The organism is Klebsiella sp. GW_Kp182, from assembly GCF_040062275.1.
In the GTDB taxonomy this organism is placed as follows: Bacteria; Pseudomonadota; Gammaproteobacteria; order Enterobacterales; family Enterobacteriaceae; genus Klebsiella; species Klebsiella michiganensis.
Window position 1 is genome coordinate 1 of the sequence record NZ_JBEAFQ010000041.1, and the last position, 55,298, is coordinate 55,298.

General features: G+C 56.1%; 55 protein-coding genes, 1 pseudogene and 1 riboswitch. Of the genes and pseudogenes, 26 read left to right on the forward strand and 30 right to left on the reverse strand.

Translation table 11 applies throughout. The features are described 5' to 3' along the window. Positions 1-120 precede the first annotated feature (120 nt). Positions 121-810 carry a dipeptidase PepE gene (gene pepE / locus ABLU88_RS17480; protein ID WP_014227515.1) on the reverse strand — a complete coding sequence of 230 codons (690 nt, stop codon included), beginning with the start codon at positions 808-810 and terminating at the stop codon, positions 121-123. A gap of 236 nt (positions 811-1,046) precedes the next feature. Here pepE and ABLU88_RS17485 point away from each other — a divergent pair, with 236 nt between their 5' ends. Both ABLU88_RS17485 and ABLU88_RS17490 read left to right on the forward strand, forming a co-directional pair. After that, positions 1,047-1,340 carry a type II toxin-antitoxin system CcdA family antitoxin gene (locus tag ABLU88_RS17485; RefSeq protein ID WP_004138471.1) on the forward strand — a complete coding sequence of 98 codons (294 nt, stop codon included), beginning with the start codon at positions 1,047-1,049 and terminating at the stop codon, positions 1,338-1,340. Further along, positions 1,340-1,657, forward strand: a complete 318-nt coding sequence (locus ABLU88_RS17490; RefSeq protein ID WP_014837118.1) for a CcdB family protein — start codon at positions 1,340-1,342, stop codon at positions 1,655-1,657. The genes ABLU88_RS17485 and ABLU88_RS17490 overlap by 1 nt, the downstream gene beginning before the upstream one ends. A 31-nt stretch (positions 1,658-1,688) precedes the next feature. Here the strand turns inward: ABLU88_RS17490 and ABLU88_RS17495 are convergent, their stop codons facing one another. The 8 genes and pseudogenes from ABLU88_RS17495 to ABLU88_RS17530 form a co-directional block, all read right to left on the reverse strand. Further along, the gene (locus tag ABLU88_RS17495; RefSeq protein WP_348837352.1) at positions 1,689-2,498 is read right to left on the reverse strand and encodes a shikimate 5-dehydrogenase; all 810 of its coding nucleotides are present in this window, start codon (positions 2,496-2,498) and stop codon (positions 1,689-1,691) included. Next, positions 2,491-3,723, reverse strand: a complete 1,233-nt coding sequence (sorE, locus tag ABLU88_RS17500; RefSeq protein ID WP_196546924.1) for an L-sorbose 1-phosphate reductase — start codon at positions 3,721-3,723, stop codon at positions 2,491-2,493. Before sorE ends, ABLU88_RS17495 begins: the two co-directional genes overlap by 8 nt. Before the next feature lie 97 nt (positions 3,724-3,820). Continuing rightward, positions 3,821-4,644 (reverse strand): annotated as a pseudogene (locus ABLU88_RS17505) (PTS system mannose/fructose/sorbose family transporter subunit IID). Between the two features lie 11 nt (positions 4,645-4,655). Further along, on the reverse strand, positions 4,656-5,453 hold the full coding sequence (locus ABLU88_RS17510) for a PTS mannose/fructose/sorbose transporter subunit IIC (protein ID WP_025107713.1): 798 nt from the start codon (positions 5,451-5,453) through the stop codon (positions 4,656-4,658). A gap of 186 nt (positions 5,454-5,639) precedes the next feature. After that, on the reverse strand, positions 5,640-6,134 hold the full coding sequence (locus tag ABLU88_RS17515) for a mannose/fructose/sorbose PTS transporter subunit IIB (protein ID WP_032747479.1): 495 nt from the start codon (positions 6,132-6,134) through the stop codon (positions 5,640-5,642). Next, the gene (locus ABLU88_RS17520) at positions 6,134-6,541 is read right to left on the reverse strand and encodes a mannose/fructose/sorbose PTS transporter subunit IIA (RefSeq protein WP_014227521.1); all 408 of its coding nucleotides are present in this window, start codon (positions 6,539-6,541) and stop codon (positions 6,134-6,136) included. Before ABLU88_RS17520 ends, ABLU88_RS17515 begins: the two co-directional genes overlap by 1 nt. Before the next feature lie 9 nt (positions 6,542-6,550). Beyond that, positions 6,551-7,354 carry an SDR family oxidoreductase gene (locus ABLU88_RS17525; protein WP_004127739.1) on the reverse strand — a complete coding sequence of 268 codons (804 nt, stop codon included), beginning with the start codon at positions 7,352-7,354 and terminating at the stop codon, positions 6,551-6,553. A 70-nt stretch (positions 7,355-7,424) separates the two neighbouring features. Then, complete coding sequence (locus tag ABLU88_RS17530; RefSeq protein WP_048262076.1) at positions 7,425-8,372, reverse strand: sugar-binding transcriptional regulator; 948 nt, start codon at positions 8,370-8,372, stop codon at positions 7,425-7,427. Between the two features lie 348 nt (positions 8,373-8,720). Between ABLU88_RS17530 and rluF the strand changes: the two genes are divergently transcribed. Further along, positions 8,721-9,593, forward strand: coding sequence for a 23S rRNA pseudouridine(2604) synthase RluF (gene rluF, locus ABLU88_RS17535; protein WP_014227524.1), 873 nt, complete (start codon positions 8,721-8,723; stop codon positions 9,591-9,593). Here the strand turns inward: rluF and ABLU88_RS17540 are convergent. The 4 genes from ABLU88_RS17540 to ABLU88_RS17555 all read right to left on the reverse strand — a co-directional run bounded on the left by ABLU88_RS17540 (position 9,590) and on the right by ABLU88_RS17555 (position 12,991). After that, complete coding sequence (locus ABLU88_RS17540) at positions 9,590-9,862, reverse strand: DUF3811 domain-containing protein (RefSeq protein ID WP_009653910.1); 273 nt, start codon at positions 9,860-9,862, stop codon at positions 9,590-9,592. The genes rluF and ABLU88_RS17540 overlap by 4 nt on opposite strands. Before the next feature lie 186 nt (positions 9,863-10,048). Then, positions 10,049-10,990: a ketopantoate/pantoate/pantothenate transporter PanS gene (panS, locus tag ABLU88_RS17545; protein ID WP_049083108.1), complete on the reverse strand. Its 942-nt coding sequence runs from the start codon at positions 10,988-10,990 to the stop codon at positions 10,049-10,051. 111 nt (positions 10,991-11,101) lie between these two features. Continuing rightward, entirely contained in the window at positions 11,102-12,682 is a 1,581-nt protein-coding gene (rtcR, locus tag ABLU88_RS17550) for an RNA repair transcriptional activator RtcR (RefSeq protein ID WP_154904548.1), read from the reverse strand. Positions 12,683-12,775: 93 nt separating this feature from the next. Further along, on the reverse strand, positions 12,776-12,991 hold the full coding sequence (locus ABLU88_RS17555; protein ID WP_196546923.1) for a hypothetical protein: 216 nt from the start codon (positions 12,989-12,991) through the stop codon (positions 12,776-12,778). Positions 12,992-13,127: 136 nt separating this feature from the next. Here ABLU88_RS17555 and ABLU88_RS17560 point away from each other — a divergent pair, with 136 nt between their 5' ends. Further along, entirely contained in the window at positions 13,128-14,255 is a 1,128-nt protein-coding gene (locus tag ABLU88_RS17560) for a slipin family protein (RefSeq protein ID WP_014227527.1), read from the forward strand. A 5-nt stretch (positions 14,256-14,260) separates the two neighbouring features. Next, positions 14,261-15,049, forward strand: a complete 789-nt coding sequence (locus ABLU88_RS17565; RefSeq protein ID WP_196546922.1) for a nucleotidyltransferase domain-containing protein — start codon at positions 14,261-14,263, stop codon at positions 15,047-15,049. A gap of 39 nt (positions 15,050-15,088) precedes the next feature. Here the strand turns inward: ABLU88_RS17565 and lysC are convergent, their stop codons facing one another. Continuing rightward, complete coding sequence (lysC, locus tag ABLU88_RS17570; RefSeq protein WP_004097732.1) at positions 15,089-16,438, reverse strand: lysine-sensitive aspartokinase 3; 1,350 nt, start codon at positions 16,436-16,438, stop codon at positions 15,089-15,091. A 180-nt stretch (positions 16,439-16,618) separates the two neighbouring features. After that, positions 16,619-16,852: riboswitch (Lysine riboswitch) on the reverse strand. Between the two features lie 352 nt (positions 16,853-17,204). Between lysC and pgi the strand changes: the two genes are divergently transcribed. Further along, positions 17,205-18,854 carry a glucose-6-phosphate isomerase gene (gene pgi / locus ABLU88_RS17575; protein ID WP_004097737.1) on the forward strand — a complete coding sequence of 550 codons (1,650 nt, stop codon included), beginning with the start codon at positions 17,205-17,207 and terminating at the stop codon, positions 18,852-18,854. Positions 18,855-18,899: 45 nt separating this feature from the next. On the opposite strand, the gene ABLU88_RS17580 is transcribed toward pgi, so the two are convergent. The 6 genes from ABLU88_RS17580 to ABLU88_RS17605 all read right to left on the reverse strand — a co-directional run bounded on the left by ABLU88_RS17580 (position 18,900) and on the right by ABLU88_RS17605 (position 22,789). Further along, positions 18,900-19,355 (reverse strand): acyltransferase, encoded by a 456-nt coding sequence (locus ABLU88_RS17580; protein ID WP_348837364.1) that lies wholly within the window; start codon positions 19,353-19,355, stop codon positions 18,900-18,902. A gap of 8 nt (positions 19,356-19,363) precedes the next feature. Further along, on the reverse strand, positions 19,364-19,873 hold the full coding sequence (locus ABLU88_RS17585) for a GNAT family N-acetyltransferase (protein WP_348837366.1): 510 nt from the start codon (positions 19,871-19,873) through the stop codon (positions 19,364-19,366). Between the two features lie 117 nt (positions 19,874-19,990). Then, on the reverse strand, positions 19,991-20,368 hold the full coding sequence (locus ABLU88_RS17590) for a Rid family detoxifying hydrolase (protein WP_004097745.1): 378 nt from the start codon (positions 20,366-20,368) through the stop codon (positions 19,991-19,993). Positions 20,369-20,393: 25 nt separating this feature from the next. Continuing rightward, a complete protein-coding gene (locus tag ABLU88_RS17595) occupies positions 20,394-20,714 on the reverse strand; it encodes an AzlD domain-containing protein (protein ID WP_004097748.1) in 321 nt (106 codons plus the stop codon). Then, a complete protein-coding gene (locus tag ABLU88_RS17600; protein ID WP_004097750.1) occupies positions 20,707-21,444 on the reverse strand; it encodes an AzlC family ABC transporter permease in 738 nt (245 codons plus the stop codon). Before ABLU88_RS17600 ends, ABLU88_RS17595 begins: the two co-directional genes overlap by 8 nt. Positions 21,445-21,511: 67 nt before the next feature. After that, the gene (locus ABLU88_RS17605) at positions 21,512-22,789 is read right to left on the reverse strand and encodes an L-serine ammonia-lyase, iron-sulfur-dependent, subunit alpha (protein ID WP_348837370.1); all 1,278 of its coding nucleotides are present in this window, start codon (positions 22,787-22,789) and stop codon (positions 21,512-21,514) included. 377 nt (positions 22,790-23,166) lie between these two features. Between ABLU88_RS17605 and psiE the strand changes: the two genes are divergently transcribed. Then, entirely contained in the window at positions 23,167-23,577 is a 411-nt protein-coding gene (gene psiE / locus ABLU88_RS17610) for a phosphate-starvation-inducible protein PsiE (RefSeq protein WP_004097754.1), read from the forward strand. A gap of 190 nt (positions 23,578-23,767) precedes the next feature. On the opposite strand, the gene malG is transcribed toward psiE, so the two are convergent. From malG to malE, 3 genes are all read right to left on the reverse strand, one after another. Next, a complete protein-coding gene (malG, locus tag ABLU88_RS17615) occupies positions 23,768-24,658 on the reverse strand; it encodes a maltose ABC transporter permease MalG (RefSeq protein WP_004097756.1) in 891 nt (296 codons plus the stop codon). Positions 24,659-24,672: 14 nt separating this feature from the next. Further along, entirely contained in the window at positions 24,673-26,217 is a 1,545-nt protein-coding gene (malF, locus tag ABLU88_RS17620) for a maltose ABC transporter permease MalF (protein ID WP_004097758.1), read from the reverse strand. A gap of 186 nt (positions 26,218-26,403) precedes the next feature. Continuing rightward, positions 26,404-27,594 carry a maltose/maltodextrin ABC transporter substrate-binding protein MalE gene (malE, locus tag ABLU88_RS17625; protein WP_014227534.1) on the reverse strand — a complete coding sequence of 397 codons (1,191 nt, stop codon included), beginning with the start codon at positions 27,592-27,594 and terminating at the stop codon, positions 26,404-26,406. A gap of 370 nt (positions 27,595-27,964) precedes the next feature. Between malE and malK the strand changes: the two genes are divergently transcribed. The 5 genes from malK to ubiA all read left to right on the forward strand — a co-directional run bounded on the left by malK (position 27,965) and on the right by ubiA (position 33,132). Beyond that, complete coding sequence (malK, locus tag ABLU88_RS17630) at positions 27,965-29,074, forward strand: maltose/maltodextrin ABC transporter ATP-binding protein MalK (RefSeq protein ID WP_004097762.1); 1,110 nt, start codon at positions 27,965-27,967, stop codon at positions 29,072-29,074. Between the two features lie 171 nt (positions 29,075-29,245). Continuing rightward, the gene (locus ABLU88_RS17635) at positions 29,246-30,535 is read left to right on the forward strand and encodes a maltoporin (RefSeq protein WP_014227535.1); all 1,290 of its coding nucleotides are present in this window, start codon (positions 29,246-29,248) and stop codon (positions 30,533-30,535) included. A 111-nt stretch (positions 30,536-30,646) separates the two neighbouring features. Then, entirely contained in the window at positions 30,647-31,564 is a 918-nt protein-coding gene (gene malM, locus ABLU88_RS17640; RefSeq protein ID WP_014837132.1) for a maltose operon protein MalM, read from the forward strand. A gap of 188 nt (positions 31,565-31,752) precedes the next feature. Then, on the forward strand, positions 31,753-32,250 hold the full coding sequence (gene ubiC / locus ABLU88_RS17645; RefSeq protein WP_014227537.1) for a chorismate lyase: 498 nt from the start codon (positions 31,753-31,755) through the stop codon (positions 32,248-32,250). 12 nt (positions 32,251-32,262) lie between these two features. Next, positions 32,263-33,132, forward strand: coding sequence for a 4-hydroxybenzoate octaprenyltransferase (ubiA, locus tag ABLU88_RS17650; protein ID WP_004097768.1), 870 nt, complete (start codon positions 32,263-32,265; stop codon positions 33,130-33,132). Between the two features lie 98 nt (positions 33,133-33,230). On the opposite strand, the gene plsB is transcribed toward ubiA, so the two are convergent. Next, a complete protein-coding gene (gene plsB, locus ABLU88_RS17655; protein WP_004097770.1) occupies positions 33,231-35,654 on the reverse strand; it encodes a glycerol-3-phosphate 1-O-acyltransferase PlsB in 2,424 nt (807 codons plus the stop codon). Positions 35,655-35,783: 129 nt separating this feature from the next. Between plsB and ABLU88_RS17660 the strand changes: the two genes are divergently transcribed. The 4 genes from ABLU88_RS17660 to ABLU88_RS17675 all read left to right on the forward strand — a co-directional run bounded on the left by ABLU88_RS17660 (position 35,784) and on the right by ABLU88_RS17675 (position 38,618). Then, positions 35,784-36,152 (forward strand): diacylglycerol kinase, encoded by a 369-nt coding sequence (locus ABLU88_RS17660; RefSeq protein WP_014227539.1) that lies wholly within the window; start codon positions 35,784-35,786, stop codon positions 36,150-36,152. A gap of 122 nt (positions 36,153-36,274) precedes the next feature. After that, positions 36,275-36,883 (forward strand): transcriptional repressor LexA, encoded by a 609-nt coding sequence (lexA, locus tag ABLU88_RS17665; protein WP_004097774.1) that lies wholly within the window; start codon positions 36,275-36,277, stop codon positions 36,881-36,883. Positions 36,884-36,955: 72 nt separating this feature from the next. Next, complete coding sequence (gene dinF, locus ABLU88_RS17670) at positions 36,956-38,272, forward strand: MATE family efflux transporter DinF (RefSeq protein ID WP_182158383.1); 1,317 nt, start codon at positions 36,956-36,958, stop codon at positions 38,270-38,272. Between the two features lie 136 nt (positions 38,273-38,408). Next, the gene (locus ABLU88_RS17675) at positions 38,409-38,618 is read left to right on the forward strand and encodes a CsbD family protein (RefSeq protein ID WP_004137568.1); all 210 of its coding nucleotides are present in this window, start codon (positions 38,409-38,411) and stop codon (positions 38,616-38,618) included. A 342-nt stretch (positions 38,619-38,960) separates the two neighbouring features. On the opposite strand, the gene zur is transcribed toward ABLU88_RS17675, so the two are convergent. Beyond that, entirely contained in the window at positions 38,961-39,476 is a 516-nt protein-coding gene (zur, locus tag ABLU88_RS17680) for a zinc uptake transcriptional repressor Zur (RefSeq protein WP_004097781.1), read from the reverse strand. Positions 39,477-39,677: 201 nt separating this feature from the next. Between zur and ABLU88_RS17685 the strand changes: the two genes are divergently transcribed. The 3 genes from ABLU88_RS17685 (at position 39,678) to pspG (ending at position 41,652) form a co-directional block, all read left to right on the forward strand. After that, positions 39,678-40,166: a cupin domain-containing protein gene (locus ABLU88_RS17685; protein ID WP_014227541.1), complete on the forward strand. Its 489-nt coding sequence runs from the start codon at positions 39,678-39,680 to the stop codon at positions 40,164-40,166. 104 nt (positions 40,167-40,270) lie between these two features. After that, on the forward strand, positions 40,271-41,269 hold the full coding sequence (gene dusA, locus ABLU88_RS17690) for a tRNA dihydrouridine(20/20a) synthase DusA (protein ID WP_086074011.1): 999 nt from the start codon (positions 40,271-40,273) through the stop codon (positions 41,267-41,269). Positions 41,270-41,409: 140 nt separating this feature from the next. Continuing rightward, positions 41,410-41,652, forward strand: a complete 243-nt coding sequence (pspG, locus tag ABLU88_RS17695; RefSeq protein WP_049079202.1) for an envelope stress response protein PspG — start codon at positions 41,410-41,412, stop codon at positions 41,650-41,652. A gap of 177 nt (positions 41,653-41,829) precedes the next feature. Here the strand turns inward: pspG and ABLU88_RS17700 are convergent, their stop codons facing one another. Further along, on the reverse strand, positions 41,830-42,813 hold the full coding sequence (locus tag ABLU88_RS17700; RefSeq protein ID WP_014227544.1) for a quinone oxidoreductase: 984 nt from the start codon (positions 42,811-42,813) through the stop codon (positions 41,830-41,832). A 61-nt stretch (positions 42,814-42,874) separates the two neighbouring features. Between ABLU88_RS17700 and dnaB the strand changes: the two genes are divergently transcribed. From dnaB to ABLU88_RS17730, 6 genes are all read left to right on the forward strand, one after another. Beyond that, complete coding sequence (dnaB, locus tag ABLU88_RS17705) at positions 42,875-44,290, forward strand: replicative DNA helicase (protein ID WP_004097788.1); 1,416 nt, start codon at positions 42,875-42,877, stop codon at positions 44,288-44,290. Between the two features lie 145 nt (positions 44,291-44,435). Continuing rightward, the gene (alr, locus tag ABLU88_RS17710) at positions 44,436-45,515 is read left to right on the forward strand and encodes an alanine racemase (protein ID WP_032747492.1); all 1,080 of its coding nucleotides are present in this window, start codon (positions 44,436-44,438) and stop codon (positions 45,513-45,515) included. Between the two features lie 238 nt (positions 45,516-45,753). Further along, positions 45,754-46,947, forward strand: a complete 1,194-nt coding sequence (tyrB, locus tag ABLU88_RS17715; protein ID WP_032747494.1) for an aromatic amino acid transaminase — start codon at positions 45,754-45,756, stop codon at positions 46,945-46,947. 194 nt (positions 46,948-47,141) lie between these two features. Beyond that, positions 47,142-47,855 carry an acid phosphatase AphA gene (gene aphA / locus ABLU88_RS17720; protein WP_004097791.1) on the forward strand — a complete coding sequence of 238 codons (714 nt, stop codon included), beginning with the start codon at positions 47,142-47,144 and terminating at the stop codon, positions 47,853-47,855. A gap of 142 nt (positions 47,856-47,997) precedes the next feature. After that, positions 47,998-48,414 carry a secondary thiamine-phosphate synthase enzyme YjbQ gene (locus ABLU88_RS17725; RefSeq protein ID WP_038423946.1) on the forward strand — a complete coding sequence of 139 codons (417 nt, stop codon included), beginning with the start codon at positions 47,998-48,000 and terminating at the stop codon, positions 48,412-48,414. Between the two features lie 2 nt (positions 48,415-48,416). After that, positions 48,417-48,770, forward strand: a complete 354-nt coding sequence (locus ABLU88_RS17730; protein ID WP_004097793.1) for an MmcQ/YjbR family DNA-binding protein — start codon at positions 48,417-48,419, stop codon at positions 48,768-48,770. Between the two features lie 2 nt (positions 48,771-48,772). Here the strand turns inward: ABLU88_RS17730 and ABLU88_RS17735 are convergent, their stop codons facing one another. From ABLU88_RS17735 to uvrA, 3 genes are all read right to left on the reverse strand, one after another. Continuing rightward, on the reverse strand, positions 48,773-49,090 hold the full coding sequence (locus ABLU88_RS17735; protein WP_004097794.1) for a hypothetical protein: 318 nt from the start codon (positions 49,088-49,090) through the stop codon (positions 48,773-48,775). Between the two features lie 2 nt (positions 49,091-49,092). Beyond that, positions 49,093-49,503: a hypothetical protein gene (locus ABLU88_RS17740; protein WP_025107699.1), complete on the reverse strand. Its 411-nt coding sequence runs from the start codon at positions 49,501-49,503 to the stop codon at positions 49,093-49,095. Positions 49,504-49,635: 132 nt separating this feature from the next. Beyond that, on the reverse strand, positions 49,636-52,461 hold the full coding sequence (gene uvrA / locus ABLU88_RS17745) for an excinuclease ABC subunit UvrA (protein WP_004097797.1): 2,826 nt from the start codon (positions 52,459-52,461) through the stop codon (positions 49,636-49,638). Between the two features lie 246 nt (positions 52,462-52,707). Here uvrA and ssb1 point away from each other — a divergent pair, with 246 nt between their 5' ends. Beyond that, entirely contained in the window at positions 52,708-53,235 is a 528-nt protein-coding gene (gene ssb1 / locus ABLU88_RS17750) for a single-stranded DNA-binding protein SSB1 (protein WP_004097799.1), read from the forward strand. 86 nt (positions 53,236-53,321) lie between these two features. Here ssb1 and ABLU88_RS17755 read toward each other — a convergent pair whose 3' ends face one another. Next, the gene (locus ABLU88_RS17755; protein ID WP_348837386.1) at positions 53,322-54,935 is read right to left on the reverse strand and encodes a lytic transglycosylase F; all 1,614 of its coding nucleotides are present in this window, start codon (positions 54,933-54,935) and stop codon (positions 53,322-53,324) included. Between the last annotated feature and the right edge of the window lie 363 nt (positions 54,936-55,298).

The window sequence follows — 55,298 nt, forward strand, 5'->3', positions numbered from 1 at the left end:
GCGCTTTGCTCCCGGGGGCGGCGCAGAGCGCCTTGCCCGGGCTACGAGTTCTCCATCGTCTGCGGGATGGTAGCCCGGACAGGCGCGCAGCGCCGCCTCCGGGAAACGTGCGCACGGGGTTTAGAAACGATGACCGGCGTTGAGGGTCACCGCGTCTTCTCCGGCTCTGAATACCAGCGTTGGATTCGGGCCGCCAAGGGTAGCGTGGCCCTGCGTCACCTGTATCCAGTTGCCTTCCGGCAGGCCGATAATCGTCAGCTCTGGCGCAACCACCAGCAGCTCGCGGATCCGCTGTTCGCGGGTCTCGCCTTTATGGCCTTCCGGCAGCGCGTTGGTGAAATGCGGGTTAATTTGCAGCGGGAACAGCCCCAGCGCAGCAAAACCGTTAGGGTCGACAATCGGCATATCGTTAGTGGTGCGAATCGTCGGGCAGGCCAGGTTAGCGCCCGCGCTCCAGCCGATATACAGCGCCCCGCGCTTCACCACATCCACCATCGGCGCCAGCAGGCCGCGTTCGCGGCACTCTTTCAGCAGCTGAAAGGTATTGCCGCCGCCGACGATAACTATCTCCGCATTCTCAATCGCCGACACCGGGTCCGCGACGCTGTGAATACCGGTAACCGTAACGCCCATTGGGCTGAAGACGGCGGCGGTTTTCGCGGTGTAATCATCCCAGGTTTGCGTCACCCCGGCAAAAGGGATGAATACCGCAGAACGGCGGCCATTTAGCTGCCCGGCAATGGTCGGCAGCGCATGTTCCAGCCAGGCTTTGCCCGGCAGCGTTGAGTTACTTAATAGCAGCAGTTCCATTATTTCTCCATTTGACCAGATGATTATTCGGGCAGAGATGTTATCACAGGATATCTTACCGCTTGCTGACGTGGCTCACGCTGGGACGCGCTGAGCAAAGCGGAACGGCGATTATTGGCGCAGGGATTCTCTGAATTAATCTGGAAAGTGCCTCGCAGAGTGACTCTACCGGGCGTGACAGGCTAGCGGGAACCGCTTAGTTTTACGTTGATGATTCACCGGCAAAGGAATAGAAAATGCTCGTTTATTACGCTAATCTGAGGCATGTCATGCGCATTACCATGGGGGCTATCATGCGCACTACGTCGAACGTTAAAAAATCAGTCAATGTCTCGCTTTCGCCTGAAATCCTGGAAGAGGCGCGTAAACTTAAAATCAACATTTCGGCGGTATTAACGGAAGCTTTACTTGAGAAATTTCGTGAGCACAAACGTGAAGAGTGGTTACGAGACAATAAGAAATCGATCGATACGATTAACCAATGGGTAGAAGAAAACGGTTCGTTTAGTGATTTTCAAAGGCCGTTCTGATGGAACAATATTGCGCTTATGAGAATACGGGAAGCGGTAAAAAGGTTTTCCCTTATTTAATCAACCTGCAGCATCCGGTCGCGAATGTCCTGAAGCATATCCTGGTTGCCCCTGTGATAGAACAAAACCAACTACCTGATACCCAGCCTCCGACCAAAATTTGTCCCGTGATTACGATTGCCGGTCAAACTTATATTGTGATGACGCATATGATGGCGGGTTTACCGCAGAAAGAACTGGGCAAGCGCGTTGCTGATTTGACGGCGGACAGGGCTGCGCTGCGCGATGCAATCGACTTTCTGATCAACGGTTATTAGAGCGCCCTCCCTGGCGCTCTCCGTTTTGCCCTTATCCTCTGGCAAAGGCCGCGGCTTCAGCGACCAGCGCCGCGTCCGGACGCACGCCGGTGTAGAGCGCAAACTGCTCCACCGCCTGCAGGGCAATCACCTCCGCGCCGCTGATAACGCGCTTGTCCAGCCTCTGCGCCAGCTTGATGAACGGGGTTTCCGGCGGCAGAGCGACCACGTCAAATATCACGTCGGCCCGTTCCACCATCGTCGGGCTAAAGGCCAGGGTTTCGCTTTCCGCGCCGCCCGCCATGCCGAGCGGCGTGACGTTAACCAGAATATCCGCCGCGATTCCCTCCGGCCTGGGCTGCCACTGAAAACCGTACTGCTTTGCCAGCGCCAGGCCGCGCTCGCGATGGCGGGCGGCGATAATCACATCGCGGAAACCGGCATCGCGGAAGGCGGCGATGACCGCTTTGCCCATTCCGCCGCTGCCCTGGATCATCACTTTGGCTGAGGAATCGAGCTGATAGCTGTCAATCAGGCTTTTCACCGCAATATAGTCGGTATTCAGCCCGGTCAGCCTGCCGTCGTCGTTGACGATGGTGTTGACCGAATCAATCGCCTTTGCCGAAGGGTCAAGCGCGTCAAGATACGCTATGCAGCTCTCTTTAAACGGCATAGAGACCGCGCAGCCGCGAATGCCTAATGCGCGCACGCCGTTTACCGCCGCGGCTATATCCTGGGTCGTAAACGCTTTATAGATATAGTTCAGCTTCAGCTTTTCATACAGGTAGTTATGAAAGCGGGTGCCGAAGTTACCCGGGCGACCGGCCAGCGACATGCACAGCAGCGTATCGCGATCAATCATGAGCAATATCCTCCGCGTGGGCCAGCAGATACTCTTCCGCCTCTTTTGACCAGATACCGTGGTGACGTTCCATAATCGCCGCCAGCTGCGGGTCGCTAATGTTTCCCAGCGGCGTAAGCGGAATGTTTTTTCCGGTATAGACCAGCTTCTTACCGCCGCCTACCGCCGGTAAATCCAGGGTGGTCTCGCCCGCCGCGTTCAGCCCCAGAATATGAGTCACCACCTTCGCGGTCTGCACCTTTTTCTCCTGCATCAGCGCTACGGCGGCGCGCATATCGTCGGTATTGCCGCCGGAGGTGCCCACGTAGTGGGTGAAGGCGTAATGCACATCGTAAAAATTGATCGGTGCGCTGAACTGCTTATCCTGCGGGCCGGCGAAAAAGTTCAGGCAGCCGTCCGGGGCCAGCAGCGAGGATGCCAGGGTGATGAGCTGTTCGTTAGGGACGAAGACGAAGATATCGTCAAAGCCGTGACCGCCGGAGAGCGCCATCAGCGTTTCGCGGCTGGCGTCGCGCCCATCCAGATAGTGGATCAGCGTTTGCGGCTCGGAGGGATAGTGCTGGCGCGCATAGTTGAGCTTTGGCTTATTGGTATCGGTGACCACCAGCAGCGCCGGGTTGATCGGGCCATGCAGCGCGTAGTCGATGGCCAGCAGTCCCATCGGGCCGGTGCCGCCTAGGATCAGGGCGCGGCCCTGCGGGCGAATGCCCATCACATGGTTATAGCTGCCTTCCTGCAGATGATAGTTGGCGTTGAAGGCGCCAATCACGCAGGAAAGCGGCTCCACCAGCGAGCCTTCAAACCAGGTATCGCCTTCCCAGGAAAGCAAACAATCCTGTTCCATCACCTCGTTGGGGATCACCACGTGGGTAGCTTCGCCGCCGATCCATGGAAAAGAATAACCGGGGCAGTCCGGGCGATCCGGCAGCTGCAGGTTGGCCTGAATCACATAGCGCTGGCCGGCATGAAACTTGTGCTGCCACTTTTTGCCGACGGCGATAATCTCCCCGCAGAACTCATGGCCGATAATGATTGGGTTGGTCGCCACATCGTCAGGCACCTTTTTGTGGTCCTCGCCCTGGTTCGCCTCTTTCCACGAGGAGAGGCACAGGCTGTCGGTGACCACCCGGGCGAGGATTTCATCATCCTGCATCGCCGGGAGTTCGAAGGTTTCCAGGCGCAGGTCGCGTTTGCCGTACAGGCGCAGGGCTGTTGTTGTTTGCATGTTTACCACCTCATCCCCTTCATCTTTCGCATGACGGCTGCGAAATCTTTTGGGTCTAACTTGTTGAAGTAGCCCCGGCATCGCCGGGGCGGAAAAATCAGGACAGGAAGCCCAGCGCGTTACCGATAATCCCCAAACCGAAGAGGGCGAAAATCAGCCATACCGGGTTCACTTTCTTATTGAGCAGGCGCACCATCAGCAGCGTCAGGCCCAGAGCCAGCAGGCCGGGGCAGAGCTGATCGAGGATGTCCTGTACGGTCATGGTGACGGTCGAGCCGTCGGCGCCCGGGGTTTGCGAGACCACCAGCGGGACGTTGATGGTGGTCCACTTGGTCACCAGCACACCCATCACAAACAGGCCAAGAATGGAGGCGCCTTCGGTCAGTTTTTGCAGCAGGTTGCCGCCCATATCGCTGACGATATTGACCCCTTTACGGAAGCCGAGCTGCAGCCCGTACCACTTCATCGCCAGACGTACCGCGTTGAAAATAAAGAAGAACAGCAGCGGTCCAAGAATATTGCCGGAGAGCGCCAGCGAGGCGCCGAGGGCGGCGGTAATCGGCCGCAGCGTGCCCCATACCAGCGGGTCGCCCACGCCTGCCAGCGGCCCCATCAGGCCAACTTTGATCCCGTTGATGGCGCCATCGTCGATAGCGCGCCGTTGGCCCGGGCTTCCTCCATCGCGGCGGTGACGCCAATCACCGGCCCGCAGACTGCCGGAGTGGTGTTGAAGAACACCAGATGGCGCTTCAGCGCGGCGACCTGATCCTCTTTCAGCGGGTAGAGGCGCTTGATGGCCGGGATCATGTCGTAGCAGAAGCCAAGCCCGTGAATACGTTCGAAGTTGAATGACGCCTGCTGCAGGTTGGAGCGCAGAAACATGCTCACCAGGTCGCCTTGGGTAATTTTTCTCTGTTCCATGTTGGGCTCCATCAGTCGTCAAGCTGGTCAAGGGCAGTGGAAGAGGTGGCGGCGGCCTGCGGTTCGGGTTTACGCCACTGCGGATTAAGCTGGATATAAATCAGCGCGATGATGACCCCGACGCCGCCGAAGGCCAGCAGGCTAAAGTCGAGATAGCCGCCCGCGAGGAAGCCGAGGAAGAAGAAGGGCATCAGATACTTCACGCCCATCATGCGCAGCACCATGGCGTAGCCGACCACCACGATAAAACCGCCGGCGATTTGCAGACCGCGGGTGACGAATTCCGGAATGGCGTTGAGCATATTGCTGACCATATCCGCGCTGACAAACAGAGAAACGATGAGTGCGGGAATGGCGACGCGCAGCGCCTGAACGCCCAGCGCAGACACGTGCAGCAGATCGATTGTTCTGAAGCGCGCCTCTTCCGCGGCCTTATCCGCCGCGTGCTGGAACACCACGGTAATGGTGCGGGCGAACACGGTGAGCACCTGACCTGCGGCAGCGACCGGCAGCGCAATCGCTATTCCGGTAGCGATGCTTTGCTGGCCCACGATCACCAGGATGGCGGAGATAATGCTGGCTAACGCCGAATCCGGAGACTGCGCCGCGCCGACGTTCATCCAGCCGAGCGCGATCAGCTCCAGCGTCCCGCCGAGCATAATCCCGGTTTTTAGATCGCCGAGAATTAAGCCAATCACGGTACAGGCGATTAATGGGCGATGCGTCTGGAATTCATCCAGCACGCTGCCCATCCCGGCAATACAGGAAAAAATAAATATGGCGATTATTTGTAGGGTACTTATTTCCATAATTTGTCACCTTGAGGGTATAGAAATCCCTGCCTTTTACGGCATTTACACGATGTTCTTCAGGCTGCCTCTTTGTTGACTGCATTCTCTCGCCCCAGTCACATAGTTAGCTATGCTGCTGGTGACTCGCTCATTTGCCGCCGCGATGCATCCAGAATGACAGTGTGTAATAAAAGGCGCGTTTTATTATTCTGTAACGGACTGCTCTGCTATTTTATCGAGAATATTAACCGACGGATCCGAAGCCACGACGCGTAAATCAAGCTTAACGCCCAGCTTATCTAACTGCTGAAAGGCATTAATATCCGCTGCGTCTAATGACACCGCTTTGGTTAACTGTTTTTTACCCGGTCGCCAGGCCATGCCGCCAATATTCAGCGTGGCTATTTTGACGCCCTGTTGTACCATGGTTAATACGTCCTGCGGATTAGTGAATAAATAAAAAACCGTTTCGTCCTGATATTGCGGGTTGTGATAAACGGCGACGGCTTTCTCGATATTCACCACATTGACCTTCATGCCCGGCGGTGCGGCCTGGCGAAGCAGCGTGCGGCGAACGTCGTCGTTATACACGTCGTCATTACAGATAATGATACGCTGGGCGTTGGCCACTTTTGACCAAACGGTGGTGACCTGGCCGTGAATCAGGCGGTCATCAATGCGTGCGAGCGTAATGTTCATCAGAAATCCTCCTCAACGGTTTCCGGCTGCCGCCAGGTGACGCAGCACTGGCTGGCGATGGTCTCAAGATGTTGGCACAGTGCTTCTGCATTCATCGTTTGCTGGTTATCGACCAGCTCCAGAGCCAGCGGTAGCGACAGGCCGCTGATGACCCGAAGCTGCGGGTTGCGCATCGCCAGGCCGGCGGCGGCGTTCCACGGGCTGCCGCACTGTAGATCGACGGCGATGAGCCACTCCTCCTCTTTGTGAGTACTTACCAACTTTTCAAGCTTATCGGCGATATCGCCCGCGTTTTCCCCCGGTACAAACGCCACGGCGCTGACGTGGACATCGCCGTAAACCATGCGCACCGAGTCGAGCATGGCGCAGGCCAGCTGACCGTGAGCGCAGAAGATGACGTTAACCATGTTTCCCCCTTAGCCGCGCGTTTTGCCGCCCGCAATGTTAGTGGTTACTCCGGTAATGTAGCTGGCGCGCTCTGAGAGCAGATAGCAAACAAAATCAGCAACTTCGCTGAGACGGCCGGAGCGACCAACAGGAATCGCATTTTTGCTATAGCCTTCGCGCAGCTGTTCGACGGTGATATTGCGGGTCCAGGCCAGTGCTTCTTCATATTCTGGCGTACGCAGCCCGGTTTTTTCCAGAATGCCCGGCGCAACGCCTACGACGCGAATACCGTGCTTGCCCAGCTCTTTCGACCAGGAGCGGGTAAAGCTGTTCAGCGCGGCTTTGGTCGCGGCGTAGCAGCTCTGGCCTTCAGAGCCTTCGAGACCGCTTTCCGACGAGACGTTAACAATCACGCCGCTGCGCTGTTTAACCATCTGGCGCGCCACCGCCTGCGACATCAGGAATACGCCTTTCTGGTTGATATTGACCATTTTTTCGAATGCCGCTTCATTTAATTCATAGCGACCGGACGGCGCTTTCTCATCGACTAATAAACGCGGGAAGTTGACGCCGGCGTTATTGACTAAACCATCAATGCGGCCAAAGCGCTGAATAATACTCTCGACGGTTTTATTCACTTCGCTAGCGCTGGAAATATCGGTTGGCCAGAAATTATAATTATCGCGATTCTGATGTTTGTCGCCGCCGTGAATATCGCTCATCTGCACGTTTGCGCCCTGAGCTAATAACTCATCGACAATCGCCAGGCCGATTCCTGATGCGCCGCCGGTCACGATAATTATTTTGTCTTTTAAATTTAACCATGTATTCATTATCGACTCCTGTTTCTTTAGATAAAGGGATCCCCCGCAGCAGCGCTGCGTGAAATCATATTCTTGACATTTACTTCAGTAATGACTCAGCGGTTTCTCGATTCGTCACCAGACAATTAATGTAATGACCGTTTAAGGCGCCAAGAATCCCGGCGTATTTCTCCTCGCCCATGGCGATACCCACCGAGTAGCGCGCCTGCTTGAGTTTCAACATCTCGATAGAGAGCGTTTTTTCGCTCATGGCGGTTTCGACCAGCGCGCCATCAATATTGTAAAAACGCGAACAGATATCGCCGGCGACCTGGCGAGCGTTGAGATCGTCGCTCTCTTCACTGCCGTAAAATGCATGCCAGTTGGCGCCGTCGCGGATCGCCGGAGAACCAATGCCCACCAGCGCGACGTCCAGGTTATCCCAGTAGGAGGCAATCGTTTTAAAATGCCGGGACTGCATAATACCGTTGCGAATTAATGTGTTATCCAGCAGTGCCGGGAAATCAGCGAGATGAGATTCCGCTTTCAGCTTCGCCGCTGCGCCGTAGGTCAGCGTATTCACGTGGTAGCGACTTTCCAGTTTTCCGGAGGGGCCGCCGATAATCGGCACGCAGATAACCTGACGGGACTGGCTGGCCTGCGGCAGATTCTCCACCAGCGCGCGCACCGCCCGACCCCAGGAGAAGCCGACGATATCGCCCGGCTCCAGCAGCCTGTCGACCAATTGCGCGCCATGCAGGCCGATAAGATTGAGCTGATCCTCCTCCAGCAGTGAGTCGCAGGCCGCCACCACCGCCTCTTTGAGCCCGAATTTTTGTTTTAGCTGCTGCTCAAGCCACAGATTTTCGTTGTAGTCGTAGTTGATGGCGATAGTGACGATACCCTGCTCGCGGCCGCGCTTCAGCAGACGGCTGATAGTGGTGCGGTATATCCCCAGCTCGCGGGCAATCTGCGCCTGGGTCATATCCTGCTCATAGTAGAGCTGGGCGATTTTCACGATCAGACGAATATCGTCGCTGTTTTCCATCGTCACTGTCGGCTCCTGCACATTTGTGCAAATGGGAGAGTTGCTGTCATGATCTGATATAACCCCATCAGCGACCCGCTTCAAAGAAATTTTCCTCTATTTCATGATGATGTTCCGACCGTTTCTGTTGCACATTTGCGTTGCTTACCGGTGGTTTATGGCACCTTTGTGCCGGACGTGATAAGAGCCTGATTCTGCTTTGTTTCGCCGGGCAAAGTTGCCGGGCTTTCATGGACACACTTTTGTGTTGAAAGGCGTGGCAGATCACATTTAGCGGCAGGCGACGAGAGCGCGATTCTTTTTTATCGCCCGCAAGGTAGGGTATATTTCGCTTTTACAGGAGATTTTATGCTGCCCGACTCATCAACCCGACTCAATAAATACATCAGCGAAAGCGGAATTTGCTCGCGTCGTGAAGCCGATCGCTTTATCGAACAAGGCAACGTTTTTATCAACGGCAAGCGCGCTACCATCGGCGACCAGGTTAAAGCGGGCGACGTGGTAAAGGTCAATGGCCGGTTGATTGAGCCGCGCGAAGCGGACGATCTGGTCCTGATTGCGCTGAATAAACCGGTTGGCATCGTCAGCACCACCGAAGACGGCGAGCGTGACAATATTGTGGATTTCGTTAACCACAGTAAACGCGTTTTCCCCATTGGTCGCCTGGATAAAGACTCCCAGGGGCTGATCTTTCTGACCAACCATGGCGATCTGGTGAATAAAATCCTGCGCGCCGGTAACGATCACGAAAAAGAGTATCTGGTCACCGTTGATAAGCCGGTGACCGATGAGTTTATCCGCGGCATGGGGGCGGGCGTACCGATTCTCGGCACGGTGACGAAGAAGTGCAAAGTGAAAAAAGAAGCGCCGTTTGTGTTCCGCATTACCCTGGTGCAGGGGCTGAATCGCCAGATCCGCCGGATGTGCGAACACTTTGGCTATGAAGTGACGAAGCTTGAGCGGACGCGGATCATGAACGTCAGCCTGACGGGGATCCCGCTGGGAGAGTGGCGCGATCTGACCGACGATGAGCTGATCGATCTTTTCAAACTGATTGAAAACTCGTCTTCAGAAGCGAAACCGAAGGCAAAAGCGAAGCCGAAAACGGCCGGCATCAAGCGTCCCGTCGTGGCGATTGAAAAAACCAGCGACAAGTCCTCCCGCCCGGCGTCGAACGGCAAACGCTTTACCGCGCCGGGGCGCAAGAAGAAAGGGCGTTAACGTCTGCCGCGCGTCGGGGTATTTGCCGACCAGGAAAACGAGGCCTCTGCGTCCGGTTTATAAGCCTGCTTTTTCTTCAGCTGGCGGGCTTTCTTAGCCTCGGCCTCGCGCAGGGCCATCAGTTTATCGATGTACTCTTTTTTCACGCTATTGGTTTCCGCGTTGGTCAGCGGACGGCCATGGGCGATGCGCGCGCGGTCGAGCAGGGTTTTCAGTTCGCGCTGTTCGCGCTCGGTCATCTCTTTTTGCGTGATGCGGGGGAGTGCCATAGTGGTGCCCTCAATTAGCCTGTGGTTTCAGTGTACGGTATTGGGGCTGACGTCTCACGGTAAATTGTTGTGCCTCGCAGAAAATCCCGGAGGCGGCGCTGCGCACCTGTCCGGGCTACAAAACCCGCAAGCTGCACGGACCGTAGCCCGGCTAAGCGCAGCGCAAGCCGGGAAAATTACGGGTTGTTAGCTCTCTTTTTCCGTTTGACGCGATTCATCCGCAATCGGCTTCCCTGACCAGTAACCGGCCAGCAGCGAGCCGGACAGGTTGTGCCAGACCGAGAACAGCGCCCCGGGCAGCGCGGCCAGCGGGCCAAAGTAGATTTTCCCCAGCGCGGCGGCAAGGCCGGAGTTCTGCATTCCTACCTCGATCGCCAGCGTGCGGCAGGTGGACTCGTCAAAGCCAAACAGTCGCCCGCCCCAGTAGCCGCCGAGCAGACCGATAGTGTTATGCAGGATAACGGCGATAATCACCACAAAACCAACGGAAGCGATATGCGACGCGGAGCCTGCCACCACGGCGCAGATAATCGCCAGAATGCAGACCATCGAAAAGGCCGGCAGGAACGGCTCCACCGCCTTCACCACTTTCGGCAGCAGATGGTGCACTACCAGCCCCAGCGCAATCGGGATCACCACGATTTGCAGAATGCTGAGCAGCATCCCCATCACGTCCACCTGAATATGCGCATCCACGTACAGACGCGTCAGCAACGGGGTGGCGACCACGCCGACCAGGGTGGATACCGAGGAGATGGTGACTGAGAGCGCAACATCGCCTTTTGCCAGAAAGATCATCACGTTGGATGCCGTACCGCTGGCGACGCTGCCCACCAGCACCATGCCGGCGGAGAGCTCGGGCGGCATGTGAAAAATCAGCGCCAGCAGCCAGGCGGCGAGCGGCATCACCAGGTAGTGGAGAAAAATGCCTGCGGCGACCGGCGCGGGGCGGGAAAGCACGCGCTTAAAATCGTCGACTTTCAGATGCACGCCCATGCCGAACATAATCAGCATCAGCAGCGTCGGGACCCACGGGCCAACGGGGGCAAAAGTGGATGGCGTGTAATAGGCGATAACCGAGAGCAGCAGCGCCCATAATGGGAACAGCCGCGTAAGCGTGGCGAGCATGTTGTTTTCCTTGCACGTAAGTTGTGTTTGCTTGTTATAGACCGGCCGGGATCGAGCCCGGCCATCGCTATTGTTTATCGTGCTAAGACATATTATTCAAACAAATTATGCTCATGTTCCGCTGCGGATAAGCTCCCAGCTGAGTCCGAAGCGCGCTAAATATTTGCGCAAGCGGTCGGCATCGTTAGGGTTGGCTTTTTTTTGCCGGGAGACGGCGAACAGCTCGCGTCCGGCTTCGGAGAGCGAAGCGCTGCGCTGGCAGACCTCCAGCACCGTTTCCAGCTGGCGGCGATCGAACAGATCGATTTCCATTGCTATGTCAGGAGAAGACGTCGTCAGCTGCCAGCTCTCTTTCAGCAGCATAATCTCCTCTTCCGCAACGGCCTGCGTAATGCGCCCCTGCTCGGCCAGGGTCGCCATACGCGCCACGGATGAGCTGAGTTCGCGAAAATTGCCGCGCCACTGCGCCTGCGGCGAGCAGGCAAAGGCCAGATAGCGCTCGCGGGCCTCTTTATCGAAACGGATCTGCGTCTGCCGCTCGTTGGCCAGTCGCCGTAGTTCATACTCCACGTTCGGCGCAATATCTTCCCGCCGCTGCGCCAGGCCGGGAAGGGCAAAGCGCCACATATTAATGCGCGCATAAAGATCTTCGCGAAAGCGCCCCTCCGCCACCCACTGCTGCATATCGCGATGCGTGCCGGCGATCAGCTGGAAGTCGCTGTGCACCTCTTTATCCGAGCCAAACGGGAAAAAGGTTTTTTCTTCGATGGCCTTCAGCAGCATAGCCTGCTCATCCAGCCCCAGCTCGGCGATTTCATCGAGAAACAGCACGCCGCCGTCGGCTTCGCGTAATAGCCCGGCGCGAGGCGTAACCGCGCCGGTAAACGCGCCTTTGACATGTCCAAACAGCGTGGACATGGCGTTATCACCGCGCAGCGTGGCGCAGTTTACCGCCATGAATTTTCCCGCCACCCGATGGCGTGACTGACGAAGCTGAAAAATACGTTTGGCGAGGACGGACTTCCCGGCGCCCGTTGGGCCGGTCAGCAGGATCGGATCGGTCGATCGGATCGCCACGCGCTCAATACGATCGATAAGCGCGTTGAACGTCGCATTACGCGTCTCGATACCCGACTTCAGGAAGGAGACGGACTGCTGCTGCTCGCGCTGAAAGCGGCTGGTGAGCGCGGCGTAGCGGCTTAAGTCCAGATCGATCACCGAGTAAATACCGGCGGCGACGGCGTCATCCGCTGCGCCTTTCGGCGCAGGGCTGGTCTGCAGCAGGCTGGCGGGGAGATAGCGCGCTTCGGTCAGCAGGAACCAGCAGATCTGCGCCACGTGGGTCCCGGTGGTGATATGCACCAGATACTCTTCGTTTTCGGTATCAAAGCGATAGCGGTTGGCGAAGTCGAGAAACGCCGCGTAGACCTCTTCAAAATCCCACGGATCGTTTATCTCAATCGTATGCGGGCGCACTTCGGTATGCGGTGAAAGCTGGGCGACATCGTCAATCAGCTTTTGCGCCATATTTTCATCACGCGGCTGGTGGAGAAGCTCCAGCCTGTCGACAGGAAAATCGGCCTGCTGGCATAGCCCAACGGTAGGCCGCCATTTTTTAAAGCGATTCGCCCGCTTGCCGCGTTTGTCCAGCACCGTTCCGAGGACGCCAATGACCACTCGCCGCTTTTTCATGTTTATCCCAAAAGATAAGTTTCGATATTTAAAGATAAAAAAACCTGCTGCCGGCGGCAAGCGTTACCGTTTGAATTAAAAATAAAAGTATTATTAATCAATGAATTGAAAAATAACTCTCGCATTTTTTATTGTTGGCACGCAACTGGCAATACTCCTTTCGTCACGACGCTGAAAACGCAGGGGATTAAACCCCGCCGGCACGCCAGGAACGGTACAGGCCGTTTTTCGGGCGCGTTCCGCCAGCCGATGACCACCAATGGGTTCGATTCCCGATTTCATCTCCAATGAAAACTGGTCGTTAATCATAGAAATAACGCGGGGTGATGCGCAGTCAGCACGCCCCACAGCAGGCCGCCGGTAAAGGCGCCGTGCCGCAGGCAAAAGGGAGTTCCCCTGCGGCTTCGCCCCTGCACCCGCGCCTGATTTTGCTAAGGAACAAAAAATGACGAAGAAAATCACGATACGTAAAGGTCAGCTTGGCCTTTTATCCCGTCAGGGTGACTACTATCAGGTTCTGGAAGCGGGCGAGCATCGCCTGCCGTGGTTCAACGTCCCCGAAGTGCTGATCGTTAACCGGGACGGCAGCGAAGTGCCGGAGGCGCTGGCGGAGTATTTACGACGCTTTCAGCCGGAATGGATTGAACGCTACTGCCTGGCGGCGGATTTGACGGATGTCGAGGCCGGGGCGCTGTATGCCAACGGTGTGCTGCAGGAAATTTTACCGCCTTCGACGCGCCGACTGTACTGGTCGGCCGGTGATGAAATTCAGCTGCTACGTATCGATACCCGGCAGGTTGCGGTTCCTGCTGACATTATGAATGCGGTGCTGCAGCCGCGACGTCACGGGGCGGTAAAAGGCCGCGAAGCGATCCTCACCGTATCGGTGCCGGCGTGGCACGTCGGGGTGCTGAAAATCGACGGCGAGACACAATCGCTGCTGCAGCCTGGCCTGAGCGCGTACTGGAAGGTCAATCATCTGGTGGAAGCGGAAGTGGTCGATACCCGCCTGCAGGTGCTGGAGGTTGGCGGCCAGGAGATTCTGACCAAAGATAAAGTGAACCTGCGTTTAAATCTGGCGGCGAACTGGCGTTACAGCGATGTACTGCAGGCGTTTGGACAGCTGACGAAGCCGCTGGACCATCTGTATCGCGAGCTGCAGTTTGCGCTGCGTGAAGCCGTCGGAACGCGAACGCTGGATGAGCTGCTGGAAGATAAGAAAATCATTGATGAGGTCGTGAGCGCGCAGGTCACCGAGCGCATGGCGGCATTTGGTATCGACGTCGCGTCGCTGGGCGTGAAGGATATTGTGCTGCCCGGCGACATGAAAGCCATTTTGTCGCAGCTGGTGGAGGCGGAGAAATCGGCGCAGGCGAACGTGATCCGCCGGCGTGAAGAGACCGCGGCGACGCGCTCGCTGCTCAACACCGCGAAGGTGATGGAGAATAACCCGGTCGCGCTGCGCTTAAAAGAGCTGGAAACGCTGGAAAGAGTGGCGGAGCGTATCGATAAAATCTCGGTCTTTGGCGGCCTGGACCAGGTGCTGCATGGCCTGGTGAATCTAAAAGGATAATGAAAATGACGTATCACGCTGTAAGCGCCGCCATGCGCCATAAGGTGCGGCGGCAGTTAAAAGACGTGGAGCAGCGCTACGGCGTCAGAGTGCTCTACGCCTGCGAATCCGGCAGCCGGGGCTGGGGCTTTGCCTCGCCGGACAGCGATTATGATGTGCGGTTTCTCTACGTTCACCCGCTGGAGTGGTATCTGCGGGTGGATCCCCCGCGCGATGTTATTGAGCTGCCCATCGACGATGAGCTGGACGTCTGCGGCTGGGAGTGGCGCAAGGCGCTGGGTCTGCTGAAAGGGGCGAACCCGACGCTGATCGAATGGCTGGATTCACCGGTGGTGTATCAGCAGGATGACGCGACGGTTCAGGCGCTGAAGAAAGTGATACCGCATTGGTTTTCTCCGGTTCGCGCCCGCTGGCATTACTATTCGATGGCCCGTAAAAATTTTCGCGGCTATCTGCAAGGCGAACGGGTGCGGCTGAAAAAGTACTTTTACGTACTGCGCCCGCTGCTGGCCGTCCGCTGGGTTGAAGTGGGAAAAGGCGTGCCGCCGATGCGCTTTGATGAACTGCTGGCAGGAAGCGAGCTGGAAGCGGGTCTACGTGCGGAAATAGACGAGCTGCTGGAACGTAAACAGCGTGCAGGAGAGGCGGAAAACGGCCCGCGTCGACCGCTGCTGCATGCGTTTATTCAGTCCGAGCTGCTCAGAGGCGCAATCCCGCCAGCGCTGCCTGAGAGCCGGAGCGGTGATGTCAGGGAGTTGGACAGATTGCTGATGACCACGGTGATGGGAAACTAAAAATGGCCCGGCAGAAATGGCGGGCCATTTTATTCGCTATTACTCGAACAGATTATGATGCAGCTTCTGCACCACTTTTTCGGCATCCGCACCCGGGACCAGGAAGCACAGGTTATGGCTGGATGCGCCGTAGCAAATCATACGAATATTAAACGGGTCCAGTACGCCAAACACCTCTTTACCGACGCCGCACGCCTTCGACAGTTCATTACCAATGATGGCGACCAGCGCCAGATCCTGCTCGACCTCAACGCGGCACAGAGAGGAAAGTTCGGTCAACAGTCCCTGGGTGAGCAGGGTATCGCCAGCCGACGTCGAACCGGTGGTATCCATGGTCAGCGCCACGCTCACTTCCGACGTGGTGATCAGATCGACGGAGATACTGTGGCGGGCCAGTATACTGAATACCTCGGCCAGAAAACCGCGTGAGTGCAGCATATTCAGGCTGTGCAGGGTTAGCAGCGTCTGCTTGCGGCGCAGCGCCAGCGCGCGGAACAGCGGCGGGTTTTCGGTGTTTTTGCACACCAGCGTGCCGCCGGCTTTCGGCTCTTTGCTGGAGCCGACGAATACCGGAATATCGCTGCGCACGGCGGGGAGCAGGGTAGCCGGATGCAGGACCTTCGCGCCAAAGGTCGCCATTTCCGCCGCTTCTTCAAAAGCGATAACGTCAATGCGTTTGGCCGCCGGGGCGACGCGCGGGTCGGTGGTATAGATACCCGGAACATCGGTCCAGATGTCGACGCGGGTGGCGTTTAGCGCTTCGCCGAGTAGCGCGGCGGTATAGTCGCTGCCGCCGCGGCCAAGCGTGGTGGTGCGGCCTTTGGCTTCGCTGCCAATAAAGCCCTGGGTGATCACCACGCCTTCCGCAAGACGCGGGGCCAGCAGCTGCTGGGTTAATTCGGATAAGGCGGCAATATCCGGTTCCGCGCGGCCAAAGCGGTCGTTGGTGCGCATAATTTTGCGCACGTCGAACCACTGGGCGGCGATGCCGCGCTCGCGCAGGATCTCGACAAACAGCAGAGTAGACATCAGTTCGCCGTGGCTGACCAGTTCGTCGGTTAACGCGGTTGAACTGGCCAGGGAGGCGGCTTCCGCCAGGGTGGTGATGTTTTCCAGCAGGCGCTCAATTTCATCGCGAATAACGTTGGGATAACGCAGACGCTCCAGAATATTGAACTGGATTTGCCGCATGGCATCGAGCTTCGCGAAACGTTCGCCGGGTTCCAGCCCTTCCGCTAAGGCGACCAGCAGGTTGGTCACCCCCGCTGAGGCGGAAAGCACCACCACGCGGGTATTGGCGTCCAGCAACGCGACGTCCACGCTGCGGTTCATGGCATCAAAATCGGCAACGCTGGTGCCACCGAACTTGGCTACAACTAAGTCTGTCATAACAACCTCGTGTCAGGGGGCCTGACTTATTAAAACGATTCCAGAAAACCAATCCTGGTGGGGCTGGACGCAACCGGATTGCAATAAAATGTCTTAATAAGCCAGGCCAAATTATTCAGCCATGGCACAAGGGAAGAGCGAAAAACAGGGTGGGCGCAGAGCGATAAACAAACTACGATGTCACCCAGAAGTGCTCCACCTTGTAGACCCGCTTGCCGATGCTGTGCATCAGACGGCGAGTATGAAACGCCCGACTGCGAACGTTTCTGGTGACAACCCAGGGGATTCAGCCCCTGTGGCCGGTGATGAGCGTAACCAGACGCTTATTCACCTCGGCGTTGCTCCCCCTCACGTATTTTCCCCGGACTGGCTCCTCCAATACGGTTACCTGGGCAACGCACCTCTTCTGGCAATTACCGACGTCTTTCACTTTGCCAGGGGGACGCGGGACATTATACCCCCCTGCAATACCCTTTCGCTGTAGCGTGAAATGCGCGATCCATACATACCTACGTATATGTAGGTACTGCCGTTATATAAAGGCTTCAGGCGAAGTATGTCAACGTCAGGGTTATGCGGATTTTTCATGCGCGAGTCGCTGACAGAAAAAAGCCTTATGATGTCTATACTATGAGGGGCGATTTGCGCCAAATTGGCCCTAATCCTGACGCGTATCATCGGCATAACACAAAAATCATCACAATTTTTCGTCACCGGCGCTACAATCGACCGCAGTCACAATTCTCAAATCAGAAGAGTATTGCTAATGAAAAACATCAACCCAACGCAGACCTCTGCCTGGCAGGCATTACAGAAACACTTTGATGAAATGAAAGACGTTACCATCGCGGATCTGTTCGCGAAGGATAGCGATCGTTTCTCTAAATTCTCCGCCACGTTCGACGATCTGATGCTGGTGGATTTTTCCAAAAACCGCATCACCGAAGAAACGCTGGCAAAACTGCAGGACCTGGCCAAAGAGACCTTCCTGGCAGACGCCATTAAATCCATGTTCTCCGGCGAGAAGATTAACCGCACGGAAGACCGCGCGGTGCTGCACGTTGCGCTGCGTAACCGCAGCAATACTCCGATTCTGGTTGATGGTAAAGACGTGATGCCGGAAGTGAACGCCGTGCTTGAGAAGATGAAAACCTTCTCCGAAGCCATTATCTCCGGCAGCTGGAAAGGCTACACCGGTAAAGCGATTACCGACGTCGTCAATATCGGTATCGGCGGCTCCGATCTGGGTCCGTTCATGGTGACCGAAGCGCTGCGCCCGTACAAAAATCACCTGAATATGCATTTTGTTTCTAACGTCGATGGTACCCACATCGCCGAAGTGCTGAAAACGGTGAACCCGGAAACCACCCTGTTCCTGGTCGCGTCGAAAACCTTTACTACTCAGGAAACCATGACCAATGCCCACAGCGCGCGCGACTGGTTCCTGGCGACCGCCGGCGATGAGAAGCACGTCGCGAAACACTTCGCCGCGCTCTCGACCAACGGTAAAGCGGTTGGCGAGTTCGGTATTGATACCGCCAATATGTTTGAGTTCTGGGACTGGGTTGGCGGCCGTTACTCTCTGTGGTCAGCCATCGGCCTGTCCATCATCCTGTCCGTCGGCTTCGACAACTTTGTTGAGCTGCTCTCCGGCGCGCACGCGATGGACAAACACTTCTCCACCACGCCGGCTGAGAAAAACCTGCCGGTGCTGCTGGCGCTGATCGGTATCTGGTACAACAACTTCTTCGGCGCTGAAACCGAAGCGATTCTGCCGTACGACCAGTATATGCACCGTTTTGCCGCCTACTTCCAGCAGGGCAACATGGAATCCAACGGTAAATACGTTGACCGTAACGGCAACGCCGTGGATTACCAGACGGGCCCAATCATCTGGGGCGAGCCGGGTACCAACGGTCAGCACGCGTTCTACCAGCTGATTCACCAGGGGACCAAAATGGTGCCTTGCGACTTTATCGCGCCGGCGATTACGCATAACCCGCTGTCCGATCACCATCCGAAGCTGCTGTCTAACTTCTTTGCGCAGACCGAAGCGCTGGCGTTTGGTAAATCCCGCGAAGTGGTTGAGCAGGAATATCGCGATCAGGGTAAAGATCCGGCGACCCTGGAACACGTGGTGCCGTTCAAAGTGTTTGAAGGCAACCGCCCCACCAACTCCATCCTGCTGCGTGAAATTACGCCGTTCAGCCTGGGCGCGCTGATTGCCCTGTATGAGCACAAAATCTTCACCCAGGGCGTGATTATGAACATCTTCACCTTCGACCAGTGGGGCGTTGAGCTGGGCAAACAGCTGGCTAACCGCATCCTGCCGGAGCTGAAAGATGGTTCCGAAGTGAGCAGCCACGATAGCTCCACTAACGGCCTGATTAACCGCTATAAATCCTGGCGCGCATAATCGCTAAAACGTTCGCAATGCCGGCCCATGTGGCCGGCATTTTTGTTATAGCCGCCGCAGCAGCTTTGCCGGGTTCCCGGCCCACACGCCTTTCTCCGTAATGGATTTGGTCACCACGCTGCCCGCGCCAATCACGACCCCATCGCAGATGCTGACCGCCAGAATGGTTGCGCCGCTGCCGATAGACACATCGTTGCCAATCACAATTCTTCCCCAGCTCTCGCGGTCGGCGTTGGGTTTTCCCTCGCGGAACATATCGTTGGCGAACATCACGCCGTGGCCGATAAAACAGCGCTCGCCGATGGTCACGTACTCGCAGATAAAGGTGTGAGACTGAATTTTGCTGTTGTTGCCGATGCGGGTATGGCCCTGAATCTCTACAAACGGCCCGACGAAGACGTTATCGCCAAGCGTGCAGTCGTAAAGGTTGGCGGGCTGGTAAATCACCACGTTTTCGCCGCTGGCGACGTTGCGAATGGCGGTTTCACGAAGGGTATGCATGCTGCCTCTCAGATTGGTTTAGCCAGAATATGGAGTGTGCTTTCCTGGGTTGCAGAATGAAATGCCACATCCTTCACGTGCTGCATCCCCTGACGTTCATAAAAACGGTGGGCACCGGTATTCGCGGCGAGCACTTCCAGCCATAGCCAGCTTTCACCGGCCTCTTTCGCTCGCTTCTCGACGGCGCGAAAAATCTGCTCGCCGTAGCGATGCCCGGTGGCGTCAGGTAATAGATAGAGTTTATGCAATAGCGTACCCGTTGGGCCTTCGGGGTTGATGTCCTGGCGGCAGGCATATTTAGCAAAGCCAATTGGCTCCTCTGCTTCAGCAATCAACCAGCAGCACTGCGGATCGGCCAGGCTGTGCGCCAGCGCGGCCATGGAATACTCTTGCTGCAGGTAGTGCTCCATTTCATCGGCGTTGTGCCAGAGGTGGGCAAAGTGGTGGCGATAGCTGGCATTGGCCATCTGGTTGAGTAAAGCCGCATCTTCCGGACGTGCAAGACGAATCTTTAGCATTCTGCGTTCCTCGCAAAGAAGTGGCGATATTTTGCCCGTAAAGTTCGCTGCGGGTAAACCTCAAAAGTGGGGGGGGGGGGAATAAGAAGTGGCCGGAGGATGGCCTCCGGCCGGGGATCAGGCGACGGCGATGGCTTCGATCTCAATGCCCGCATCTTTAGGCAGTCTGGCGACTTCAACGCAGGAGCGGGCCGGAAAGGCCGCGTTGTGTTCGGTGAAGAACGCTTCATACACCGCGTTGATGGTGGCGAAGTCATTCAGATCCTTGACGAAGACCATCGTCTTAACGATGTTTTTCACCTGCAAACCCGCCGCTTCAACGATAGCCTTAACGTTATCCAGCGACTGTCGCGTCTGCTGAGCGATGTCGTCAGACATGGTGCCGTCCTGCGGATTGACCGGGAGCTGCCCTGAGGTCATCGTCATGGTACCCAGGTTTACTCCCTGAACATACGGGCCAATGGCGGCAGGCGCAGCGGCGGTGGTAATTATCATTCTGTTGATTCCTTCTGATAAGTGATTACATGAAATAGTTGAGCAAAACCAGTGAACCGACGCCGCTGACGACGACCCAGACCAGGCCCAGGCGGAAGCTGGCGAGCGTGCAGATAATCGCGGCGATCACCTTCGGGTTTTTCAAATCGAACTCCATGCTGGAGTTCACGCTCAGGATCTGAATCGTGATGATGGCCGGCAGCACGGTCACCGGCACAAAACGCAGCGTTTTGCTGACCCGGCTCGACATCTGAATCTTCCCGGCGAGGCCAATGAACGAGAAGCGAATAAGAAAGGTCACGGCGGCCATGCCCAGCGTCAGGGCGATAAAAAAGCTATTACTCATTTTCCAGCGCTCCTTCGAGAGAGAGTTTGTCAGCGGCCTGCGCCTGTTTACGCTCTTCGGCGAGATCGACGCTCAGGCCCGCCATTACGCCCAGTACGGACGCGACGACGATACCTAACGAGTAGGGCAGTACGACCAAAAGTACCCCGGATACGGCAGCAACAACGGCGGCGACGGTGCAGGCCTGGCTTTTGATTTGTGGGACTACGATGGCGATAAATGCGGCGACCATCGCGAAGTCCAGACCATATTTTTCAATGTGCGGAAAAGAGGCGCCAACCAGAGCGCCAAGGAAATCGGCCAGTACCCAGGCGAACCAAAACGTCAGCATTGCTGAAAAATAGAAAAGATATTTATCTTTTTTATTCTCCTCCATCTCTTTCACCGTCGTGGCGTACACTTCATCGGTCAGGGCATACGCCATAAAGCATTTTTTAAAGAAGGAGGCTTCGCGTACCGTACTGGAAATAGAGGCGCTATAAAGTACATGGCGAAGATTAATTATCAGCGTGGTGAATATAATCACCCCAAGGCTCGCTCCGGTTTTTAGCATATTTAACGCCAGCATTTGTGCCGAACCGGCGATGACAATCGTCGACCATGCCGTACTTTGCCAGATACTCATCCCGGCGCTAACGCTTAGCGCGCCGACAATAAATGAAAATGGAAAGTCGCCAATGCACAGGGGAAGTATGGCGCTCATACCCCGTAGAATAACTTTTTTGTTCATAAGCAATACCTGTTATATTCAGGAAATTAATTATTTGTGTAAGGTACATTAAAACGCTAATTAATGATTACTTTGCTACCATTATGTTGATGATTTCTTTATCGGTATAGGCCATAGGCTTAATCACCAGACGGCAGAGATTATTAATAGTCTGCTCAACGTCAGCGCAAACAATGCCGTCATTAGAGCCTGCGCAGCTATTTTGCATCGCCATCAGTACGGCCTTAAAGGCGCTGGAAACCACGGATGATACTTTCATTGCGCAGCTATTAGAGGCACCATCGCAAATCATGCCGGTAATATCGCTGATCATATTAATAATAGCGGTGTTAATTGTTTTCAGGTCACGGGTAAATAACCACGCCATGCCGGCCGCAGCGCCCATCGCTGCCGTGGACGCCGCGCATAGCGCGGAGAGACGCGTATAGCGGGAGTGGATCGATATGGCGGTCAGGTGGGAGAGCGCCAGCGCCCGCGCGAGGGTCTCTTCATCGGCGTTAAGATGCTCCGCGACCGTCACTACCGGCATGGTGGCGGCGATACCCTGATTACCGGAACCAAAGTTTGACATCGCGACGACGGGGGCTCCGCCCATTCGCGCGTCGGATGCGGCGACGGTATTGATGATGACTTTACTCAGCAGGTCGTTGCTGAGCAGGCCATTTTTTACCGCATCAGAGAAGGTGCCGTTGATGTTCAAACCGTATTTTTTGCTTTTACCTTCCTCCGCCAGCGCCGAATTGAGCCGGGCGGCTTCGAGAATAAATGCGATGTCGGCGAATTCGACCTCGCTAATAAAATCAAAGGCCTCGGCAAGCGAAAAGGTTGCTAATGTTTCCTGCTGCGTTACCGTACTCTGTTTGTCCGCCAGCACCTGCGCTTCGCCATTAATATACAGCTCAACGATATTGGTATGCGTGCCCTTGACCACCACGCGGCAGCTCTTTTCGCCACCCGTTAGCGTCAAATCCAGATGAATAAAGTCAGGGGTATCTTGCACGCTAATATTGACCTGGCCATCGGCAATTAACTTCTGGGCTAATTCAACATGCCGTTTGGTAATTCCCTCCAGCGTTTTTAAACCTTTATCCGCATCACCACCAAATGCGCCGATGGCTGCTGCGAGCGCCACCCCGCTGACGGAAGTACCCGGAATAGTTACGCCCATCGCATTCTTGTACAGGTTCGCAGAAATAAAACCGCTAATATTTTGACAAGCCGTATCTAAATGTTTCGCTGCGTAAGCGGCGGTAAAAGAAATAGCAACGGGTTCCGTACAGCCTAATGCCGGAGCCACTTCTTTTTTTAGCCAGTTTATAAACAGGGATGAGTGTTCAGTAGTCATTTTTTATATCGTTCCGCTAACGGGGGTTTATTAATCTGCGAGTATGCTAAGTCAATTTCTAAGGAAAAACTTACTCTAATGCGGGCGTAATTTATGCCTGAAAGAGAAAAATATTCGCTTATTAAAATATTGTAAAATTGTGATCTTATTATGGTTAATTAACTGATTTGACGGGTATTTATATTCTGTTTTTTGAACATAAAAAGGGATTTAGTTAACTACCTCACAGCGTTGCCGAAAGTAAAAATTTCTCTTTTTACGTATTTCGTCGGAGATGAGAAAGGCAAGCAGTGGAAAGAAGGGACTCACAAATGTAGATCTGGATCACATTTTTGCGTTATACAGGTCACAGGAAATCATGATGATGAGGTGTACCTATGCCGCCGGTTTATCGTCCGTTGGTGAGTTTTATTGCAACCGCAATGCAAACCGTTTTGAATCTTGGCCTGCTGTGCCTGGGGGTCATTCTGATCGTATTTCTGGGAAAGGAGACGCTGCATCTGGCGCACGTCCTGTTCACCCCGGAGCCTGTCAGCAAGTACAAACTGGTGGAAGGGCTGGTGGTCTACTTCCTCTATTTCGAGTTTATCGCGCTGATAGTGAAGTACTTTGAGTCGGGATTTCACTTCCCGCTGCGCTACTTTGTCTATATCGGCATCACCGCAATCGTCCGCCTGATCATTATCGATCATGAGTCGCCTATGGCGGTGCTGATTTACTCCGCGGCGATCCTGATTCTGGTGATAACGCTCTGGCTGTGTAACTCCAACCGTCTGAAGCGCGAATAAAAAAAGCGGCCTCCAGGGCCGCTGACCAACAGTCACAAATAGAATTTATGTAGGGTCCAGTTGAGGATAGCAGTGGCATTTGCCTTACTTTTTCAGCTGAGGGCGACGGCGGTAATACCCGGTTGGGGTCGCGCATTACCGCAAAACCGTCGGCCCTCCTCTGAAATTTGGGGCAGGTGTTACAAAAAAATTAACCTTTCACTCCGCCAGCCGTCAGGCCGTTAACCAACCAGCGCTGGGCCAGCAGGAACACCACGGTAATCGGAATGGCGGAGAGCACCGCCGCGGCGGCAAAGTCGCCCCACAGATAGTTCTGCGGGTTGAGATACTGTTGCATTCCGACCGCAAGGGTATAGCTGTTCACATCGCGCAGCAGCAGGGAGGCCACCGGCACTTCGGTAATCGCCGCGATGAACGACAGAATAAACACCACCGCCAGAATCGGTACCGACAGCGGGAGCAGCACCAGGCGGAAAGCCTGCCATGGCGTCGCGCCGTCCAGCGCCGCCGCTTCTTCCAGCGAGCCGTCGATGGTTTCGAAGTAACCTTTGATTGTCCAGACGTGCAGCGCGATACCGCCCATATAGGCGAAGATGACGCCGCCGTGGGTATTCAGGCCGACGAACGGCACGTACTGGCCGAGACGGTCAAACAGGGCATACAGCGCGACCAGCGACAGCACCGCGGGGAACATCTGGAAAATCAGCATCCCTTTCAGCAGCGTTGCTTTACCCGGGAAGCGCATGCGGGCAAAAGCGTAAGCGCAGGTGGTAGAAAGCGCGACGATGCCAATGGCGGTAATGCCGGCCACCTTGATGGAGTTCCACAGCCACAGCAGCACCGGGAAGGGGGGCGGCGTGACGCGGCCATCAGCGTGTTCGACGCTGAAGCCGAGCGCCAGCCGCCAGTGCTCCCAGGAGATACTTTCGGGGATCAGGCTACCGGTGGCGAAGTTCCCTTCGCGCAGAGAGATAGCGATGACCATCAGCAGCGGGAACATAATCGCCGCGATAAAAATCAGCAGCAGGAGGTGCGTCGTGAACAGGCGCAGCTTCTGAGATTTGGGTTGAACCATAGCCATAATCGTTATCTCCCTTAATCAAACTTCATACGTGTGGCTTTCAGGTTAACAATCGCCAGGGCGCCTACCAGCAGGAAGATCAGCGTGGCGATAGCCGCCGCAAGGCCGAAGTCCTGACCGCCGCCGCCTTCAAAGGCGATACGGTAGGTATAGCTCACCAGCAGGTCGGTGTAGCCCGCCGGCGTGGTGGTGCCGAGCCGGTCCGGCCCGCCGTTGGTCAACAGCTGAATCAGCACGAAGTTGTTAAAGTTAAAGGCGAAGCTGGCGATCATCAGCGGCGTCAGCGGCTTGATCAGCAGCGGCAGCGTAATTTTGAAGAAGTTCTGGAACGGCGTAGCGCCATCCATTGCCGAGGCTTCATATAAATCGTCAGGAATCGCTTTCAGCAGGCCCATGCACAGGATCATCATGTACGGATAGCCCAGCCAGGTGTTGACGATGATAATCATGGTACGCGCGGTGGTCGGGTCGCTAAACCAGGCCGGCTTGATGCCGAACAGCGCGCTGAGCATCATGTTGATCTCACCAAAGCTCTGGTTGAACAACCCTTTGAAAATCAGAATCGAGATAAACGACGGTACGGCGTAAGGCAGAATCAGCAGTACGCGGTAAATCGCTTTACCTTTCAGGGCTTCCCACTGGACGAGACAGGCGAGCACCATGCCGACCGCAACGGTGAGAATCACGGTCAGAACGGAGAACACCACCGTCCAGACGAAAATCGCGAAGAACGGTTTCTGGATGCCTTCATCCTGGAACACGCGAGTGAAGTTATCCCAGCCGATGGTCACGGTGTAGCCCGGGCTGAGCTTTTCGCTGCCCCAGCTACCGTCGGCGTTCATCGCCTGATAGAAACCGACCTCGGCGTTCGGACGGTATTTCACGCCGCTCTGGTTGTTGGTCAGCGTGCCGTCACTAGCCAGCGAGTACAGCGGCTGGGTACCGGAGAACTGACGCAGGGAGCTCATAATGACTTTGCTTTCATCCGGCAACACGGCGGTCAGCTGGTTCAGGGCGGTACGGTTTTGCGTAATCACGCGCAGCGTGGCGCGCTCGCCTTCCGGCAGGGCGTCAGCCTCTTTTAAGGCCAGCTTCTGTTCGCCGCCGAATTTAAAGGCGTCGGAAAGATAGTTTTTGCCGCTTTCGCCGTCGGTCAGCGCCAGCTTCCACTCATCTCCCGCCGGATAAAGCGCGAAGTTGTAGGATTTCCCCGCCTGGAAGGAGCGGTCCATCAGCACCTGTTGGGCGCGTTCGAAGGTCAGCTGGTTAGTGCTGCTGTAGTTAGTGAAAGCGATAGCGATAGTGCAGATCAGCGGGAACAGGACGAACAGCCCCATCCCGGCGAGACCCGGATAAACATAGCGCCAGGCGTAGGCCTTGCGATTGGAAAAAATATACAGGCCAACCGAGCTCAGAATGAGCGTCATGATGGCAAACAGGTACTCCCCCTGGGCGTACATCAAAACAACAAGGTAACCCACCAGCAGGCACAGCAAGCCGATCACAGACCATGTGAGCTGCGGGCTTTGCCACCAGTGCTTCTTTTTCACGACATCCATGGGGATCATCCTCTTTACACTTTATCCTTCGCGCTACCTCTTTGTTGGCTGCGGATGCGCATCCCAGTCACTTACTGATGTAAGCTCCTGGGGATTTGCATCCTTGCCGCCTCGATGTAGCGCGGATGATTTCGCGTAACAACGTATTCAACAAACCTTATTCCCTAAGAAATAAGGGAAACCGTATTACTTGGTGATACGAGCCTGTGCGTCTTTCAGCGCCGCATCGACGGTCTGGCGACCGCTAGCGGCGTTGATCACTGCGGTACGAACGGCATACCAGAAGGCGGACATCTGCGGAATATTCGGCATGATTTCACCTTTCTGGGCGTTAGCCATGGTGGCGGCGATACGCGGATCTTTTTCCAGTTTTTCCTGGAAGGATTTCAGCGCGACCGCGCCCAGCGGTTTGTCCTTGTTCACTTCATCCAGACCCTGATCGGTCATCAGGTAGTTTTCGAGGAACTCTTTCGCCAGTTCTTTGTTCGGGCTGGCGGCGTTAATACCGGCGCTCAGTACGCCAACGAACGGTTTAGACGGGTTGCCTTTGAAGGTCGGCAGCAGGGTAACGCCGTAGTTAACCTTGCTCTTATCGATGTTAGACCACGCCCACGGACCGTTGATGGTCATCGCGGTTTCGCCTTTGTTGAATGCCGCTTCCGCGATGGAGTAGTCGGTGTCGGCGTTCATATGCTTGTTCTTGATAAGGTCGACCAGGAAGGTCAGGCCCGCTTTCGCGCCAGCGCTATCCACGCCTACGTCTTTCACGTCGTACTTGCCGTTTTCAAACTTGAACGCATAACCGCCGTCGGCGGCGATCAGCGGCCAGGTGAAGTACGGTTCTTGCAGGTTGAACATCAGCGCGCTCTTACCTTTCGCTTTCAGTTCTTTATCCAGCGCCGGGATCTCTTCCCAGGTTTTCGGCGGGTTTGGCACCAGGTCTTTGTTATAGATCAGCGACAGCGCTTCAACGGCAACCGGGTAGGCAATCAGCTTGCCGTTATAGCGAACCGCATCCCAGGTGAACGGATAGAGTTTGTCCTGGAACGCTTTATCCGGGGTGATTTCCGCCAGCAGGCCGGACTGCGCGTAGCCGCCAAAACGGTCGTGAGCCCAGAAGATGATGTCAGGGCCGTCGCCGGTCGCGGCAACCTGCGGGAATTTCTCTTCCAGCTTATCCGGATGCTCTACGGAGACTTTAATGCCGGTGTCTTTTTCAAACTTTTTACCCACTTCAGCGAGGCCGTTGTAGCCTTTGTCGCCGTTAATCCAGATAACCAGCTTACCTTCTTCGATTTTTGCGAGGGCAGAGGCGGAAAACATCATCGTGGTCAATGCAGACAGCGCGAGGATGCGAGCGCCAGTTTTGATTTTCATATACCCGTCCTATTTGGTGATGTGCTCGTGGATACACTTGAGTGGCTTAACGGTGATGAGTTTCCTTTTTTAACAACCTCTTTCCATCCTCCCTATGTCTACGCCCCATCCCCCGATAGTGTGATCTCCATTGCAGAAATGCCGGTTATGAGTCCTGGAGCACATAAAAAGATGGCCAATTTTGCAGGCTACATCACGAAATCGGCGTCCGCCCGTCCCCCCCGACGGCGAGACGCAATCTCTCATCCTCCCGCCTCCTCCCCCATAAAAAAGCCGGGGGGTGGAGGATTTCCCCTGTTTATGAATGCCGCATAGTCAGCCCATCTTGAATGTGTCGTTAAGTGACAGGTTGTAACGAAGGGAGAAGGGCATGGCGAGCGTACAGCTGCGAAATGTAACGAAAGCCTGGGGTGACGTAGTGGTATCGAAAGATATCAATCTCGAGATCCAGGATGGGGAGTTCGTCGTGTTTGTTGGGCCATCAGGCTGCGGCAAATCCACCCTGCTGCGTATGATTGCCGGGCTGGAAACGGTGACCAGCGGCGATCTGCTGATTGGCGATACCCGAATGAATGATGTCCCGCCCGCCGAGCGCGGTATCGGGATGGTGTTTCAGTCTTATGCGCTTTACCCCCACCTTTCCGTCGCGGAAAACATGTCTTTTGGCCTGAAGCTGGCCGGCGCCAAAAAAGAGCTGATTAACCAGCGCGTGACTCAGGTGGCGGAAGTTCTTCAGCTGGCCCATCTGCTGGAGCGCAAACCGAAAGCGCTTTCCGGCGGTCAGCGTCAGCGCGTGGCGATTGGCCGTACTCTGGTGGCTGAACCGCGCGTGTTCCTGCTGGATGAACCGCTCTCTAACCTCGATGCCGCGCTGCGCGTGCAGATGCGCATTGAGATTTCCCGTCTGCATAAGCGTCTTGGCCGCACGATGATTTACGTGACCCACGACCAGGTCGAAGCGATGACCCTGGCCGACAAGATTGTGGTGCTGGACGCCGGTCGCGTCGCGCAGGTCGGGAAGCCTCTCGAACTCTATCACTACCCGGCGGATCGTTTCGTCGCGGGCTTTATTGGCTCGCCGAAGATGAACTTCCTGCCGGTGAAAGTCACCGCTACCGCCATTGAGCAGGTGCAGGTGGAGCTGCCGAACCGTCAGCAGGTCTGGCTGCCGGTGGACAGCGCCCGCGTTCAGGTCGGTGCCAACATGTCCTTAGGGATTCGCCCGGAACATCTGCTGCCCAGCGATATCGCCGACGTCACCCTCGAAGGTGAAGTTCAGGTGGTCGAACAGCTCGGCCACGAAACGCAAATTCATATTCAGATCCCATCCATCCGTCAGAACCTGGTTTACCGCCAGAACGACGTGGTGCTGGTAGAAGAGGGAGCCACATTCGCCATCGGTTTGCCGCCGGAGCGCTGCCATTTATTCCGTGAGGATGGCACCGCTTGTCGTCGGCTGCATAAAGAGCCGGGCGTGTAAGGCTTCTAACTAAAAAAAAACACAAAACCATTCGCGCTGCATCGAGGCGGCAAGGGAATGAATCCCTGGGAGCGTACAAAAGTACGTGACCAGGGTGAGTGAGCGCAGCCAACAAAGAGGCAGCCCGAAGGGTGAAGTGTTCAAAGAAAAGCAATGATCTCAGGAGATAGAATGATGATTACTCTGCGCAAACTTCCACTGGCGGTCGCCGTTGCGGCAGGCGTTATGTCTGCTCAGGCGCTGGCCGTTGATTTCCACGGCTACGCTCGTTCTGGTATCGGCTGGACCGGCAGCGGCGGTGAGCAACAGTGCTTCAAAGCCACGGGTGCTCAAAGCAAATACCGTCTTGGCAACGAATGTGAAACCTATGCGGAACTGAAGCTGGGCCAGGAGTTGTGGAAAGAAGGTGATAAGAGTTTTTATTTCGATACTAACGTCGCTTATTCCGTAAATCAGGAAGATGACTGGGAAAGTACCTCTCCGGCGTTTCGTGAAGCTAATATCCAGGGTAAAAACCTGATTGACTGGTTGCCGGGTTCTACCCTGTGGGCCGGTAAGCGCTTCTACCAGCGTCATGACGTTCACATGATCGACTTCTACTACTGGGATATCTCCGGCCCGGGTGCGGGTCTGGAAAACGTTGACCTCGGCTTCGGTAAACTCTCTCTGGCGGCCACGCGTAACTCAGAAAGCGGCGGTTCTTACACTTTCTCCAGCGATGACACCAAGAAATTTGCTGCTAAAACCGCAAACGACGTCTTTGACGTGCGTCTGGCCGGTATGGAAATCAACCCGGGCGGCGTACTGGAGTTAGGCGTGGATTATGGCCGCGCTAACCCGCAGGACGATTACCGTCTGGTTGATGGCGCATCAAAAGACGGCTGGATGTTCACCGGTGAACATACTCAGTCTATCTGGGGCGGCTTCAACAAGTTTGTTGTTCAGTATGCGACCGACTCGATGACCTCCTGGAACAGCGGTCACTCCCAGGGAACCAGCATCGATAACAACGGCAGCATGATCCGCGTTCTGGATCACGGCGCGATGGACTTCAACGATGACTGGGGCCTGATGTACGTTGCGATGTACCAGGACGTGGACCTGGATAGCAACAACGGTTCTACTTGGTACACCGTCGGTGTTCGTCCGATGTACAAATGGACGCCGATCATGAGCACCCAGCTGGAAGTCGGTTACGACAACGTGAAATCTCAGCGCACCAGCGAAAACAACAACCAGTACAAAATTACCCTGGCCCAGCAATGGCAGGCGGGTAACAGCGTCTGGTCTCGCCCGGCAATCCGTATTTTCGCGACCTACGCAAAATGGGATGAGAACTGGGGCTACAGCAACACCTCCGGTCTGCAGACTAAAGACGGCAGCGGTAACGGGGTTTACACCTCCAGCCGCGGTAACGATAGCGAAGTGACCTTCGGTGCGCAGATGGAAGTTTGGTGGTAACACCGCCGTAATCATGTAGTGACACGGAGGGGCTCTGCCCCTCCTGATTCTTCAGGATTAGCGCGCTATTGCCTGGCCACCGCTAAACCTACGCTATCCGAGGTGAGAACAATGAAAATGAAGAAAACTCTCGTCGCCCTGTGTTTATCCGCAGGAATGTTGGCATGCGCGCCGGGAATGAGCCTTGCCGACGTCAACTTTGTCCCGCAAAACACCAGCGCAGCGCCCGCCATCCCCGGCGCTGCCCTGCAGCAGCTCGTCTGGACGCCAGTCGATCAATCTAAAACGCAGACCGTTGATTTACTCACGGGCGGCCAGCGCCTGGATGTTGCCGGCATCTCCGGCCCGGTTGCGGCCTGGAGCGTTCCGGCGAATATTGGCGAACTGACCCTGACGCTCACGAGCGAAGTGAATAAGCAAAAACAGATTTTTGCGCCGAACGTGCTGATTCTCGATCAGAATATGACGCCATCCGCGTTCTTCCCCAGCAGCTATTTTACCTATCAGCAGCCCGGCGTGATGACCGCGGATCGGCTTGAAGGCGTCATGCGCCTGACCCCGGCGCTGGGGCAGCAGAAGCTTTACGTGCTGGTCTTTACGACGGAAAAAGATTTACAACAAACCACGACTCTGCTTGATCCGGCGAAAGCTTACGCTAAAGGCGCGGGCAATGCCGTGCCGGATATTCCAGACCCGATTGCCCGCCACACCACCGATGGCGTGCTGAAGCTAAAAGTCAAAACCAATAGCGGCTCCAGCGTGCTGGTTGGTCCGCTGTTTGGCTCTTCCGGCAATGGCCCGGTGACCGTCGGCAATACCGCAGCGCCGGTTGTCGCGCCGGCCCCGGCTCCGGCGGCGAAAAGCGAACCGATGCTTGATGACACCGAAACCTATTTCAACAACGGCATTAAGCAGGCGGTTGCGAAAGGCGATATCGATAAGGCCCTGAAATTGATGAACGAAGCTGAACGTCTTGGCTCGAAATCTGCTCGTTCCACCTTTATCAGCAGTGTAAAAGGCAAGGGGTGACCGTCTCCCCGCAATGCTGATGTTTAGGCACAGCCTTTAGGTGCGTCCGTCAGGGCGCACTTTTTTTTAGCGCGCCTCAGCCTCTGTTGCACGGCTGTTGCGCGGATGATCGTATATTGACGTTTGCCCGCCCCCGATGCCCCATTCTGCGATACAATACCTTTACGTTATGTACCGGAGATTCAGGCATGCCACATCCTGCGCTTACGCAACTGCGTGCGCTGCATTATTTTGCCGCTATGCCCCCGCTGGATGCGCATCTGCGCGACTGGCTATTGCTGGAAGACTCAATGACCAAACGCTTTGAGCAGCAGGGGAAGAAAGTCAGCGTCATCATGGTTAACGAAGGTTTTGTTGGACGCGACGCGCTGGCCGGTGAGGCGCCCCTGTTACCGAGCGAACCCCGCTACTGGCTGCGGGAAATCATTCTTTGCGCCAACGGTGAACCCTGGCTGGCCGGGCGCACGATAGTGCCCGAATCAACGCTGAGCGGCCCCGAACTGGCGCTGCAACAGCTGGGGCAAACGCCGTTGGGCCGCTATCTCTTCACGTCATCGACGCTAACCCGTGATTTTATTGAAATTGGTCGTCATGCAGAGCTGTGGGGGCGTCGTTCCCGCCTCCGGTTGAGCGGCAAACCGCTGCTGCTGACGGAACTGTTTTTGCCTGCATCGCCGTTGTATTAAGAGGAAAATGAAATGGAGTGGAGTCTGACGCAGAACAAGCTGCTGGCGTTTCACCGCCTGATGCGTACTGACAAACCGATTGGCGCGCTGCTGCTGCTGTGGCCGACGCTGTGGGCGCTGTGGGTGGCGACGCCGGGGATACCGCCGCTATGGATCCTCGCCGTTTTTGTCGCCGGCGTCTGGCTGATGCGCGCCGCAGGCTGCGTGGTCAACGACTATGCCGATCGCAAGTTTGACGGCCACGTCAAACGGACGGCCCGCCGCCCGTTGCCGAGCGGCGACGTTAGCGAAAAGGAGGCGCGGACGCTGTTTGTCGTGCTGGTGCTGCTTTCGTTCCTGCTGGTGTTGACCCTGAACACCATGACCATTCTGCTGTCGGTAGCGGCGCTGGCGCTGGCATGGGTATATCCGTTTATGAAGCGCTATACCCACCTGCCTCAGGTCGTGCTGGGCGCGGCGTTCGGCTGGTCGATCCCGATGGCCTTTTCGGCGGTCAGCGAATCGCTGCCGCTGAGCTGCTGGCTGATGTTCCTCGCCAATATCCTGTGGGCGGTGGCCTACGATACCCAGTATGCGATGGTCGATCGTGATGATGACGTCAAAATCGGTATCAAATCGACGGCGATTCTCTTTGGCGACAACGATCGCTTAATCATCGGTATTTTACAGGTGGCGGTACTGGGTCTGATGGCCGCGGTAGGCTGGCTGAGCGGGCTGGGCTGGGAGTATTACTGGTCGTTGTTTATCGCCGCGGCGCTGTTTGCCTGGCAGCAGAAGCTGATATTTAAACGCGAACGCGATGCCTGCTTTAAGGCGTTTATGAACAATAACTACGTGGGGCTGGTGCTATTTCTCGGCCTGGCGATGGGATATATGCAGTAGCGCTGTGGGTTTCCCGGCTTGCGGCGTAAACGCCTTAGCCGGGCTACAAAACCGCAGGGTCCGGTAGCCCGGCGCAGGCCGGGACATCTCTTTAAACGTTACGCTTCATCCTGGGTAACGCTTTCAATCGTTAATCGCACATCCGAAGTAATCAGATCCGCCAGCATGCGGTAGATCTTCAACGTCTCTTCCGGCTCGGCGTCCCCTGTATCGCTGATATAGCCTTCGTCACGCAGGGTCAACACCAGCGTGCTGAACACCGCCTTATCGAAGAACTCCGGCGCGTTGATGCCGTGCAGAACGGACAGGCGCTGCGCCACGGTGCGGCTCTCTTTCTCCAGCGAACTGCGGTTGATTGACGGGTTAGCGCTCAGCAGCCAGAAGGTAATGGCGTAGCGCTGCAGCGTTTCGCGCGCGCCTGCGGCCAGCAGCTGCAGAGAACGGGCATGAGACGGATTGACGCTCACCTCATCGTCGTTCAGGGCGATGAGGCCCTGACGCTGCATCTCAGCGATCAGCGCATCGACGACGCCCGCCAGCTCCGCTTTTTCCCAGCGCAGGAACAGCTCGGCCTTCAGGAACGGATAGAACATCTCGACGTGACGCAGGATTTCGGCGCGGGTAATACGACGATGCTGAGTGACGATGGCGGCTAACAGCGACGGCATCACCAGCATATGGGCGATGTTGTTGCGGTAGTAGGTCATCAGGACGGCCTGCTCGCGCGGCAGAATGATGATATCGCCAATGGTATCTTTCTCGACTTCGAACTTATTCATCTGCAGCGCGTGGTCAATCAGCTCGCTGGCCGAAGCCGCAGGCGTGGTCGCATCCGCTGAATATGGCACGTTGCGCAGCAGGGCAAGATAGCACTCAAGCTGCTCGGTGAGCTGCTCGCGGGTCAGTGAACGCTGACGCGATGCCAGCAGCGCGGTACAGCACAGGTTCATGGCGTTAGCCGCGCCGGCATTATTGATGCGCACCATCAGATCCGAGGCGATATTATTCACCGTCGGGGTCAGCCAGGAAGGGCGAACCGCTTCGATAGGGTCGATAGACTCGCGCCAGTCCGGCACATGCTGGTTCAGATAGGCCATCAGCGGCAGGGGTTCGCCGAAGTTAACGTAGCCCTGGCCGAGATTTCGCAGCTTGCTCAAGCCGCGCAGCATCTGCGGCAGGCTCTCTTTCTCTTTTGTCGCACCGCGTAGCTCTTTGGCGTAGGTACCGACCTCCATCACGTGCTCGTAGCCGATGTAAATCGGCACCAGGGTGATGGGGCGATTACCGCCGCGCAGCATCGCCTGAATGGTCATCGACAGGGTGCCGGTTTTCGGATCCAGCAGGCGTCCGGTACGCGAACGCCCGCCTTCAACGAAATACTCCACCGAATAGCCGCGGCTGAACAGCTCGCCGAGATATTCGCGGAATACGGTTGAGTAAAGCTTATTGCCCTTGAACGTGCGGCGAATAAAGAACGCGCCGCCGCGACGGAAGATCGGACCGGCGGGCCAGAAGTTCAGGTTGATACCGGCGGCGATATGCGGCGGCACCAGGCCCTGATGATAAATGACGTAAGAGAGCAGCAGATAGTCCATATGGCTGCGGTGGCACGGGACATAAACGATCTCGTGGCCTTCATGCGCCAGCTGGCGCACGCGCTCGGCGTTATGCACGTTAATGCCCTGATACAGCCGGTTCCAGGTAAAGCCCAGCACGCGGTCGGTCAGGCGAATCATCTCATAGGAGAAGTTTGCGGCGATCTCTTCCATCAGGGCGATAGCGTTTTGCTGCGCCTTTTCATGAGAAATTTTCTTGCTGCGCGCTTCGTCTTCTACCGCACGGGCAATGGCTTTCGACGCCAGCAGTTTATTAAACAGATCCTGGCGCGCGGGCAGGCGCGGGCCGACCGCCGCCAGACGCTGACGGGCGAAGTGCATGCGCGCCACGCGGGCCAGCTTCTGGGCGATGGTTTTATCGGTACCGTGTTCGTCCGCCATCTTACGCAGCGAGACCGAAGGCGAGAAACGGACAAAGCTGTCGCGGCCCAGCCACAGGACGGCGAAGAATTTCTGAATGCCGTTGAGCATGCGCAGCGGCGGGTTCACCTCGCCTTTTTCACGCCCCGGCGCGCGACCGAACATCACCGAAACCGGCACCATCTGCACGTCAAGATCGGGATGGTTGCGGTGCAAATCCAGGTAGTCGTGAAAGAGCTTGATAGACTCTTCTTTCGGCGTGTAATAGGTAAACACGCGCGGTCCGCCGTGGATAAATACGTAGCGCGGAAGCAGGCCGCCGTCGATCTCGAGCGGCTCCAGCGGGTCCGGTAACTCATGTTCCAGACATTGCGCGCGCAGCGTCAGCAGGTCCGCCTTCGAATTGTAGGGCAGGACATACATAATGGGACGCGAGGTATCCAGGCCTAATTCCTGAGCAGGTTGTGCCGGAATCGACTTGCTTTTTACCAGCGCCCTTAATGGTAAATTCAGTAATTTATAGTAAATTCGTTGCCAGCCAGACATAGACGATGTGAAGCCTCTGGTTAATCATGCAAATGCGCCGCAAGAATAACAGAAAGTGCGCAAAATTTCCGTTGTAACGCGGCAAACGCGTACACTCATTGACGTCATTTACATAAAAAGGTTTGTTTGATGGCCAATAATACCACTGGGTTAACCCGAATTATTAAAGCGGCAGGGTATTCCTGGAAAGGATTCCGGGCGGCGTGGGTCAACGAGGCCGCCTTTCGTCAGGAAGGCATCGCGGCCGTTGTTGCCGTGGCGATCGCCTGCTGGTTAGACGTCGATGCCATCACCCGGGTGCTGTTGATTAGCTCGGTCCTGCTAGTGATGATAGTTGAAATTATCAATAGCGCGATTGAGGCGGTTGTTGACCGTATTGGCCCTGAACATCACGAGCTGTCGGGGCGAGCGAAAGACATGGGATCGGCGGCGGTATTGCTGGCGATCATCATCGCGCTGATCGCGTGGGGAACGCTTTTATGGGCAAACTACCGCTAACGCCTGGCGTAGCGGCTCGCAAAACGGAAAGAAACTCCTGATTTTTGTGTGAAATGTGGTTCCAAAATCACCGTTAGCTGTATATACTCACAGCATAACTGTATATACACCCAGGGGGCGGAATGAAAGCGTTAACGACCAGGCAGCAAGAGGTGTTTGATCTCATTCGGGATCATATCAGCCAGACGGGCATGCCGCCGACGCGTGCGGAGATTGCTCAGCGCTTGGGGTTCCGTTCCCCAAACGCGGCGGAAGAACACCTGAAAGCGCTGGCGCGTAAAGGCGCAATCGAGATCGTTTCCGGCGCCTCACGCGGTATTCGTCTGCTGACGGAAGAAGAAACGGGTCTGCCGCTTATTGGCCGCGTCGCGGCGGGTGAGCCGCTGCTGGCCCAGCAGCACATTGAAGGTCACTATCAGGTCGATCCGGCTATGTTTAAGCCGAATGCCGATTTTCTGCTGCGCGTTAGCGGGATGTCGATGAAAGACATCGGTATTCTTGATGGCGACCTGCTGGCCGTCCATAAAACGCAGGATGTGCGCAATGGCCAGGTGGTTGTGGCGCGCATCGACGAAGAAGTTACCGTGAAGCGACTGAAAAAGCAGGGTAACGTCGTTGAACTGCTGCCGGAAAACAGCGAATTCTCGCCGATTGTTGTGGATCTTCGCGAGCAAAGCTTCACTATTGAAGGCCTGGCCGTTGGCGTTATCCGCAACGGCAACTGGCAGTAATCTCTTCACCTCGCGGCATCATCACCTGATGCATGATGCTGCGCCGTTTTTCCTCATTTGGGCTCTTTCTCCATGCTTTTTAACGCCGCCGACAAAGCCCTGTGGCGCTTAGCGCTGCCCATGATCTTCTCCAATATCACCGTTCCGCTGCTGGGGCTGGTGGATACCGCCGTTATTGGCCACCTCGACAGCCCGGTTTATCTGGGGGGCGTAGCAGTTGGCGCAACGGCGACCAGCTTCCTCTTTATGCTGCTGTTGTTCCTGCGAATGAGTACCACCGGACTGACGGCGCAGGCGTTTGGCGCAAAAGATCCGCAGCGGCTGGCGCGTGCGCTGGTGCAGCCGCTGGTTCTGGCGCTGGCCGCCGGGGCGGCGATTGTGCTCTTACGGATGCCGTTAATCGACCTGGCGCTGCATATCGTCGGCGGTAGCGAAGCCGTGCTCGAACAGGCCAGACGCTTCCTGGAGCTCCGCTGGCTAAGCGCGCCGGCATCGCTGGCGAATCTGGTCCTGCTGGGCTGGCTGCTGGGCGTGCAGTACGCCAGAGCGCCGGTGATCCTGCTGGTAGTCGGCAACGTCCTCAACATCGTGCTCGATTTATGGCTGGTGATGGGCCTGCATATGAACGTGCAGGGGGCGGCGCTGGCGACGGTCACCGCAGAATACGTCACTTTCTTTATTGGCCTGCTGATGGCGAGACGCGTGCTGGCGCTGCGCGGCGTTTCCCTGTCGATGCTGAAAAACGCCTGGCGCGGAGATATACGCCGCCTGCTGGCGCTGAATCGCGACATCATGCTGCGCTCGCTGCTGCTACAGCTCTGCTTCGGGGCGGTGACGGTATTTGGCGCCCGCCTTGGCGCCGATGTCGTCGCGGTCAATGCGGTCCTCATGACGATGCTGACCTTTACCGCCTATGCGCTGGACGGTTTTGCCTACGCCGTTGAGGCGCACTCCGGGCAGGCCTACGGCGCGCGCGACGACAGCCAGCTGCTTGCCGTCTGGCACGCGGCCTGCCGCCAGTCAGGGATGGTAGCGCTGGCGTTTGCGCTGATTTACGGCCTTGCCGGTGAGCAGATTATCGCTTTGCTGACCTCGCTGCCTTCGCTGCAGCAGCTGGCCGACCGCTATCTGGTCTGGCAGATGATACTGCCGGTCATTGGCGTCTGGTGCTACCTGCTGGACGGCATGTTTATCGGCGCGACGCGGGGGGCGGAGATGCGCAACAGCATGGCGGTAGCGGCGGCGGGGTTTGCCCTGACGCTGCTGACGGTACCGACGCTCGGCAACCACGGACTGTGGCTGGCGCTGACGGTCTTTCTCGCTCTGCGCGGCGTTTCTCTGGCGGTTATCTGGCGGCGCCACTGGCAGCGCGGAACCTGGTTTTCGTAATGCATTTGGTGCATCTGATGGTTAAAGATTCCGAATAATAAATCTTACTCAGAATACTCATCTATAGTTAAGTCATGTCCGGCACACAGCGGGCTGTTCATTCACCGAACGATAACCGAACGATGAGGAATGCATGATGAATAAAGACGAAATCGGCGGTAACTGGAAACAGTTCAAAGGTAAAGCGAAAGAAAAATGGGGCAAGCTGACCGACGATGACATGACCGTCATTGAAGGCAAACGCGACCAGCTGGTGGGCAGAATTCAGGAACGTTACGGTTACGCCAAAGACCAGGCAGAGAAAGAAGTGACCGACTGGGAAACCAAAAACGACTATCGCTGGTAGCGAAAACGCCGTGTTTTAACCCCTTACTATTGCCTGCTCTAACGATTTATACCCTAAATAATTCGAGTTGCAGGACAAGGCACTCGTGCTTTGAACAGCGCTTGCGCTGGCCCCGGAGGGGCGAGGCCGCAGGCCGAGTAACGCGGCAACGCAGAGAATCCCCAGGAGCTTACTCCAGTAAGTGACTGGGGTGAGCGACAAATCTGTCTGGAACAGATTTGAACGTCGTATCCCGGCGGCCCGAAGGGCGAGGCTCATGGATGAGCCGAGTAACAAAGCCAACGCACATGCAACTTGAAGTATGACGGGTATACACCCTTGATTCCCGCTGCGGCTAACGCCTCAGCGGGCTTTCTTTTTGATCTGGATGGTATGGTCGTGGTGGCAGTGGCCCGGCGTACTGCAGGATTCAACCTCGACGCAGGCGGCGCACAGGCCGTGAGCCTCAATGACGTTGTGGCGCAGGGCGAATCCCATTCTTGCCGCCAGCGTATGCATAATATCTTCGACGCCTTCCGCACACTCTTCTTTGACGCCGCCGCAGCGGTCGCAGATAAACATCGCCGAGCTGTGGGTCGGCTGATCGAAAAGGTGACACAGCACATAGCTATTGGTGGATTCCACCTTATGCACGAACCCTTGCTCGAGTAAAAACTCCAGCGCCCGGTACACCGTCGGCGGTTTCGCCTGAGGCTCTTTTTCACGAAGGAGATCGAGCAGGTCGTAGGCGCTGATTGCCCCTTGCTGCAGGCTCATCAAACGCAATACTTCAAGGCGCTGCGGGGTCAGGCGCACGCCACGCTGCGCGCACAGCTTTTCAGCATGCGCTAACATTTGTTGCGAAGTGGTCTTATCCATGAGCGTCCTCTGGTTGCGTGAATCTGAAACTGTTACTTTATCACGATACCGGTAAAACGCCGAGACCCGGCGGGCTATACCCGTCACACTTCACGTTACCTGCGCGCTGGCTGCGCCAATTCGTCCCAGCCGCGCTCCTGGGGTCGCTCAACCTTGCCACCTTATGCTATACCTGATGCATCTCATTTTCGGGAGAAAACGATGAAACGACCTGACTGCATTCGACACTGGCGTGAACTGGAAGGCGTGGATGATTCCACCTATCCCGACAGTACTGAGCTTTTCTCCATCGGCGCGCCGCTGGCGCGGGGCCTGCGGCTGAATCGCCTGGGGATCCACCATGAGCGTCTACCGCCCGGACGCCGAACCTCTTATCCGCATGCGGAGAGCGACGAAGAAGAGTTTATCTACGTGCTGGAAGGCTATCCGGAAGTGTGGATTAACGGCTATCTCTGGAAGCTGGAGCCGGGGGATAGCGTCGGCTTTCCTGCCGGAACCGGCATTTGCCACACCTTCCTCAATAACACCGAGCAGGAGGTTCGCCTGTTAGTCGTTGGCGAGGCAAATAAGAAATTTAATCGCATCTACTACCCGCTTAACCCCGGCTATGCCGCCACGCGACAGGATCGCTGGGTTGACCATCCGCCGCAGTTTTTTGGCCCTCACGACGGGAAGCCACGGAAAATATAGCGTTTATTGCGGGATAAAAAAGGTGAGCGCTGACGCTATGCGTCAGTGGTTTATCTTTGTGCTATAGTAGCGCCCCTTTTTACCCGGATGCTTATTTATTCGCCATGATGTCAGATTCAACGCCTACTGCTTTCGCCGCTCACCGTTTTTCCATCGCGCCGATGCTCGACTGGACCGACAGACACTGCCGTTATTTTCTGCGTCAGCTGTCGCGCCACACGCTGCTGTACACCGAAATGGTGACCACCGGTGCGATTATTCACGGCAAGGGCGACTATCTGGCCTACAGCGAAGAAGAGCATCCGGTCGCCCTGCAGCTCGGCGGCAGCGATCCGGCTGCGCTGGCACACTGCGCGAAGCTGGCGCAGGCGCGCGGCTACGATGAAATTAACCTGAACGTTGGCTGCCCGTCCGATCGCGTGCAGAACGGTATGTTCGGCGCCTGCCTGATGGGGAACGCGCAGCTGGTGGCAGACTGTATTAAAGCCATGCGCGACGTCGTGTCGATCCCGGTCACGGTGAAAACCCGTATCGGCATTGACGACCAGGACAGCTACGGGTTTCTGTGTGATTTTATCGAAACGGTATCCGGGAAAGGCGAGTGCGAGATGTTTATTATCCACGCGCGCAAAGCGTGGCTTTCGGGGCTGAGCCCTAAAGAGAACCGCGAGATCCCGCCGCTTGACTATCCGCGCGTTTACCAGCTGAAGCGTGATTTTCCGCATCTGACGATGGCGATTAACGGCGGCATTAAGTCGCTGGAAGAAGCAAAACAACATCTTGCGCATATGGACGGCGTGATGGTGGGCCGTGAGGCCTATCAGAATCCAGGCATTCTGGCGTCGGTGGATCGGGAAATTTTCGGCGTGGAAGGCGTCGATGCTGACCCGGTTTCCGTGGTCCGGGCGATGTATCCCTATATCGAACGCGAGCTTAGCAACGGTACTTATCTGGGGCACGTAACGCGCCATATGCTCGGGCTGTTTCAGGGGATCCCCGGGGCGCGCCAGTGGCGTCGCTATCTGAGCGAAAATGCGCATAAAGCCGGGGCGGACATCAACGTGCTGGAACAGGCGCTGAAACTGGTTGCCGACAAGCGTTAGTTTTTCACTAAAAACTGGTCAAATTCACCACGCCCTGCACGTATCGTGCCGGGCGTTTTTGTTATTATTCAATGGGTTATATTTGGCACGATTTTTGTAATATCCGGTAAGGTAGATTACATTTCTTTAGGGGAAAGACGATGCTGGAACTCTTATTCGTTATTGGCTTTTTTGTCATGTTATTGGTCACCGGCATTTCACTGCTGGGTATTATTGCCGCGATTGTCGTCGCGACCGCGCTGATGTTTGTCGGCGGTCTGTTTGCGTTAATGATTAAACTGCTGCCGTGGCTGCTGCTGGCCGTTGTTGTGGTTTGGGTGATTCGGGCGATAAAATCACCAACCGGCAACCGTTATCGCGCTAATAACCGCTGGCGCTACTAAGGTATTGAGCGGTATGTCACAACCTGAAGATTTTTGCATAAAACAGCGTAGGCTTTGCTTATTAAATCTGTCACTATTAGCGGGTTAACGAATTCATCGTGCTGTACCCTACATACAGCCGAACAAAAAAAGTAAGGGCTTCCCATGTGGAAGCCCTAAACTTTTGTGCTCCGGCCATTACGGCAAGAGCAAACTTGAACCCTGCGTCGCCCGGCTTTCCAGCACCTCATGCGCGCGTCTGGCGTCGGTTAACGCATATTTTTGGCTCTCCGCGACATCCACTTTTATCACGCCGCTGGCGATCAGCGAAAACAGCTCGTTGCTGGCTTCCGTCAGCTCTTCACGCGTGGTGATATAGCCCTGCAGAGAAGGGCGGGTGACGTACAGCGAACCTTTTTGATTGAGGATCCCGAGATTGACACCGGTCACCGGGCCGGAGGAGTTGCCGAAGCTCACCATCAGCCCCCGACGCTGCAGGCAGTCAAGGGAGGCTTCCCAGGTATCTTTCCCGACGGAATCATAAACCACGTGGACTTTCTTACCGTCGGTGATCTCTTTCAGGCGCTCGACGATATTCTCTTCGCGATAGTTAATGATCTGCCAGGCGCCGGCCTGTTTGGCGCGTTCAGCTTTTTGCGCGCTGCCGACGGTACCGATCAGCTTCGCGCCCAGCGCTTTGGCCCACTGACAGGCGATGAGCCCGACGCCGCCGGCCGCCGCATGAAACAAGAACGGCTCGCCCGCTTTGATCTCGTAGGTTTTCCGCAGCAGGTAATAGACCGTGAGCCCTTTCAGGAATGAGGCCGCCGCCTGCTCGAAAGAGATCGCGTCCGGTAAAATGGCGGCCTTATCCGCGGGCACGTTGTGGACGGTGCTATAGGCTCCCAGCGCCGATTGCGCGTAGACCACCCGATCGCCGGCTTTGATATGTTTCACGCCGCTGCCGACTTTGCTTACTACGCCAGCGGCTTCGGTACCCAGACCGCTCGGCAATGACGGGGGCGGGTAGAGGCCGCTGCGGATATAGGTATCAATGTAGTTGATGCCGATGGCCTTATTCTCTACCTGAATTTCGTGCTCTGCGGGATCTTTCGGCGTGAACTCCAGCGCTTGCAGAACATCAGGCCCTCCGTGCTGGTGAAATTCAATTCGTGTTGCCATGCTTCCTCCAGAAATGTGGTAATCTTTCGACCCATTCACTATCTCGGTAACTCCATTCACTATGGCAGGAAATAAACCCTTCAACAAACCACAGACTGAACCCCGCGAGCGTGATTATCAGCTCGATGGGTTGAAGGTCCCGCCGCACTCGATTGAAGCGGAACAGTCGGTGTTGGGCGGTTTAATGCTGGATAACGAACGCTGGGACGACGTTGCCGAGCGGGTTGTTTCGGAAGATTTTTATACCCGTCCGCATCGCCATATTTTCACCGAAATGGCGCGCCTGCAGGAATCGGGCAGCCCGATTGACCTGATTACGCTCGCCGAATCGCTGGAGCGTCAGGGGCAGCTGGACAGCGTCGGCGGCTTCGCCTACCTGGCGGAATTATCGAAAAATACGCCAAGTGCGGCGAACATCAGCGCTTATGCCGATATCGTCCGCGAACGTGCGGTAGTACGCGAAATGATCTCCGTGGCGAATGAAATCGCCGAGGCCGGTTTCGATCCCCAGGGCCGCACCAGCGAAGATCTGCTCGACCTCGCCGAATCCCGGGTGTTTAAAATTGCCGAAAGCCGCGCGAATAAAGACGAGGGGCCGAAGAATATCGCCGACGTGCTCGACGCTACCGTGGCGCGTATTGAACAGCTGTTCCAACAGCCGCATGACGGCGTCACCGGGGTGAATACCGGCTATGACGATCTCAATAAAAAAACCGCCGGTCTTCAGCCGTCGGACCTGATTATCGTCGCCGCGCGTCCGTCAATGGGTAAGACGACTTTTGCGATGAACCTCGTGGAAAACGCGGCGATGCTGCAGGATAAGCCGGTACTCATCTTCAGTCTCGAGATGCCCTCGGAGCAGATTATGATGCGTTCTCTGGCATCGCTGTCGCGCGTTGACCAGACCCGCATTCGTACCGGCCAGCTGGATGATGAAGATTGGGCGCGCATTTCCGGCACCATGGGAATTCTGCTGGAAAAACGTAACATCTATATTGATGACTCCTCCGGCCTGACGCCAACCGAAGTGCGCTCCCGCGCGCGGCGCATCGCCCGCGAGCACGGCGGCATCGGTCTTATTATGATCGACTACCTGCAGCTGATGCGCGTGCCGTCGCTCTCCGATAACCGTACGCTGGAAATCGCCGAAATTTCCCGCTCGCTCAAGGCGCTGGCGAAGGAGCTACAGGTGCCGGTGGTGGCGCTGTCGCAGCTTAACCGCTCGCTGGAACAGCGTGCGGATAAGCGCCCGGTCAACTCCGACCTGCGTGAGTCCGGCTCCATCGAGCAGGACGCCGACTTAATCATGTTTATCTACCGTGATGAGGTTTATCACGAAAACAGTGATTTAAAAGGCATCGCTGAAATTATTATTGGTAAACAGCGTAACGGCCCTATCGGGACGGTGCGCCTGACGTTTAACGGTCAGTGGTCGCGTTTTGATAATTATGCTGGGCCACAATACGACGACGAATAAATCTCCGTCATCCTTCATGCCGCAGGTGCGTTGACTACGCCTGTTCACCCCGGTCACTTAGTTTACTAAGCTCCCGGGGATTCTCAGGCTTGTCGCCTTCCTGCAACACGAAGGATTTAGGAGATTCTTTTATTAAGGAATTCAAATGCAAGCGGCAACTGTAGTCATTAACCGCCGCGCTCTGCGACACAACCTGCAACGTCTGCGTGAACTGGCGCCCGCCAGCAAACTGGTTGCGGTGGTGAAAGCGAACGCCTACGGACACGGTCTTCTTGAGACCGCGCGAACGCTCCCGGACGCCGATGCTTTTGGCGTCGCCCGTCTTGAAGAAGCCCTGCGCCTGCGCGCGGGCGGTATCGCCCAGCCGATTCTGCTGCTGGAGGGATTCTTTGAGGCCGCCGACCTGCCGGTGATCTCCGCCCAGCGCCTGCACACGGCGGTACACAGCCCGGAGCAGCTGGCTGCGCTGGAGGAAGCGGATTTACCCGAGCCGGTAACCGTATGGATGAAGCTGGACACCGGGATGCATCGATTAGGCGTTCTGCCCGAACAGGCCGAAGCCTTTTATCAGCGCCTGAGCCAGTGTAAAAACGTCCGCCAGCCGGTCAATATCGTGAGCCATTTTGCCCGTGCGGATGAGCCTGAGTGCGGCGCGACCGAACGTCAGCTGGATATCTTTACCACCTTCACGGAAGGGAAACCGGGGCTGCGCTCAATCGCCGCATCCGGCGGTATATTGCTATGGCCGCAGTCGCACTTCGACTGGGCGCGTCCGGGGATTATTCTCTACGGCGTATCGCCGCTCGACGGTGGATCCACCGGCGCGGATTTTGGCTGCCAGCCGGTGATGTCTCTGACCTCCAGCCTGATCGCGGTCCGCGAGCATAAAGCCGGCGAGCCGGTGGGCTACGGCGGAACCTGGGTCAGCGAGCGTGATACGCGTTTAGGCGTTGTGGCGATGGGCTACGGTGACGGCTATCCGCGCGCCGCGCCGTCAGGCACGCCGGTACTGGTTAACGGCCGTGAAGTGCCGATTGTCGGACGCGTAGCGATGGATATGATTTGCGTCGATCTCGGGCCTGAAGCACAGGACCACGCTGGCGACGCGGTCGTGCTGTGGGGCGAAGGCCTCCCCGTCGAGCGGATTGCCGAAATTACAAAAGTAAGTGCTTACGAACTTATTACGCGCCTGACTTCACGGGTATCCATGAAGTACGTGGATTAATGTCAGCCAGCGCGCTTTCCCCCGGTGGCGGCTGACGCCTTACCGGGGCTACGGGGCCGCTACCGGCTACGGGCCGGTAGCCCGGATAAGGCGGTTTAAGCCGCCATCCGGGATGGGCGTTCACGTTGTTGCGTCAAATCCAGCCCGTTCTGTTTTATCCGCCAACATCCCCTCGACCTTCTTTCACATCCAGTTTATTGTGTTATAACGAGCCCATGTAAACCTGGAGAAACATCGCGTGTTTCAGAAAGTTGACGCCTACGCTGGCGACCCCATTCTCTCCCTGATGGAGCGTTTTAAAGACGATCCGCGTAGTGACAAAGTAAATCTCAGCATCGGTCTTTATTACAACGAAGACGGCATCATTCCGCAGCTGAAGGCGGTTGCCGAAGCGGAAGCACGTCTTAACGCCCAGCCGCACGGCGCCTCAATCTATTTACCGATGGAAGGGCTGAACACCTATCGCCACGCGATTGCGTCGCTGCTGTTCGGGGGCGATCATTCGGTACTGGCGCAGCATCGCGTGGCCTCTATTCAGACGCTGGGCGGCTCCGGAGCCCTGAAAGTCGGCGCTGACTTCCTGAAACGCTACTTCCCGGGCTCGCGCGTATGGGTCAGCGACCCGACGTGGGAAAACCACATCGCTATATTTGAAGGGGCTGGATTCGAAGTAAGTACTTACCCTTGGTTTGATGATAAAACCAATGGCGTGCGTTTCGCGGCTTTCCTTGAAAAACTCAATACGCTACCGGAACGCGATATCGTGCTGCTGCATCCCTGCTGCCATAACCCAACGGGAGCCGATCTTACCAACGCTCAGTGGGATCAAGTGGTTGAGGTGCTGAAAGCGCGTAATTTGATTCCTTTCCTCGACATCGCCTATCAGGGCTTTGGCGCCGGCATGGAAGAGGATGCCTACGCTATCCGCGCTATAGCGAACGCCGGGATGCCTATGCTGGTCAGCAACTCGTTCTCGAAAATCTTCTCCCTGTACGGTGAGCGCGTTGGCGGGCTGTCGATCGTCTGTGAAGATACTGAAACCGCGGGGCGCGTACTGGGGCAATTAAAAGCGACCGTGCGTCGCAACTACTCCAGCCCGCCGAACTTTGGCGCGCAGGTGGTTGCGGCGGTGTTGGGCGACAGCGCGCTGAAAGCCTCATGGCTGGCGGAAGTGGAAGGGATGCGCACCCGTATTCTGGCCATGCGTCAGGAGCTGGTTGATGTGCTGAAAGAGACGGTTCCGGGCGGTGATTTTGACTATCTGCTCAAGCAGCGCGGCATGTTTAGCTATACCGGTTTCAGCGCGGCCCAGGTTGACCGCCTGCGCGATGAGTTTGGCGTCTACCTGATTGCCAGCGGCCGCATGTGCGTCGCGGGGCTGAATGCAGGAAACGTGCGCCGCGTAGCGCAGGCGTTTGCTGCGGTAATATAAGTTCTTCCTGACCTTTTGCCCGCGCCAAATCATGACGCGGGCAATTCGCTTCCCGAAGTGTGATCATTCTCTTTTTATATGACATCAGAGCAGAAAAACCTTCCTATCCGCCTTCGCGGGGGGTAAGGTCTGGGTGCATTAATAAGCGTACACATTATTGAAAATTATAACGATTCGATTATTTAGGGAAAAATATGCGCAAGATCACCCTGGCCTTTGGGGCCGTCTGCTTACTGTTCACGCTAAATAGCTCCGTCGTTGCTCGCGCCTCCACACCGCAGCCGCTGTGGACGGGCACCAATATGGCGAAACTCGCCGAACAGGCGCCGATCCATTGGGTTTCCGTCGCCCAGATTGAAAATAGCCTGCTGGGACGCCAGCCGATGGCCGTCGGTTTTGATATTGATGATACCGTCCTGTTCTCCAGCCCGGGCTTCTGGCGCGGGCAGAAAACCTATTCCCCCGGCAGCGATGATTACCTGAAAAATCCGGAGTTCTGGGAAAAAATGAACAACGGCTGGGATGAATTCAGCATGCCGAAAGAGGTGGCGCGCCAGCTGATTGCGATGCACGTAAAGCGCGGCGATAGCATCTATTTCGTTACCGGCCGTAGCCAGACCAAAACCGAAACGGTATCAAAAACCCTGCAGGATGATTTTCTCATCCCGGCGGCGAATATGAACCCGGTTATTTTTGCCGGCGATAAACCTGGCCAGAACACCAAAACGCAGTGGCTGCAGGAGAAAGGGATCAAAGTTTTCTACGGCGATTCGGATAACGATATCTCCGCTGCCCGCGAGGTGGGCGCGCGTGGGATCCGTATCTTGCGGGCCTCAAACTCTTCCTATAAGCCGCTACCGATGGCGGGCGCTCAGGGTGAAGAGGTCATTGTGAATTCAGAATATTAAGCTGCCCGCCGGCTTAATCATCAATCGCTAAAACGGCAGCCGGCACGCTGCCGTTTTTTTGTGCAAAATAGCGTGCCAAAGGTTTTACCTTTTCGCTTATTGCTGCACACTTAGGAAGGTTCATTAGTAAAAGGAGTGGCTTATGTGGCATCAGCAAACCCTGACGTTAGGCCCGAAAGTACGGGGCTTCCATCTGGTCACTGATGAAATTCTCGGGCAAATCCGCGAAATATCGCGGGTGAAAACTGGCCTGCTGCATTTGCTGCTCCAGCATACATCTGCTTCCCTGACGCTAAACGAAAACTGCGATCCGACCGTTCGCTTCGATATGGAGCAGCATTTTCTGCACGCCGTACCGGATAACGCGCCGTATGAACACGATTATGAAGGTCCTGATGACATGCCCTCGCACATTAAGTCGTCGATGCTGGGCGTATCGCTGATGCTGCCCGTACGGGATGGCAGCGTCAGGCTGGGGACCTGGCAGGGGATCTGGCTCGGGGAGCATCGTATTCATGGCGGATCGCGCCATATCATCGCGACGCTGATGGGGGAATAAAAATGACAATTTCGGATTTATTGCAGTACTGCATGGCAAAGCCGGGCGCCGAACAAAGCGTACATAGCGACTGGAAAGCGACGCAGATCAAAGCGGCGGACGTCCTGTTTGCGATGGTAAAAGAGGTTGAGGACAACCGGCCTGCGGTATCGTTAAAGACCAGCCCTGAGCTTGCGGAACTGTTGAGGCAGCAGCATCGCGATGTTCGCCCCAGCAAACATCTCAATAAAGCCCACTGGAGTACGGTGTTTCTTGACGGCTCCCTGCCTGATTCACAAATTTATTATCTGGTGGATGCTTCCTACCAGCAGGCGCTTGATTCGCTTTCCGAGGCTAAGCGTAAGCTGTTGCCATAGCGCTAAATTCTGCCCAGCAGCGCCAGCAGGGTCACATCAAACAGACGAAGCAGCGTGGACTGCAGATGCGCCTGCATGGCGATCTGTTCGTTGTTGGCGCGAATGCTGGCAATATCGCGCTGCCCTTGCAGGAGCAGAATGAGGTCGTCCTGACTTAACCAGCCGCGCGCTTTCTCCTGTAACGCCTGTAGCGTGAGCATCCCGGCGTCGCGAATGTCGCTGTCTTCATCATTTACAATCGCGTGCATAAGCTGCAACCACTCTGCCGTATTCACGCCGGCGCCGGCCAGCTGGGCGCTTAACTCTTCTATGGTGGACATGCTTATCTCCCTGAACGCTGTTGTTCGCCGTTGATGGCCTGCTGGTAAAGTTTTTCCGTCTGTTGCGCCAGAATTCCGGCCTCGAAAGGCGTCAGCGCTCTCTCCTGGGGGACGACGCGCCGGTACAGCCGCTGATAATTTTTCTCCAGTACGTGAAGATTACTCTGCCGTAGCGCATCGCTATTGCTTAACGCCAGGCTGAATAGCGGGCGAATCTGGCGATCCTCGTAACTGAGCAAGCGTTGGTCGAGTGGCGCTGCCGCCGCGTCGCTGATGAACTGCAGATGAAGCTGTTCCAGCATCAGCAGCTGCTGATGAGCCGTGCTGCTGTAGCCGTCTATCCAGCTGCAGGCGGTCAGCGCGAATAACGCCGCGACGAGCGTAAATCGATAAAGTCCGTGCTTTAAGTACATGATGCATCCTGCAATTTATGGCGGTGGTGCTATCTGATGACAGATGCCGTCCGGCCGCAAATCACAAAATATCAGCGGGAGAAAATGAGAGGAAATGAGGCCTCTTCCCGGGACGGGAAGAGGCAGATGAGATTACTTCAGCATGGGCTTGAGGAAGCGAGCCGTATAGGAGGCCTCGCACTCGGCGACCGTTTCCGGCGTACCGGAAACGAGGATCTCTCCGCCGCCGCTTCCGCCTTCCGGCCCAAGGTCAACGATCCAGTCAGCCGTCTTGATGACATCCAGGTTGTGCTCAATCACCACGATGGTATTCCCCTGGTCGCGCAGCTGGTGCAGAACCTCAAGCAGCTGCTGAATATCGGCAAAGTGCAGACCGGTGGTCGGTTCATCAAGGATATACAGCGTTTGCCCGGTACCGCGTTTGGACAGCTCGCGCGCCAGCTTGACGCGCTGGGCCTCGCCGCCGGAAAGCGTGGTAGCCGACTGACCAAGGCGAATATAGGTCAGACCGACGTCCATCAGCGTTTGCAGCTTACGCGCCAGCGCCGGAACCGCATCGAAGAACTCACGCGCTTCTTCAATGGTCATATCCAGCACTTCATGAATCGTTTTGCCTTTGTACTTAATCTCCAGCGTTTCGCGGTTATAGCGTTTGCCTTTGCACTGGTCGCACGGTACGTAGATATCCGGCAGGAAGTGCATCTCGACTTTGATCACGCCATCGCCCTGGCAGGCTTCACAGCGGCCGCCGCGCACGTTAAAACTGAAGCGGCCGGGCGTGTAGCCACGCGAACGTGATTCAGGTACGCCGGCAAACAGTTCACGGACCGGCGTAAAGACGCCGGTGTAGGTTGCGGGGTTAGAACGCGGCGTACGGCCGATGGGGCTCTGGTCGATATCGATCACTTTGTCGAAATGTTCCAGCCCCTGCACGTCGCGGTAAGGTGCCGGTTCCGCGATGGTGGCGCCGTTGAGCTGACGCTGGGCAATCGGGAACAGCGTGTCGTTGATCAGCGTGGATTTACCCGACCCGGAAACGCCGGTGATACAGGTGAAGAGGCCCACCGGCAGCGTCAGCGTCACGTCTTTCAGGTTGTTGCCGCGCGCGCCGGACAGCTTCAGCACTTTCTCCGGATTGGCGGGTACGCGCTGTTTCGGCACTTCGATTTTACGCTTGCCGCTCATGAACTGGCCGGTCAGCGATTCCGGCACCGCCATAATATCTTCCAGCTTGCCTTCAGCCACGACCTGACCGCCGTGTACCCCAGCCCCCGGGCCGATATCGATAACGTGGTCGGCGGCGCGAATGGCGTCTTCATCGTGCTCAACGACAATCACGGTGTTGCCGAGGTTTCGCAGGTGGATCAGCGTGCCCAGCAGGCGTTCGTTATCGCGCTGGTGCAGGCCGATAGAGGGCTCATCCAGTACGTACATGACGCCGACCAGGCCTGCGCCGATCTGGCTGGCGAGGCGGATACGCTGCGCTTCGCCGCCGGAGAGGGTTTCCGCCGAACGAGAGAGCGTCAGGTAGTTCAGACCGACGTTGACGAGGAATTTCAGGCGATCGCCAATCTCTTTCAGTACTTTTTCAGCAATTTGCGCACGCTGGCCGGAGAGCTTCAGGTTGTTGAAGAAGTCCATCGCGTGGCCGATGCTCATATCCGAGATGGTCGGCAGCGGGGTATTCTCCACAAACACGTGCCGCGCTTCGCGCTTCAGGCGGGTCCCTTCACAGCTGGTGCAGGGACGGTTGCTGATGAATTTCGCTAACTCTTCACGTACTGCGCTGGATTCCGTCTCTTTATAACGGCGCTCCATATTATGCAGCACGCCTTCGAACGGATGGCGGCGCACCGAGGTATCGCCGCGATCGTTCATATATTTGAATTCAATATTCTCTTTGCCTGAGCCGTACAGAACCACTTTTTGTACGCTGCTATTCAGCGTGCCCCAGGGCGCTTCCACATCGAATTCATAATGTTCCGCCAGCGACTTCAGCATCTGGAAGTAGTAAAAATTGCGCCGATCCCAGCCGCGAATCGCCCCGCCAGCCAGCGACAGCTCTGGGTTCTGAATGACGCGTTCCGGATCGAAATACTGCTGGACGCCGAGACCATCGCAGGTCGGGCAAGCGCCAGCCGGGTTGTTGAAGGAGAACAGGCGCGGTTCCAGTTCGCGCATGCTGTAGCCGCAAATCGGGCAGGCGAAGTTGGCGGAAAACAGCAGCTCTTCGGCTTTCGGATCGTCCATATTGGCGACGATGGCGGTGCCGCCAGATAGCTCCAGCGCGGTTTCAAAAGACTCGGCCAGGCGCGTGCTGAGATCGTCGCGCACCTTAAAGCGGTCAATCACCACTTCAATGGTGTGTTTCTTCTGCAGCTCCAGCTTCGGCGGATCGGAGAGATCGCAGACCTCGCCGTCGATCCTCGCGCGGATGTAGCCCTGCCCGGCGAGGTTTTCCAGCGTTTTGTTATGCTCGCCTTTGCGCTCTTTAATGATCGGCGCCAGCAGCATCAGGCGCTGGCCTTCTGGCTGGGAGAGCACGTTATCGACCATCTGGCTCACGGTTTGCGCCGCCAGCGGGACGTCGTGATCCGGGCAGCGCGGCTCGCCAACGCGCGCGTACAGCAGACGCAGGTAGTCGTGAATTTCGGTAATGGTGCCTACCGTTGAACGGGGGTTGTGGGACGTTGATTTCTGTTCAATGGAAATCGCCGGCGACAGCCCTTCAATATGGTCGACGTCGGGCTTCTCCATCAGCGACAGGAACTGCCGCGCGTAGGCGGAGAGCGACTCAACGTAGCGACGCTGCCCTTCGGCATACAACGTGTCGAAAGCCAGTGAGGATTTGCCTGAACCCGAAAGCCCGGTGACGACAATGAGTTTGTCGCGCGGGATGACGAGGTTGATATTTTTGAGATTGTGGGTGCGGGCGCCCCGAACTTCGATCTTATCCATTCACCTTTCCCGGTAGATACGCGGATTGCCTGGTTTGTTAGAAGGACAAACGGCAGAAACGGCTAATTATGACACAATTTAACCTGTTTGAATATACAGTATTGGAATGCATTTTCCGGTGGGATGTGTAAAAATGTCGCACCGCGAGAGTTATCTGGAACCTACTTCCCAGCTATCAACATAGCACCTGGAAATGGTACACTCGCGCGTTTACACTATTAAGAAACGCATTCAGGAGACACAAACATGGCCAGCAGAGGCGTAAACAAGGTGATTCTCGTCGGTAATCTGGGCCAGGACCCGGAAGTACGCTACATGCCGAGTGGTGGCGCAGTTGCCAACATTACGCTGGCTACTTCCGAATCCTGGCGTGATAAAGCGACCGGTGAGATGAAAGAGCAGACCGAATGGCACCGCGTTGTGCTGTTCGGCAAACTGGCGGAAGTGGCCGGCGAGTATCTGCGTAAAGGTTCTCAGGTCTATATTGAAGGCCAGCTGCGTACCCGTAAATGGACTGACCAATCCGGTCAGGAAAAATACACCACCGAGGTTGTCGTTAACGTTGGCGGCACGATGCAAATGCTCGGCGGTCGTCAGCAGGGCGCGGGCGCCCCGGCAGGCGGTGGTCAGCAGCAGGGCGGTTGGGGCCAGCCTCAGCAGCCGCAGGGCGGAAACCAGTTCAGCGGCGGCGCGCAGTCTCGTCCGCAGCAGCAGGCGCCAGCTGCCCCTTCCAATGAGCCGCCGATGGACTTTGATGACGATATTCCGTTCTAACGAAGCGTTAGCGTCGTAAAGTCATCTCTGAAAAAGCCCCTGTTCGGGGCTTTTTCTATTTTGTCACCCAGGCCATCTGCGCTATTTCACTGCGTGGCAGGTGTGGCAGGTGTGGCAGGTGCGGCAGGTGCGGCAGGTGCGGCAGGCGTGGCAGGTGTGGCAGGTGCGGCAGGCATCCCCACTGTCGGCACGACCTGATTTTTGGAGGCCGTCGTCGCCTGCTGTTTACGCGCTATTTCATCCACGATCAGCCGGTAAGCGATGTAATACTTATAGATATTGCTGACATAGCTTACGGTCTCGGAGCCGATCTTCTCGGCGGCCAGATACTCCACGTTGCCAAACCAGACGTTCGGATCAAAACCGCGCTTTTTGGTATCCGCCCGCAGCCGGGCGATGCGCGCGGGGCCCGCGTTATAAGAAGCGAATGAGAACAGCGCCTTATCAAGCTGGGTCATCGGTTCATCGCCATAGTAGCGGTCTATCATCCAGCGCATATATTTCACCCCGGCATGAATGTTGGGGTCGAGCTGCTTAATATCGCCGACCTTCAGCTCCTTGCCGGTGCTCGGCATTACCTGCATAACGCCAATTGCGCCGACGTGGCTACGCACCGACTGATTTAGCCGCGACTCCTGATAGCCCTGCGCGGCCATCAGCAGCCAGTCAACATCGTAGCGATCGCCATATTTGCGGAAGATCTCCACCATGGTCAGAAATTTACGCCGCTCTTTTTGCGCCGCCGCGTTTTTAACGTACCTGGCATCCTTCAGGTAGCGCAGCAGAATCGTATTACCCAGCTTGCTGCCCTGACGATTCTTGTTGATGAATTCATTAAGCAAGGCCAGCAGCTGCGGGCTATTGTTGCGTACCGCCCAGCCGATATTGCCTTCCTTGCGCAGAATGATGTTCTGATGAACCTGAATGTTGGGGAAAACCTGTTTCCAGAACAGAGCCTTGTGGCGGTCGACGACGGTCAATGGAATCAGGCCCGCGTTAAGCATCTCTATCAGATCTTCATCCTCCAGCGCTTCGGGCGCCGGTTCGATGGTGATGGGGGGCAGCGATTGCTGGGCAAAGCGCGCGTTGAGCGCGACCAGGCTCTCGTAATAGCTCGATGAGGTACGCACAAAGACCGTTTTACCGGAAAGCTGCTGCAGATTTTCCACTTTGGGCGAGCCGGGGCCGGAAAGAAGCAGCTCCTGAACGTGAGAGTAGATTGGCGCGGTAAAGGTCATCTCCTGCTGGCGAGCGGGGGTAATCGTCAGGTTGGCGGCGATAATATCCCCCTTACCAGCGTTAAGCGCGCTGATGAGCTGGTCGCGGGCAACCGGAACAAAGATGATACGGACCTTAAGATGACGATGTTTGAGCTTTTTCTCCTTCGTCAGGCTTTGATTGAGGCTTCGCTCAAACTCCATAAAAATATCGTGAGTGGCGCCGCGCTGCGTCCCTTTGTTAATAAAGAAAAAGGTTTTGCTGAAGGTGGTTAATACGCGAATGGTTCGCCGGTCGAGCATACCCGGTAAATCTCCCTTCCATGGCTGCAGCATATCGTCAACGTTGACTTCCAGGGCCTCGCGCTCCTCGGGCTCTGACAGTTTATTCTCTGTGGCGGCGTAAACGGATGTGAAGCATAGCAGGGCGGCAAGGCATGCAAGTCCGCCGACAAGGTATCGATAGAACGACGACGTATTCATGGCGCGGTGCTCCGCAGGAGGATTTCCTTATTTTAGTCAATTTCTGGCCGTTAGCATGCCCGGCGATCGAGAATGTCGGTCGGTTAATCAGCTATTTTATTAATTAACAGGCTCAGTATTTATAGTGAAATAATAAAGAAATAAATATCGGTAATTATGGAGAGAATATGCTCAGATTGTGTTTTTTTAGTGTGGATATATTTTGATTATTTAAAGTGCAAATAAGGAGTAAACGTAAGTAATTATTTCATCTTTTTGTTTTTATTGAATTATTTAAAATTATTGCTGTGATGCATAATTATCCACTTGATAATAAATCTCATTTCTAATAACGTTGTGTGGCACAATACTCCTATTACTGCT

What these genes read in the sequence shown, in the direction of transcription:
- ABLU88_RS17700 (WP_014227544.1), bottom strand. Translation starts at nt 42,813, where the DNA reads ATGGCAACACGAATTGAATTTCACCAGCACGGAGGGCCTGATGTTCTG.
- uvrA (WP_004097797.1), bottom strand. Translation starts at nt 52,461, where the DNA reads ATGGATAAGATCGAAGTTCGGGGCGCCCGCACCCACAATCTCAAAAAT.
- aphA (WP_004097791.1), top strand. Translation starts at nt 47,142, where the DNA reads ATGCGCAAGATCACCCTGGCCTTTGGGGCCGTCTGCTTACTGTTCACG.
- ABLU88_RS17660 (WP_014227539.1), top strand. Translation starts at nt 35,784, where the DNA reads ATGGCCAATAATACCACTGGGTTAACCCGAATTATTAAAGCGGCAGGG.
- ABLU88_RS17485 (WP_004138471.1), top strand. Translation starts at nt 1,047, where the DNA reads ATGCTCGTTTATTACGCTAATCTGAGGCATGTCATGCGCATTACCATG.
- ABLU88_RS17595 (WP_004097748.1), bottom strand. Translation starts at nt 20,714, where the DNA reads ATGAGTAATAGCTTTTTTATCGCCCTGACGCTGGGCATGGCCGCCGTG.
- ABLU88_RS17530 (WP_048262076.1), bottom strand. Translation starts at nt 8,372, where the DNA reads ATGGAAAACAGCGACGATATTCGTCTGATCGTGAAAATCGCCCAGCTC.
- ABLU88_RS17565 (WP_196546922.1), top strand. Translation starts at nt 14,261, where the DNA reads ATGACGTATCACGCTGTAAGCGCCGCCATGCGCCATAAGGTGCGGCGG.
- alr (WP_032747492.1), top strand. Translation starts at nt 44,436, where the DNA reads ATGCAAGCGGCAACTGTAGTCATTAACCGCCGCGCTCTGCGACACAAC.
- pepE (WP_014227515.1), bottom strand. Translation starts at nt 810, where the DNA reads ATGGAACTGCTGCTATTAAGTAACTCAACGCTGCCGGGCAAAGCCTGG.
- ABLU88_RS17510 (WP_025107713.1), bottom strand. Translation starts at nt 5,453, where the DNA reads ATGGAAATAAGTACCCTACAAATAATCGCCATATTTATTTTTTCCTGT.
- ABLU88_RS17725 (WP_038423946.1), top strand. Translation starts at nt 47,998, where the DNA reads ATGTGGCATCAGCAAACCCTGACGTTAGGCCCGAAAGTACGGGGCTTC.
- ABLU88_RS17515 (WP_032747479.1), bottom strand. Translation starts at nt 6,134, where the DNA reads ATGAACATTACGCTCGCACGCATTGATGACCGCCTGATTCACGGCCAG.
- ssb1 (WP_004097799.1), top strand. Translation starts at nt 52,708, where the DNA reads ATGGCCAGCAGAGGCGTAAACAAGGTGATTCTCGTCGGTAATCTGGGC.
- ABLU88_RS17600 (WP_004097750.1), bottom strand. Translation starts at nt 21,444, where the DNA reads ATGAACAAAAAAGTTATTCTACGGGGTATGAGCGCCATACTTCCCCTG.
- ABLU88_RS17755 (WP_348837386.1), bottom strand. Translation starts at nt 54,935, where the DNA reads ATGAATACGTCGTCGTTCTATCGATACCTTGTCGGCGGACTTGCATGC.
- ABLU88_RS17735 (WP_004097794.1), bottom strand. Translation starts at nt 49,090, where the DNA reads ATGTCCACCATAGAAGAGTTAAGCGCCCAGCTGGCCGGCGCCGGCGTG.
- dusA (WP_086074011.1), top strand. Translation starts at nt 40,271, where the DNA reads ATGATGTCAGATTCAACGCCTACTGCTTTCGCCGCTCACCGTTTTTCC.
- ABLU88_RS17605 (WP_348837370.1), bottom strand. Translation starts at nt 22,789, where the DNA reads ATGACTACTGAACACTCATCCCTGTTTATAAACTGGCTAAAAAAAGAA.
- malK (WP_004097762.1), top strand. Translation starts at nt 27,965, where the DNA reads ATGGCGAGCGTACAGCTGCGAAATGTAACGAAAGCCTGGGGTGACGTA.
- rtcR (WP_154904548.1), bottom strand. Translation starts at nt 12,682, where the DNA reads ATGAAAAAGCGGCGAGTGGTCATTGGCGTCCTCGGAACGGTGCTGGAC.
- lexA (WP_004097774.1), top strand. Translation starts at nt 36,275, where the DNA reads ATGAAAGCGTTAACGACCAGGCAGCAAGAGGTGTTTGATCTCATTCGG.
- ABLU88_RS17730 (WP_004097793.1), top strand. Translation starts at nt 48,417, where the DNA reads ATGACAATTTCGGATTTATTGCAGTACTGCATGGCAAAGCCGGGCGCC.
- ABLU88_RS17675 (WP_004137568.1), top strand. Translation starts at nt 38,409, where the DNA reads ATGAATAAAGACGAAATCGGCGGTAACTGGAAACAGTTCAAAGGTAAA.
- pgi (WP_004097737.1), top strand. Translation starts at nt 17,205, where the DNA reads ATGAAAAACATCAACCCAACGCAGACCTCTGCCTGGCAGGCATTACAG.
- lysC (WP_004097732.1), bottom strand. Translation starts at nt 16,438, where the DNA reads ATGACAGACTTAGTTGTAGCCAAGTTCGGTGGCACCAGCGTTGCCGAT.
- ABLU88_RS17490 (WP_014837118.1), top strand. Translation starts at nt 1,340, where the DNA reads ATGGAACAATATTGCGCTTATGAGAATACGGGAAGCGGTAAAAAGGTT.
- malE (WP_014227534.1), bottom strand. Translation starts at nt 27,594, where the DNA reads ATGAAAATCAAAACTGGCGCTCGCATCCTCGCGCTGTCTGCATTGACC.
- panS (WP_049083108.1), bottom strand. Translation starts at nt 10,990, where the DNA reads ATGCTCGCCACGCTTACGCGGCTGTTCCCATTATGGGCGCTGCTGCTC.
- ABLU88_RS17555 (WP_196546923.1), bottom strand. Translation starts at nt 12,991, where the DNA reads ATGATTAACGACCAGTTTTCATTGGAGATGAAATCGGGAATCGAACCC.
- ABLU88_RS17560 (WP_014227527.1), top strand. Translation starts at nt 13,128, where the DNA reads ATGACGAAGAAAATCACGATACGTAAAGGTCAGCTTGGCCTTTTATCC.
- ABLU88_RS17580 (WP_348837364.1), bottom strand. Translation starts at nt 19,355, where the DNA reads ATGCATACCCTTCGTGAAACCGCCATTCGCAACGTCGCCAGCGGCGAA.
- ABLU88_RS17590 (WP_004097745.1), bottom strand. Translation starts at nt 20,368, where the DNA reads ATGATAATTACCACCGCCGCTGCGCCTGCCGCCATTGGCCCGTATGTT.
- dinF (WP_182158383.1), top strand. Translation starts at nt 36,956, where the DNA reads ATGCTTTTTAACGCCGCCGACAAAGCCCTGTGGCGCTTAGCGCTGCCC.
- pspG (WP_049079202.1), top strand. Translation starts at nt 41,410, where the DNA reads ATGCTGGAACTCTTATTCGTTATTGGCTTTTTTGTCATGTTATTGGTC.
- malG (WP_004097756.1), bottom strand. Translation starts at nt 24,658, where the DNA reads ATGGCTATGGTTCAACCCAAATCTCAGAAGCTGCGCCTGTTCACGACG.
- ABLU88_RS17740 (WP_025107699.1), bottom strand. Translation starts at nt 49,503, where the DNA reads ATGTACTTAAAGCACGGACTTTATCGATTTACGCTCGTCGCGGCGTTA.
- ABLU88_RS17635 (WP_014227535.1), top strand. Translation starts at nt 29,246, where the DNA reads ATGATGATTACTCTGCGCAAACTTCCACTGGCGGTCGCCGTTGCGGCA.
- plsB (WP_004097770.1), bottom strand. Translation starts at nt 35,654, where the DNA reads ATGTCTGGCTGGCAACGAATTTACTATAAATTACTGAATTTACCATTA.
- dnaB (WP_004097788.1), top strand. Translation starts at nt 42,875, where the DNA reads ATGGCAGGAAATAAACCCTTCAACAAACCACAGACTGAACCCCGCGAG.
- ABLU88_RS17685 (WP_014227541.1), top strand. Translation starts at nt 39,678, where the DNA reads ATGAAACGACCTGACTGCATTCGACACTGGCGTGAACTGGAAGGCGTG.
- psiE (WP_004097754.1), top strand. Translation starts at nt 23,167, where the DNA reads ATGCCGCCGGTTTATCGTCCGTTGGTGAGTTTTATTGCAACCGCAATG.
- ubiC (WP_014227537.1), top strand. Translation starts at nt 31,753, where the DNA reads ATGCCACATCCTGCGCTTACGCAACTGCGTGCGCTGCATTATTTTGCC.
- ABLU88_RS17585 (WP_348837366.1), bottom strand. Translation starts at nt 19,873, where the DNA reads ATGCTAAAGATTCGTCTTGCACGTCCGGAAGATGCGGCTTTACTCAAC.
- ABLU88_RS17520 (WP_014227521.1), bottom strand. Translation starts at nt 6,541, where the DNA reads ATGGTTAACGTCATCTTCTGCGCTCACGGTCAGCTGGCCTGCGCCATG.
- malM (WP_014837132.1), top strand. Translation starts at nt 30,647, where the DNA reads ATGAAAATGAAGAAAACTCTCGTCGCCCTGTGTTTATCCGCAGGAATG.
- sorE (WP_196546924.1), bottom strand. Translation starts at nt 3,723, where the DNA reads ATGCAAACAACAACAGCCCTGCGCCTGTACGGCAAACGCGACCTGCGC.
- rluF (WP_014227524.1), top strand. Translation starts at nt 8,721, where the DNA reads ATGCTGCCCGACTCATCAACCCGACTCAATAAATACATCAGCGAAAGC.
- ubiA (WP_004097768.1), top strand. Translation starts at nt 32,263, where the DNA reads ATGGAGTGGAGTCTGACGCAGAACAAGCTGCTGGCGTTTCACCGCCTG.
- ABLU88_RS17540 (WP_009653910.1), bottom strand. Translation starts at nt 9,862, where the DNA reads ATGGCACTCCCCCGCATCACGCAAAAAGAGATGACCGAGCGCGAACAG.
- malF (WP_004097758.1), bottom strand. Translation starts at nt 26,217, where the DNA reads ATGGATGTCGTGAAAAAGAAGCACTGGTGGCAAAGCCCGCAGCTCACA.
- ABLU88_RS17495 (WP_348837352.1), bottom strand. Translation starts at nt 2,498, where the DNA reads ATGATTGATCGCGATACGCTGCTGTGCATGTCGCTGGCCGGTCGCCCG.
- zur (WP_004097781.1), bottom strand. Translation starts at nt 39,476, where the DNA reads ATGGATAAGACCACTTCGCAACAAATGTTAGCGCATGCTGAAAAGCTG.
- ABLU88_RS17525 (WP_004127739.1), bottom strand. Translation starts at nt 7,354, where the DNA reads ATGAATACATGGTTAAATTTAAAAGACAAAATAATTATCGTGACCGGC.